Source organism: Moritella viscosa (assembly GCF_900120065.1).
GTDB classification, from domain to species: Bacteria; Pseudomonadota; Gammaproteobacteria; order Enterobacterales; family Moritellaceae; genus Moritella; species Moritella viscosa.
In genome coordinates, this window is record NZ_FPLG01000097.1 from 56789 (window position 1) to 112622 (window position 55834).

65 protein-coding genes (2 of these 65 cut by a window edge) are annotated in these 55834 nt (G+C 39.7%); 36 read left to right on the forward strand and 29 right to left on the reverse strand.

The features are described 5' to 3' along the window. On the reverse strand, nt 1–137 hold the beginning of the coding sequence (locus BT797_RS14420) for an HMA2 domain-containing protein (RefSeq protein ID WP_211705510.1). 202 nt of this gene lie to the left of the window's left edge; 137 of the gene's 339 nt are visible here — the first part of the coding sequence; the start codon lies at nt 135–137; the stop codon falls past the left edge of the window. Between the two features lie 133 nt (nt 138–270). Between BT797_RS14420 and BT797_RS14425 the strand changes: the two genes are divergently transcribed. Further along, nucleotides 271–630 (forward strand): HMA2 domain-containing protein, encoded by a 360-nt coding sequence (locus BT797_RS14425; RefSeq protein WP_045108608.1) that lies wholly within the window; start codon nt 271–273, stop codon nt 628–630. Here the strand turns inward: BT797_RS14425 and BT797_RS14430 are convergent. The 4 genes from BT797_RS14430 to BT797_RS14445 all read right to left on the reverse strand — a co-directional run bounded on the left by BT797_RS14430 (nt 617) and on the right by BT797_RS14445 (nt 4463). Beyond that, on the reverse strand, nt 617–1030 hold the full coding sequence (locus tag BT797_RS14430; protein ID WP_075472572.1) for a hypothetical protein: 414 nt from the start codon (nt 1028–1030) through the stop codon (nt 617–619). The genes BT797_RS14425 and BT797_RS14430 overlap by 14 nt on opposite strands. 159 nt (nt 1031–1189) lie before the next feature. Continuing rightward, nucleotides 1190–2422 carry an NADH:flavin oxidoreductase/NADH oxidase family protein gene (locus tag BT797_RS14435; RefSeq protein WP_075472574.1) on the reverse strand — a complete coding sequence of 411 codons (1233 nt, stop codon included), beginning with the start codon at nt 2420–2422 and terminating at the stop codon, nt 1190–1192. A gap of 107 nt (nt 2423–2529) precedes the next feature. After that, nucleotides 2530–3129 carry a TetR/AcrR family transcriptional regulator gene (locus tag BT797_RS14440; protein WP_045108611.1) on the reverse strand — a complete coding sequence of 200 codons (600 nt, stop codon included), beginning with the start codon at nt 3127–3129 and terminating at the stop codon, nt 2530–2532. A gap of 83 nt (nt 3130–3212) precedes the next feature. After that, nucleotides 3213–4463: a dicarboxylate/amino acid:cation symporter gene (locus tag BT797_RS14445; RefSeq protein WP_045108612.1), complete on the reverse strand. Its 1251-nt coding sequence runs from the start codon at nt 4461–4463 to the stop codon at nt 3213–3215. A 177-nt stretch (nt 4464–4640) separates the two neighbouring features. On the opposite strand from BT797_RS14445, the gene BT797_RS14450 reads away from it, so the two are divergent. Next, the gene (locus BT797_RS14450) at nt 4641–5522 is read left to right on the forward strand and encodes a LysR family transcriptional regulator (RefSeq protein ID WP_075472576.1); all 882 of its coding nucleotides are present in this window, start codon (nt 4641–4643) and stop codon (nt 5520–5522) included. Between the two features lie 67 nt (nt 5523–5589). On the opposite strand, the gene BT797_RS14455 is transcribed toward BT797_RS14450, so the two are convergent. The 4 genes from BT797_RS14455 to BT797_RS14470 all read right to left on the reverse strand — a co-directional run bounded on the left by BT797_RS14455 (nt 5590) and on the right by BT797_RS14470 (nt 8481). After that, entirely contained in the window at nt 5590–6255 is a 666-nt protein-coding gene (locus tag BT797_RS14455; protein ID WP_045108614.1) for a YceH family protein, read from the reverse strand. After that, complete coding sequence (cobO, locus tag BT797_RS14460) at nt 6255–6863, reverse strand: cob(I)yrinic acid a,c-diamide adenosyltransferase (RefSeq protein ID WP_045108615.1); 609 nt, start codon at nt 6861–6863, stop codon at nt 6255–6257. Before cobO ends, BT797_RS14455 begins: the two co-directional genes overlap by 1 nt. A gap of 107 nt (nt 6864–6970) precedes the next feature. Further along, entirely contained in the window at nt 6971–7216 is a 246-nt protein-coding gene (locus BT797_RS14465; protein ID WP_045108616.1) for an HP1242/YdcH family protein, read from the reverse strand. Between the two features lie 62 nt (nt 7217–7278). Continuing rightward, complete coding sequence (locus BT797_RS14470; protein ID WP_045108617.1) at nt 7279–8481, reverse strand: multidrug effflux MFS transporter; 1203 nt, start codon at nt 8479–8481, stop codon at nt 7279–7281. Between the two features lie 109 nt (nt 8482–8590). On the opposite strand from BT797_RS14470, the gene BT797_RS14475 reads away from it, so the two are divergent. After that, the gene (locus BT797_RS14475; RefSeq protein WP_045108618.1) at nt 8591–9547 is read left to right on the forward strand and encodes a LysR substrate-binding domain-containing protein; all 957 of its coding nucleotides are present in this window, start codon (nt 8591–8593) and stop codon (nt 9545–9547) included. Nucleotides 9548–10166: 619 nt separating this feature from the next. Then, nucleotides 10167–10418, forward strand: coding sequence for a hypothetical protein (locus BT797_RS14480; RefSeq protein WP_045108619.1), 252 nt, complete (start codon nt 10167–10169; stop codon nt 10416–10418). 54 nt (nt 10419–10472) lie between these two features. Here BT797_RS14480 and BT797_RS14485 read toward each other — a convergent pair whose 3' ends face one another. Then, entirely contained in the window at nt 10473–10655 is a 183-nt protein-coding gene (locus BT797_RS14485; protein ID WP_045108620.1) for a hypothetical protein, read from the reverse strand. Between the two features lie 353 nt (nt 10656–11008). Here BT797_RS14485 and BT797_RS14490 point away from each other — a divergent pair, with 353 nt between their 5' ends. Next, nucleotides 11009–11920 carry a hypothetical protein gene (locus BT797_RS14490; RefSeq protein ID WP_045108621.1) on the forward strand — a complete coding sequence of 304 codons (912 nt, stop codon included), beginning with the start codon at nt 11009–11011 and terminating at the stop codon, nt 11918–11920. Nucleotides 11921–11952: 32 nt separating this feature from the next. Here the strand turns inward: BT797_RS14490 and maiA are convergent, their stop codons facing one another. The 5 genes from maiA to BT797_RS14520 form a co-directional block, all read right to left on the reverse strand. After that, complete coding sequence (gene maiA, locus BT797_RS14495) at nt 11953–12612, reverse strand: maleylacetoacetate isomerase (protein ID WP_045108622.1); 660 nt, start codon at nt 12610–12612, stop codon at nt 11953–11955. Next, nucleotides 12599–13591: a fumarylacetoacetate hydrolase family protein gene (locus BT797_RS14500; protein WP_075472578.1), complete on the reverse strand. Its 993-nt coding sequence runs from the start codon at nt 13589–13591 to the stop codon at nt 12599–12601. Before BT797_RS14500 ends, maiA begins: the two co-directional genes overlap by 14 nt. Before the next feature lie 78 nt (nt 13592–13669). Beyond that, nucleotides 13670–14794, reverse strand: a complete 1125-nt coding sequence (locus BT797_RS14505; protein ID WP_045108624.1) for a homogentisate 1,2-dioxygenase — start codon at nt 14792–14794, stop codon at nt 13670–13672. Between the two features lie 24 nt (nt 14795–14818). Then, on the reverse strand, nt 14819–15907 hold the full coding sequence (hppD, locus tag BT797_RS14510; protein WP_045108625.1) for a 4-hydroxyphenylpyruvate dioxygenase: 1089 nt from the start codon (nt 15905–15907) through the stop codon (nt 14819–14821). 329 nt (nt 15908–16236) lie between these two features. Then, the gene (locus BT797_RS14520; protein WP_075472582.1) at nt 16237–16725 is read right to left on the reverse strand and encodes a DUF4442 domain-containing protein; all 489 of its coding nucleotides are present in this window, start codon (nt 16723–16725) and stop codon (nt 16237–16239) included. 457 nt (nt 16726–17182) lie between these two features. Between BT797_RS14520 and BT797_RS14525 the strand changes: the two genes are divergently transcribed. Both BT797_RS14525 and BT797_RS14530 read left to right on the forward strand, forming a co-directional pair. After that, entirely contained in the window at nt 17183–17494 is a 312-nt protein-coding gene (locus tag BT797_RS14525; protein ID WP_045108627.1) for a helix-turn-helix domain-containing protein, read from the forward strand. Further along, the gene (locus BT797_RS14530; RefSeq protein ID WP_075472584.1) at nt 17491–18765 is read left to right on the forward strand and encodes a type II toxin-antitoxin system HipA family toxin; all 1275 of its coding nucleotides are present in this window, start codon (nt 17491–17493) and stop codon (nt 18763–18765) included. The genes BT797_RS14525 and BT797_RS14530 overlap by 4 nt, the downstream gene beginning before the upstream one ends. Nucleotides 18766–18814: 49 nt before the next feature. Here BT797_RS14530 and BT797_RS14535 read toward each other — a convergent pair whose 3' ends face one another. Next, a complete protein-coding gene (locus BT797_RS14535) occupies nt 18815–19678 on the reverse strand; it encodes a YicC/YloC family endoribonuclease (RefSeq protein WP_075472586.1) in 864 nt (287 codons plus the stop codon). Between the two features lie 122 nt (nt 19679–19800). Between BT797_RS14535 and rph the strand changes: the two genes are divergently transcribed. Together rph and pyrE are read left to right on the forward strand one after the other, a co-directional pair. After that, complete coding sequence (gene rph, locus BT797_RS14540; protein WP_045108630.1) at nt 19801–20532, forward strand: ribonuclease PH; 732 nt, start codon at nt 19801–19803, stop codon at nt 20530–20532. 144 nt (nt 20533–20676) lie between these two features. Further along, on the forward strand, nt 20677–21318 hold the full coding sequence (gene pyrE / locus BT797_RS14545; protein ID WP_075472588.1) for an orotate phosphoribosyltransferase: 642 nt from the start codon (nt 20677–20679) through the stop codon (nt 21316–21318). Nucleotides 21319–21420: 102 nt separating this feature from the next. Here the strand turns inward: pyrE and slmA are convergent, their stop codons facing one another. From slmA to coaBC, 3 genes are all read right to left on the reverse strand, one after another. After that, nucleotides 21421–22014, reverse strand: coding sequence for a nucleoid occlusion factor SlmA (gene slmA / locus BT797_RS14550; protein ID WP_045108632.1), 594 nt, complete (start codon nt 22012–22014; stop codon nt 21421–21423). 28 nt (nt 22015–22042) lie between these two features. Beyond that, a complete protein-coding gene (dut, locus tag BT797_RS14555; protein WP_045108633.1) occupies nt 22043–22498 on the reverse strand; it encodes a dUTP diphosphatase in 456 nt (151 codons plus the stop codon). A 93-nt stretch (nt 22499–22591) separates the two neighbouring features. Next, nucleotides 22592–23809 (reverse strand): bifunctional phosphopantothenoylcysteine decarboxylase/phosphopantothenate--cysteine ligase CoaBC, encoded by a 1218-nt coding sequence (gene coaBC / locus BT797_RS14560; protein WP_045108634.1) that lies wholly within the window; start codon nt 23807–23809, stop codon nt 22592–22594. 212 nt (nt 23810–24021) lie between these two features. Between coaBC and radC the strand changes: the two genes are divergently transcribed. The 5 genes from radC to mutM all read left to right on the forward strand — a co-directional run bounded on the left by radC (nt 24022) and on the right by mutM (nt 26765). Beyond that, nucleotides 24022–24696: a RadC family protein gene (gene radC, locus BT797_RS14565; RefSeq protein ID WP_045108635.1), complete on the forward strand. Its 675-nt coding sequence runs from the start codon at nt 24022–24024 to the stop codon at nt 24694–24696. Nucleotides 24697–24847: 151 nt separating this feature from the next. Then, on the forward strand, nt 24848–25084 hold the full coding sequence (gene rpmB, locus BT797_RS14570; RefSeq protein WP_006030956.1) for a 50S ribosomal protein L28: 237 nt from the start codon (nt 24848–24850) through the stop codon (nt 25082–25084). An 11-nt stretch (nt 25085–25095) separates the two neighbouring features. Further along, nucleotides 25096–25251: a 50S ribosomal protein L33 gene (gene rpmG / locus BT797_RS14575; protein WP_045108636.1), complete on the forward strand. Its 156-nt coding sequence runs from the start codon at nt 25096–25098 to the stop codon at nt 25249–25251. Between the two features lie 176 nt (nt 25252–25427). Beyond that, nucleotides 25428–25892, forward strand: a complete 465-nt coding sequence (locus BT797_RS14580; RefSeq protein WP_045108637.1) for a hypothetical protein — start codon at nt 25428–25430, stop codon at nt 25890–25892. A 60-nt stretch (nt 25893–25952) separates the two neighbouring features. Beyond that, a complete protein-coding gene (mutM, locus tag BT797_RS14585; protein ID WP_045108638.1) occupies nt 25953–26765 on the forward strand; it encodes a bifunctional DNA-formamidopyrimidine glycosylase/DNA-(apurinic or apyrimidinic site) lyase in 813 nt (270 codons plus the stop codon). Nucleotides 26766–26784: 19 nt separating this feature from the next. Here the strand turns inward: mutM and coaD are convergent, their stop codons facing one another. The 3 genes from coaD to BT797_RS14600 form a co-directional block, all read right to left on the reverse strand. Then, on the reverse strand, nt 26785–27270 hold the full coding sequence (gene coaD, locus BT797_RS14590) for a pantetheine-phosphate adenylyltransferase (RefSeq protein ID WP_045108639.1): 486 nt from the start codon (nt 27268–27270) through the stop codon (nt 26785–26787). Then, the gene (locus BT797_RS14595) at nt 27267–28316 is read right to left on the reverse strand and encodes a CDP-glycerol glycerophosphotransferase family protein (protein WP_075472590.1); all 1050 of its coding nucleotides are present in this window, start codon (nt 28314–28316) and stop codon (nt 27267–27269) included. Before BT797_RS14595 ends, coaD begins: the two co-directional genes overlap by 4 nt. Before the next feature lie 90 nt (nt 28317–28406). After that, nucleotides 28407–29408 carry a glycosyltransferase family 9 protein gene (locus tag BT797_RS14600; protein WP_045108641.1) on the reverse strand — a complete coding sequence of 334 codons (1002 nt, stop codon included), beginning with the start codon at nt 29406–29408 and terminating at the stop codon, nt 28407–28409. Nucleotides 29409–29501: 93 nt separating this feature from the next. Between BT797_RS14600 and BT797_RS14605 the strand changes: the two genes are divergently transcribed. Both BT797_RS14605 and BT797_RS14610 read left to right on the forward strand, forming a co-directional pair. Next, nucleotides 29502–30209 carry a 3-deoxy-D-manno-octulosonic acid kinase gene (locus BT797_RS14605; protein WP_075472592.1) on the forward strand — a complete coding sequence of 236 codons (708 nt, stop codon included), beginning with the start codon at nt 29502–29504 and terminating at the stop codon, nt 30207–30209. 94 nt (nt 30210–30303) lie between these two features. Further along, complete coding sequence (locus tag BT797_RS14610) at nt 30304–30969, forward strand: TetR/AcrR family transcriptional regulator (protein WP_045108643.1); 666 nt, start codon at nt 30304–30306, stop codon at nt 30967–30969. A gap of 94 nt (nt 30970–31063) precedes the next feature. Here the strand turns inward: BT797_RS14610 and waaA are convergent, their stop codons facing one another. Further along, entirely contained in the window at nt 31064–32368 is a 1305-nt protein-coding gene (gene waaA, locus BT797_RS14615) for a lipid IV(A) 3-deoxy-D-manno-octulosonic acid transferase (RefSeq protein WP_075472594.1), read from the reverse strand. Nucleotides 32369–32501: 133 nt separating this feature from the next. On the opposite strand from waaA, the gene glpE reads away from it, so the two are divergent. From glpE to hldE, 3 genes are read left to right on the forward strand one after another with little or no spacing between them, the layout of a single operon-like run. Continuing rightward, complete coding sequence (gene glpE, locus BT797_RS14620) at nt 32502–32822, forward strand: thiosulfate sulfurtransferase GlpE (protein ID WP_045108645.1); 321 nt, start codon at nt 32502–32504, stop codon at nt 32820–32822. 8 nt (nt 32823–32830) lie between these two features. Beyond that, nucleotides 32831–33679 carry a rhomboid family intramembrane serine protease GlpG gene (gene glpG, locus BT797_RS14625; protein ID WP_045108646.1) on the forward strand — a complete coding sequence of 283 codons (849 nt, stop codon included), beginning with the start codon at nt 32831–32833 and terminating at the stop codon, nt 33677–33679. A gap of 17 nt (nt 33680–33696) precedes the next feature. Beyond that, complete coding sequence (gene hldE / locus BT797_RS14630) at nt 33697–35118, forward strand: bifunctional D-glycero-beta-D-manno-heptose-7-phosphate kinase/D-glycero-beta-D-manno-heptose 1-phosphate adenylyltransferase HldE (RefSeq protein WP_045108647.1); 1422 nt, start codon at nt 33697–33699, stop codon at nt 35116–35118. A gap of 88 nt (nt 35119–35206) precedes the next feature. Here the strand turns inward: hldE and BT797_RS14635 are convergent, their stop codons facing one another. Further along, on the reverse strand, nt 35207–35605 hold the full coding sequence (locus BT797_RS14635) for a flagellar basal body-associated FliL family protein (RefSeq protein ID WP_045108648.1): 399 nt from the start codon (nt 35603–35605) through the stop codon (nt 35207–35209). 138 nt (nt 35606–35743) lie between these two features. On the opposite strand from BT797_RS14635, the gene BT797_RS14640 reads away from it, so the two are divergent. Next, nucleotides 35744–36376 carry a chorismate--pyruvate lyase family protein gene (locus BT797_RS14640; RefSeq protein WP_244534199.1) on the forward strand — a complete coding sequence of 211 codons (633 nt, stop codon included), beginning with the start codon at nt 35744–35746 and terminating at the stop codon, nt 36374–36376. 18 nt (nt 36377–36394) lie between these two features. Continuing rightward, complete coding sequence (ubiA, locus tag BT797_RS14645) at nt 36395–37255, forward strand: 4-hydroxybenzoate octaprenyltransferase (protein ID WP_045108649.1); 861 nt, start codon at nt 36395–36397, stop codon at nt 37253–37255. 117 nt (nt 37256–37372) lie between these two features. Here ubiA and plsB read toward each other — a convergent pair whose 3' ends face one another. After that, complete coding sequence (gene plsB / locus BT797_RS14650; RefSeq protein ID WP_075472596.1) at nt 37373–39808, reverse strand: glycerol-3-phosphate 1-O-acyltransferase PlsB; 2436 nt, start codon at nt 39806–39808, stop codon at nt 37373–37375. A 197-nt stretch (nt 39809–40005) separates the two neighbouring features. Between plsB and lexA the strand changes: the two genes are divergently transcribed. The 10 genes from lexA (at nt 40006) to fghA (ending at nt 49541) form a co-directional block, all read left to right on the forward strand. Continuing rightward, a complete protein-coding gene (gene lexA / locus BT797_RS14655; RefSeq protein WP_045108651.1) occupies nt 40006–40629 on the forward strand; it encodes a transcriptional repressor LexA in 624 nt (207 codons plus the stop codon). 265 nt (nt 40630–40894) lie between these two features. Continuing rightward, nucleotides 40895–41182, forward strand: a complete 288-nt coding sequence (locus BT797_RS14660) for an STAS domain-containing protein (RefSeq protein ID WP_045108652.1) — start codon at nt 40895–40897, stop codon at nt 41180–41182. A gap of 9 nt (nt 41183–41191) precedes the next feature. Beyond that, a complete protein-coding gene (locus BT797_RS14665) occupies nt 41192–41554 on the forward strand; it encodes a response regulator (RefSeq protein ID WP_075472598.1) in 363 nt (120 codons plus the stop codon). A 2-nt stretch (nt 41555–41556) separates the two neighbouring features. Next, entirely contained in the window at nt 41557–43608 is a 2052-nt protein-coding gene (locus BT797_RS14670) for a chemotaxis protein CheA (RefSeq protein WP_075472600.1), read from the forward strand. A gap of 15 nt (nt 43609–43623) precedes the next feature. Beyond that, a complete protein-coding gene (locus BT797_RS14675; protein ID WP_075472602.1) occupies nt 43624–44160 on the forward strand; it encodes a chemotaxis protein CheW in 537 nt (178 codons plus the stop codon). Next, complete coding sequence (locus tag BT797_RS14680) at nt 44160–44993, forward strand: CheR family methyltransferase (protein ID WP_045108655.1); 834 nt, start codon at nt 44160–44162, stop codon at nt 44991–44993. The genes BT797_RS14675 and BT797_RS14680 overlap by 1 nt, the downstream gene beginning before the upstream one ends. Before the next feature lie 47 nt (nt 44994–45040). Then, a complete protein-coding gene (locus BT797_RS14685; protein WP_075472603.1) occupies nt 45041–46099 on the forward strand; it encodes a protein-glutamate methylesterase/protein-glutamine glutaminase in 1059 nt (352 codons plus the stop codon). Next, a complete protein-coding gene (locus BT797_RS14690) occupies nt 46086–47285 on the forward strand; it encodes a methyl-accepting chemotaxis protein (RefSeq protein WP_075472605.1) in 1200 nt (399 codons plus the stop codon). Before BT797_RS14685 ends, BT797_RS14690 begins: the two co-directional genes overlap by 14 nt. Before the next feature lie 221 nt (nt 47286–47506). After that, entirely contained in the window at nt 47507–48637 is a 1131-nt protein-coding gene (locus BT797_RS14695) for an S-(hydroxymethyl)glutathione dehydrogenase/class III alcohol dehydrogenase (RefSeq protein ID WP_045112352.1), read from the forward strand. A 58-nt stretch (nt 48638–48695) separates the two neighbouring features. Then, nucleotides 48696–49541 (forward strand): S-formylglutathione hydrolase, encoded by an 846-nt coding sequence (gene fghA, locus BT797_RS14700; RefSeq protein ID WP_045108656.1) that lies wholly within the window; start codon nt 48696–48698, stop codon nt 49539–49541. A gap of 57 nt (nt 49542–49598) precedes the next feature. On the opposite strand, the gene trmL is transcribed toward fghA, so the two are convergent. Continuing rightward, nucleotides 49599–50063 carry a tRNA (uridine(34)/cytosine(34)/5-carboxymethylaminomethyluridine(34)-2'-O)-methyltransferase TrmL gene (gene trmL, locus BT797_RS14705; protein WP_045108657.1) on the reverse strand — a complete coding sequence of 155 codons (465 nt, stop codon included), beginning with the start codon at nt 50061–50063 and terminating at the stop codon, nt 49599–49601. 79 nt (nt 50064–50142) lie between these two features. On the opposite strand from trmL, the gene BT797_RS14710 reads away from it, so the two are divergent. Further along, nucleotides 50143–50376: a hypothetical protein gene (locus BT797_RS14710; protein ID WP_045108658.1), complete on the forward strand. Its 234-nt coding sequence runs from the start codon at nt 50143–50145 to the stop codon at nt 50374–50376. 39 nt (nt 50377–50415) lie between these two features. Here BT797_RS14710 and BT797_RS14715 read toward each other — a convergent pair whose 3' ends face one another. Then, entirely contained in the window at nt 50416–51708 is a 1293-nt protein-coding gene (locus tag BT797_RS14715; RefSeq protein WP_170860768.1) for an ATP-binding protein, read from the reverse strand. A 104-nt stretch (nt 51709–51812) separates the two neighbouring features. After that, complete coding sequence (locus BT797_RS14720; protein WP_045108660.1) at nt 51813–52499, reverse strand: response regulator; 687 nt, start codon at nt 52497–52499, stop codon at nt 51813–51815. Nucleotides 52500–52936: 437 nt separating this feature from the next. On the opposite strand from BT797_RS14720, the gene BT797_RS14725 reads away from it, so the two are divergent. From BT797_RS14725 to BT797_RS14735, 3 genes are all read left to right on the forward strand, one after another. Then, a complete protein-coding gene (locus BT797_RS14725; protein WP_045108661.1) occupies nt 52937–53827 on the forward strand; it encodes a cation diffusion facilitator family transporter in 891 nt (296 codons plus the stop codon). 37 nt (nt 53828–53864) lie between these two features. Next, complete coding sequence (gene cysE / locus BT797_RS14730) at nt 53865–54644, forward strand: serine O-acetyltransferase (protein ID WP_045108662.1); 780 nt, start codon at nt 53865–53867, stop codon at nt 54642–54644. A gap of 159 nt (nt 54645–54803) precedes the next feature. Next, nucleotides 54804–55031, forward strand: a complete 228-nt coding sequence (locus BT797_RS14735) for a cell division protein ZapB (protein ID WP_045112353.1) — start codon at nt 54804–54806, stop codon at nt 55029–55031. A 59-nt stretch (nt 55032–55090) separates the two neighbouring features. Here BT797_RS14735 and rraA read toward each other — a convergent pair whose 3' ends face one another. Then, nucleotides 55091–55576: a ribonuclease E activity regulator RraA gene (gene rraA / locus BT797_RS14740; protein ID WP_045108663.1), complete on the reverse strand. Its 486-nt coding sequence runs from the start codon at nt 55574–55576 to the stop codon at nt 55091–55093. Nucleotides 55577–55794: 218 nt separating this feature from the next. On the opposite strand from rraA, the gene BT797_RS14745 reads away from it, so the two are divergent. Next, on the forward strand, nt 55795–55834 hold the beginning of the coding sequence (locus tag BT797_RS14745) for a polysaccharide deacetylase family protein (RefSeq protein ID WP_075472607.1). The gene runs 824 nt beyond the window's last position; 40 of the gene's 864 nt are visible here — the first part of the coding sequence; the start codon lies at nt 55795–55797; its stop codon lies off the right edge, out of view.

Below are 55834 nucleotides of genomic sequence, written 5' to 3' on the forward strand. Positions count from 1 at the left end.
ATATCAGTGACCTTTATCGTCACCAAATGGGTCATAATACCCATTTTATATTTAAGTCGGATACGTCCTGGGATGTGGTGCGCGAGCGTTAACCAACGTCTTATTTTTAAAGCTTTTTTGATTTTATCTTTCATCATAAAATTATATATAAGAAGAGAGTAGATGCGAATAGTGATCAATTGTTAATTGAATTTGATTGAGTTTTCTTTGCGCAGGGTCAACTTTGATGTTACCTTATTGATAATCATTATCGCTTGCATTTGAGTAGTTATGAACACGTATATTCACAAAACATCCCAACGATTACGCGTTAGATCCGACTATATTCGTCATCATCCAAAGGCCGTTATGGCATTGATTGAACAGTTGCAGCAAATAGATGCTATCTCGAATATTAAGCATAAATATCATGCAGGTTCAGTCGCCATTCATTTTGATCGCGAAGAGCTTGATTGTGACAGTTTGTTAGAGATTTTAGAGACGCATGAGTGGACTAAAAGTGATGAAAAACCTTCATTTGTTGAAAACGCGGTGGTTAATGGTACAAAAACGCTAACCAAAGGTTTAGCTACAATGGCATTAAAACGTTTAGTCGGTCCCTCTGTTAGTCGTATGATTATGAGTTTTTAAATTTTTTAGCTGCACATTTACATATTCCATTGGCTCGTGCTGGGCATTTTTTACAAGCGGGTGATTTCAACGGAATATTAAGCACGGAGCGAGTTGCTGTACGTTGCTGATGTTGAGCCAGCGTTAGTATTTGGCCACTCGCGATAACGTCTTTATTGTATTCAACATGATTTGAACTTTCTTTAAACCAAGATATAACAGGTTCTAACGGTGTTTTTAATTCTGACATCATACTCGTAATGACGTCTTGCGATAAATCCTTGATCTCGTGGTGCCACTCACTGTTATTAGCTGCGGATTGACTCGTCATTTTAGATAATTTATGTAATTGTTTTAGTGACTTTTTTTCAATCTTATTGCTTTGTTTTTTTAATTTCTTTAATGCTTTTTTTGCACTCATCGCTACGCCTACTTGCTGACTTTTGTATAATCTAACAAGTTATCAACTGCAAATAAATCTCATTCTCAAATTTATATTTTTTTTATGTCATTAAACATGCAATTAGTTATCTTTCTATGCCCAGAAATACTCTAGGCGTAGATATTGTATCCCTGCTGCTTAAGCACGGCGTTTTCTAAATGCGTAGCTTCCTGCACTATAGATGGTTTTGAAAAATACCGGCCAAGTGCCTAAATTAGCTTTTGGCTGTTGCTGTTTAGCAATACGCGCGAGCTGGGCTTCGTACCAAGTAATGTCTAACATCGCGATGCGATCAATGGCTTTAACACCCGTAGTTAAGTGTGGTAAACGGATCTTATGGTCATCAGATGCCATTAATTTATTTGGCAACTGGGTATCTAACGACATAGGGCGCGCAAGTCCAATAAAGTCCGTGGCATTGCTTTGCAGCGCTGACAGCATGGCTTTACTCGAACGGAAGCCTCCAGTCACCACTAACGGTGTATCGCTAATAGCACGCACCTTTTCAGCATAAGCAAGGAAGTAAGCTTCACGCGTTAACGTTGACTTTTTCACTTTGTGACCGGTCATCGTTGGGCTTTCATAAGTACCACCACTGATCTCGATTTGATCGATGCCAGCATCAGATAATGCTTTGACTACTTGCATGGATTCTTCTTCGGTAAAACCACCACGCATAAAATCGGCAGAGTTGAGTTTAATACCAATCGGAAATTCGTCGCCAACCTCAGTACGTATTGCTTGATAGATTGACAGTACAAAGCGCATGCGGTTTTCAATTGAACCACCCCATTGGTCATCACGCTGATTATGACGTGGTGATAGAAATTGATTAACTAAATAACCATGTGCACCGTGAATTTGTACGCCTGTGAATCCGACTTTTTTGGCTAATTTGGCGCTGGTTTGGAATTGACGAATAATGTTCAATATCTCTGATTCAGTAAGTGCGCGTGGAGTATTAAAGCCTTTTTCTAAACCATTAGTCAGTGCGATTGCCGACGGTGCAACAGGTTCTGCATTAATAAAATTTGGTGTTTGTTTGCCGGGATGATTTAGCTGCGCCCATAGCTGGGTATCGTTAACGCTACCTTGTTGAGCCCAGCGTTTAAACTCAGTTAAATCACTCTGTTCATCTAACACCACTTGCTTTGGTTCGCCTAATGCATTGCGATCAACCATGAGGTTACCAGTCACTGATAATCCTAAACCGCCGAGAGCCCAAGTGTGATAAAGCGTTGCGAGTCCCGGTAATGGATTGTGTTTAGCATCACTCAGTTGCTCGCTCATTGCCGATTTAAATAAACGGTTTTTAATATATGTGCCATTTTTTAAGGTAAAACCTTGTTGTAATGTAATTGCTGTTGTCATTATCAATCCTACTTTAAATAAATAATTAGACCGGTCGTCTTGGTGTGGGGCCAAAAAAAGCGATATTATCATTCGACACATAATATCGCTGTTTACTTGTTCTTTCGTTAGCTAGCTTTTAAAATATCATCAAAAATGAAATCAGTAATCTGAGTAAGATTATCGGTATTACCGGCGATCTTCATTTCGATTAAACTGCCTTCCCAGGCTGTCCACATTAATGTAGCCAACTGCTTTGCTGGTAAGTCTGTACGGATCAATTGCTGTGCTTGTGCATCGCTGATTAATCCTGATAATAATTGGTTTAGTGCTTTCACCGAACGCTGCATTGCTTGTTGGCATAATTCACTTGAATCACCAATGTCGTTGGCAACACTCGCTATCAAGCAACCTTGTTTACCTTGCTGCTCGCTGTATTTTTGGCGCTGTTTTTCAAACAACGCGCGCAACTTTTCAATTGGATTCAGGTTAGCGTTATCCAATGTCGGTTGCATTTGTTGTGCTTGCGCGTACATATCGGCTTCGATTAGCTCGGCAACAAAAGCTTCTTTGCTATTAAAATAATTATAAAAGGACCCTTTCGGTACTTTTAGCTCATCTAGGATCTGTTTTATCCCAGTGCCGTGATAACCGTGTTGAGAGATATGCTTGATACCGACTTCAATCAGGGCTTCGCGGGTATGTTCGTTTTGTTTAGGTCTTGGCATTTGGTTATTCTATGACCGATCGTCTTGAAATGCAATTGTTAAAGGTAGAGGGTGTATCGCCCTATACCTTTATTGTTTTAGATTTATACCATACTCTTATTCTGTTGCCACTTATCAACAACCAGCGCAGCAACAAGATCACCTTCGACATTAACCGCTGTTCTGAACGTATCTAGTGGACGTTCGATGATAAGTAAGATCGCGATACCTTCAAGAGGTATACCTGCGGCTAGCATTACTAATTGCATGCCAGACATTGATCCTGATGGCATTCCGGGTGCACCGACTGACGATACCATCGCCATGATAAATATCATCACGATGCCAGTGGTACTTAAATCAATACCAAATAATTGCGCAAGGAAAATAGCTGCAACGCCTTCAAATAAAGCCGTACCATCCATGTTCATTACCGCGCCAAGCGGTAGAACAAAGCTGCTAGTACTTTGTGATATGCCGAGCTCTTTTTCTGCTGCTTGCATAGATAAAGGGAGTGTTGCGGTACTTGATGAGGTCGCAAATGCCATGGCTAGTGGTGCCGATATAGCCCTAAATAAAGTGCTAAATTTAATACCGGTAAATATTTTTGCCAACGTTGGTAATACAACAACGCCATGGATAACTGTTAGCACAAATACTAATAATGCGAATAACGCCAGTTGACCAAATAAACCGGTATTTCCCGCCACTGTAAATTCAAAAACGATAGCAAAAACAGCTATTGGCGCGAGACGGATAATGCCTTGGACTAATTTATTTAACCCTTTATTTAAACCTGCGATAACATCAAATATCACATGCTTTTGTGGTAGTGACAGTAATAGTGAAACTGAAAATAACAAGGAAAATAAGACAATGGCTAATAAATTGCCGTTGGCTAAGGCTGCAAAAGGGTTGATCAGCGCCATTGCGAGCAGTTTTGCCGTAATACTCGACCCCGTGACAGACTCCTGATCAATAAGTCTGATGTGATCTGCAACTGTGACAGGCTCGACTAAGGGTTGCCATTCTGGCATTAGCATTACTGCGCTAAGGCCTAAGCTGATCGCGATAATCGAGGTCAGACTATAAAAAGCGAGAGTTCTAATTCCCAGAGTCTTTAATTTCAATGTAGAGCCGATGTTTGTAATGCCTTGCATTAAAGACAGCATCACTACGAACCCTATAACCATTTTTAGTAGACCGATGTAAGTGGTCTTTCCTAACAAGAGTAATTGATACCAAGTTTGTTCGGTAATATTGGTTACTGTTGGCATTATGGTGGCAAAAACCCAAGCCATGATAGCGGCAGCCAATAATTGCAAAGGCAATGAACGCTTGATAGTTGATAGCATAATATTTCTCGTCAGTCTGACTAGGTATAAGTAAATGATGCGCGATTATATTGGAGTTATCCCGCGATAACAATGAACTTGATGAGCAAATCACTTTTACTGGTTAGTAATAATTTAGGTTTATTGCAGAGAATAACTTATAATTGTTACCTAATGGTTGAATAAGAGAACGTATTGATGAGTGATTGGTCTGGTGTCAGTGAGTTTGTTGCGGTTGCTGAAACTGAAAGTTTTACCGCGGCGGCAAAGCGTTTAGGGATCTCCACAGCGCAGGTCAGTCGACAAGTTTCTGCCCTTGAAGAGCGGTTATCAGCAAAATTATTTTATCGTACGACACGCAAAGTATCGGTGACAGAAGTTGGGGGGATTTACTATCAGCATTGTCGTCAGGTCATGGATGGATTAGCCGACGCTGAACGTGCGATCACTAACTTACAAAGTACGCCAAAGGGTAAATTAAAAATCACGGCTCCTATTACTTACGGTGAGCGTAGTGTCGCACCATTAGTGAATGATTTTGTGATGCAATATCCTGAATTAGAAGTACAGCTGGTATTATCGAATCAGCAAATTGATTTAATTGATGAAGGTTTTGATTTGGCGATCCGTTTAGGTCAATTAGGTGATTCATCAATGATTGGTAAACGATTAGCGATCCGTAAACAATATGTTTGTGCTGCGCCTGAGTACTTAAGTGCATTTGGTGCGCCCCATACCTTATCTGAATTAGAACGTCATAATTGCTTGTCTGGGACATTGGATTATTGGCGTTTTCAGGAAAAAGGCAAAGCCCGTAATATTCGCGTGAAAGGAAACTTTAGTTGTAACAGTGGCCCAGTATTAGTCGATGCTGCGTTGAAGGGGGTGGGTATTGTGCAACTGCCAGATTATTATGTGCAGGAATACATTAATCAAGGTCAGCTAATTGAATTACTACCGAACTACCGCGAGCCGGATGATGCGGTATGGGCGTTATACCCTCAGAATCGTCATTTATCACCGAAAGTGCGCATGCTAGTGGACTACTTAGCGAAAGGGCTCGCGATCACGTCGTCATAATCGCGTTTGCAGGCATGATAAAAGGGCCTCGACAGTTCGCGACGCCCTTTTATATTCTTCTATATTTTTATTCGGTTAACGCGGTCATCGTTTCTTGTAATGCTGTTAATTGTGCCTTGAGTGTTGCCACTTCTTGCTCTAGCTTATCCACTCGTGCTGATAATTCACTATTTTCATCTGCGTTAAGTCCTAGGCTAGTGGTTGTAGCCACTGCCATAGATGTTACCGGACCACTAAATAAGTGGGCGTAACGACAGGCACTTTGTCCCGGTACGCGTGCCAACTTTACTACAAATGGATATAATTCATGATTAATCAGTTGGTCCAATGCGGTTTCAACTTCGTGTACATCGTTAAACTGGTATTGACGTGCAGAGCGGGTTCTTAGTTCACCAGGGGTTTGTGGACCACGTAAAAAAAGCAAAGTTAGAATCGCTAATTGTTGTGGGTTGAAACGAATTTTACTGAATTCGGTATTACCAAAACGATGACGGATTTTAGCGCTGCGTTTACCGCCATGTTCATCATTCACCACTAAGCGTTTTTTCACTAAATCATCAACAATGTTTTGTACTTCATCTTGGCTAAGTGAAAGTACCGGTTCACGGCTGCTTTTTTGATTGCACGCCGAGGTTAATGAGTTTAACGATAGCGGGTAATTATCTGGTGTTGTGTGTTCTTTTTCGATTAATGCGCCTAATATGCGGGTTTCATGTAGTGATAGTTCATCCATTACCAGTCGATCCCTATTTGAGCTTTAATACCTGAGCGAAAGGCATGTTTTTCTTCTCTTACTTCACTCACTGTGTCGGCGATTGCGACTAAATCTTTGTGGGCACTGCGACCTGTGACAATGACTGTTTGATCAGCAGGGCGGTTGCGAATAGCGCTGAGTACTTCTTCTAAATCTAAATATTGGTAGCTGAGCATGTAAGTCAGTTCGTCTAAAAGCACCATTTTAAGTTCAGGGTTAGCTAACATGGCTTTGGCATGCACCCATGCTGCTTCTGCTGCGGCGATATCTGCAGCTTTATCTTGGGTATCCCAGGTGAAGCCAGTTTTCATTGCGTGATACGGCATGTCAGGACGTACTTGCTGGATGAACTTTACTTCACCCGCTTCCCATGTGCCTTTAATAAATTGCACAACACCCGCATTAAAGCCATGGCCTATACAACGAATCACATTACCAAAGCCTGCACACGTTTTACCTTTACCATTACCTGTCATCACAATCAAAATACCACGTTCTTCAGTGGCCTTATTGACGCGTTTGGCGACTGTATCTTGGATCTTCTGCATTTTTTGTTGATGTTTATCTTGGTTATGTTCTTCCGTCATTCTGCATTCCTTTTATGCCTTGTGCTATTAACTTCAGTGTAAGGCTTTTATGCCTTGTGCTATTAACTTCAGTGTAAGGCTTTTATGACTAAATGGAAGTGAGTAAATTAAAAATCACCATTAATTAGCTTTTGATAAATCTGGTCTTTTAAGGCAAGTCGACGGTTTTTCAATTCGATAAAATGGCTATCTGTGGTGGGGATTTCACTGGCTTCCAGCCCATAAATATGGTGATCTAGTTTGTGATATTCTTTGGCGAGGGCTGAAAATTCGGGGTCATCGCTTTTTAATTTGGCGATATCAATAGCGTGTTCAGGAAATTCATGGTTTAGCGGGTGTTTTTCGTTTTGCATTATTACTGCCTTAAGTGATGAACGAGTTCTTTCAGTGTAGTAGAACTCGTTCATTGCGGCATCTAATGTTGGACTTGTTCTTGATGCCAATGGTCAAGGCGTGGCGTCAGCATTATCGCCAGCAATATTGTTGATAAACCACCCATTAATACAATCACGGCATAGGGTGCGGTTAGCTCTGTTTGTTGAATTAATCCTGCGAGCAGTGCTGCGCCACTCATTTGGATGCAACCTAGCATTGCCGCTGCCGTACCTGCGCGTTCACCAAATGCGGCTAACGCCATGCTGGTTGCTGGACCTAGCAATAATGCAAAGCCAATACAGAGCAACATCATAGGTAACATAAAGGCAAACGCGGCTGCCATACCTGCTGTTGGTCCCCAATATTGCACGGCCAATTGCAGTGCTGCGGATAATAATAAAGCGATAAAGGCAATGATTACGGTTGGACGATTACCGAAGCGTTTGATCACCATTGGCGCCGCAAAACAAGCGCCGATATTGACGATAGCATTTAGACCAAACAATGCACTAAATTCTAATTCTGCAATGCCTAAATGGCGAATTAACCAGTCTGGTGCGTAGGATACATACGTCAGGATTGATGCCATTCCCACCATACAAGCGGTAGCATAAAACATGAAGTGGGCATCGTATAATACAGGTTTAAAGCGAGACCAGTGGTACAGAGAACCGGACATATCGGTATTCTCGGGACGTGTTTCTGGCAGGTTTTTGATAATCAGCGCTAATATGACTAAGCCATACAGCATCATAAACATAAAAGTTGAACGCCAGCCAAATTGCAGTGCTAATAAACCACCGAGGGTTGGTGCAAGTGCGGGGATCACACAAATAACGCCATTTAAGTAACTGTAATAATGCGCGCCTTTTTTAGAATCAAAGCTGTCACGTACCGCACTAAATACCACTATTGATGTTGCACACGCGGCGATACCTTGTAGCACTCGCGCTATTTGTAGCCAGTGAAATTCGACTGCGCCAGCGGCAAGCAAACTGCTCAAGCAATATAATATAACCCCACCAATCGCGACAGGACGGCGACCAAAACGGTCTGCCAGTGGACCAATTAATATCTGGCCGATACCCATGGCAAATAAGAATAAGATTAGCGTTGATTGTACTTCACTTGAAGACACCTGAAATTCTGCTGCCATTGTCGGCATTGAAGGCAGGTAGATATCGATAGCGAGGGGGCTTAACACCACCATTGCCATCAAAATAGGTAATATATTTCGGCGCATTGTTATTCTCGAATAAAAGCCATGGATTAATGTGAAGCAGTTTACGTAAAGCATGATATGAATGGAAGTGGTATAATTTCAGAACAGAGTTTCCATTTAGGAATATCTTATGAATTTAGATAACCTTGCCAAGATAGATCTAAATCTCTTGGCTATTTTACAGATCTTACTTGAAGAAGAGAGTGTCACCCGTGCTGCGCATCGTTTGCACTTAAGCCAGTCGGCACTGAGTAAAAGTTTAAATCGACTACGTGATACCTTAGGTGATCCGTTGTTTTTACGCACTGCCCATGGTTTAAAACCGACGGCGCATGCTTTGCAATTAAAAGCGCAATTACCTACGATATTACAGGGCTTGTATCAACTCTGCTTACCGCCGAGTTTTATTCCTGAAAATAGTCATCGCCAGTTTTCGTTTGCTATGCTTGAAAGTGCCTATGAAACTTTACTACCTCATTACATTGGGCCAATATTATCGCAAGCACCTAAGCTGAATTTAGGTATTTATGGTTGGAATGAAAAATCATTATTAGACTTGCAGCAAGGACAAATTGATTTTGGCATTACAGCTAGGGAGTTGCACCCCACGGCCGATGTTCGTCTCAATAATTTACCTGAGGGGATTGCGCATCAGCGTTTATTTACCGATAACCAGGTGTGTTTAATACGTGAAAATCACCCTATGTTAGCAAGTATTAATGCAGGGTATTGGGATGTTGATACTTATTTAAGTATGTCGCATGTACAGGTTCGCTGCGAAGGTAATGATTGGTGGTTATTGGATTATCAATTAGCTGAGTCAGGACTGCATCGTCATATTTGCGCGACTTTACCGGATTTTTACGGTGCTGCCAGTGTGTGTGCGCACAGTGATCTGATTTTTACTTTACCGTCGAGTTTTGTCTCGCACGCTCAAAAGTTATATGGTTTGGTGCAATTGTCTTTGCCGATAGATTTTTCTGCATTGGTCTATGTATTGTTATGGCATGAACGTAATAATGATGAGCCGGGACATAAGTGGGTTAGAGATACTATTTGCCAGAGTGTTGCGAAAGAGATGGATTAATATTTAATATTGATTCAAAGCTGTATTGCAGTGTTTTTCTGTTCACATAGGTGATACTACAAAGTTCACTAATCGTTATTGGATAAGCGGTTGTAGTAATATATTTATGATAAGTGAGCTTGATTCAAATTCAGTGCTAAAGCTATTACAGAATTGGTATCGTAATATGGAATGGATATTAACTAGTTGAATATACTGATAAAAGACTGATGTAAAAGGATTGTTAGCATAATACTTTGTTTTATTATTAACTGATAATTTACGGTTGCAGAATGTTCAATTTCACATAGACTCCCCAATGTGATTTAACATTTATATCACATTTTTATTTTGGATAATTAGTTAACCGGAGGTACACATGAAAAATTTAAATCTTGTTCAATATGTTTGTGTATCTTTTGATCATACCAGTTCCATGGTGGCCGTTCATCACGCCTTCATGGCCTGTTCCGATCGAAATCCTTGCACCAATAACTAACTAATCCGTTCCCTTAAAGGCTGCGGAAAAATGGCAGCTTGATAGGGTAATAACCTCATTAATATCTCTAGATAGCCGAATAATTTCACGCCATTTTTCCCAGTATATTTTATATACCAAGTTATACACTGGAGAATTATTATGCGTCATTCACTATATTTACACCTTGCTGTTTTCTTTGTTCGAGCCGATATCCGTCGAGAAGAGCGCGTGTGGCTAGAAAAAGTTCGTCGTGCGACTAGAGAGATCCCATTGGGTAATGCTTATCTATTAAAGGATATTGGACTTAATGCCGATGGCCGTCCACTTTGCAGCTCGGAACCACGTAATGTAACCGCTAAACGTCGAGTGCGTCATCTACGCCGCACTTGCCGATTGAAAAGAGCAACGTAATGATAGGGGCTAAGCTGTGTGTACAGTTTAGCCCCGGACCTTTATTCAGGCCTATTAATGTTCAAGCGCTGCTGAACCATCTTCGTTGATATGCAGTTTTGCTTTACACTGACTTATTAACTGTGCGGCATAAGAAGGTGAGACTGAGCGTAAGCTGCCTTTTCCTGTGTGGAATGAAGGTTCCCAAACTCTATCTTTGTATCGACCCGTTTCCATAAACTCCACTACTACTTTCATAACGTACCTCTATATTGTTGGTCTTACTGGTTTCCAATTACGAAGCGATTATCGTCTAGTAATGGTTATTCAGATAACTAGTAATATAATAAATATACGGTAACTTCAAATATAATCGGCCCTTATTTCAAATGAAACTAATGGCTTTTTTCTTATACTTTTATTGATATATACAATCGTCATTATTTCATATTAGTGACGAAAATAATTATGTTTGTCGTTACAACTAGCTAGCGTTTGCTGACTGACACAAGAGAAATTAGCAACTAAACTATTAGAAATATACCCATTACGATCACAATTTACCGTTCCTGATACGCGTTAATGCAACGTATTCTGGGAGGAGGGTTAGTATGAGAGATAATTCTGCCATCGAAACGTATCGTAAAGACCATGGACTGGAAAAACTCACTTATCACACGGTTGAAGAGATACAGTCAGGGCATTTTGACTTAGACAAGGCGCAGAATTTTCTGGCCTTTCAATCCCGTATCAACAACGAATTACTGAATCACAAGGTTATTACTGCTAACCCCTATACGCAGTGGTTTTGCAATGCGTCACTCAATGATGCACAGATTAAACAGCTAATCGTGCAATTTTCGGTTTTTTCTAATCAGTTTTTGGTCGCTCAATTGGAGAAAATGCTTAATGCTGAAACCCTTGAAGAAATGCGAGCATCGAAAGAAATTTTAGCTAATGAAATTGGGGTTGTGTATAAGAACCCAACGCGAAACCGTGCTACGCAATTAACACCGGATGAACGTGATTTTGGTGATATCGAAGGCAGTATTGATGGTGGTGCTTTCCATTTTAAAGCCGCACATTTTGAACTGTTAAATCAATTAGCCGATTATTTTGATATCGCATTTAATCAAATTGGACGACGCCAGTTTGGTTCTGCCAAGACTTTGTTCTTTTGTGATGAATTGGTGCGACTTTACGGTTCGGCAAGTTACGCCACGTCAACGGCTGCTTCTTATGCGGTAGAGAACTGGGCAGCAGCAGGGTTTTGGGATGAACTGGTCGCTGGGTTTAATCATTATCGTCAAACAAGAAACCTAAAAGGTTTACCGCTGACCTTTTTTACCTGGCATGCAAAACTTGAAGCCAACCATGCGAATCATACTCAGGAAGAACTTGAGGCTTATTACTTTAATAATGACGTTGATGAAGACCATTTTATCGTTAGTGGTAACGAAATGCTTGATGGTGTGTATACATTTTGGCAAGGGCTTGATGAAGAAAGAAAACGCATTCATTAAGGTGTTTAATTTGGACGTTAGTCTGCGTCGGGCTATTTGTCTGCGTCAGGCTGTCGTTCTGGCGCGGCGTCGTTAAATGCAGGCAATTGACTACAGTGCTGATAAATACGGTTGATTACTGGATAGGGGGCCATATCAAGTTTAAAACGTTGTGCATTGTAAACTTGGGGGATCAAATAGACATCTGCCAAGGTGATTTGGTCGTTGTAGCAATAGTGAGTACTCTCTTTTTTTGTTAGTAATGTTTCGACGGCTGCGAATCCTTTTGCCAACCAGTGACGATACCAGACCATTTTTTCGGTACCGTCACAGTCGAAATTCTCCTCGATATACTGTAATACCCGCAAGTTATTCAGCGGGTGCATATCACAAGCAATTATCTGCATCAATGTGCGTACATAGGCACGTTCAATGAGGTTTGTTGGTAATAAAGCTGGTTGCGGAAAAGATTCTTCCAGATATTCGATAATGGCCCCTGATTGGGTGATTATTTGTGGTTTATGTTCTGCCTCAGCGATATCAAGGCTTGGAATCAGACCTTGTGGATTAATATTAAGATATTCGGCTGAGTGCTGCTCCCCACCATGACGAATTAAATGAATAGGCTCGGTGGTATAACTAATTTTCTTTAAATTTAAGACGATCCTAACGCGGTAAGCTGCTGATGAACGGAAATAGCTATAAAGCTTCATCTTGCTTTACCACTATTTGCTCTATTGCGCCAAAAATAGATTGTCCCGCCTGATCGTGCATTTCAATTTTTACTTTGTCGCCATTTTGTAGAAAGGGGGTGGTGATCTCGCCAGTGGCTATTTTTTCCAGCATTCTTTTTTCTGCTAGGCAGGATGAGCCTACGGTTCGGTCACAGTTAGACACAGTACCTGAACCAATAATGGTTCCCGCTATTAAGCTTCTGGTTTTTGCTGCGTGGGCAATTAAACGAGGGAAATCAAATGTCATATCAGTACCGGCATCGGGCGAACCGAATAATGCATCATTGAGATAACTGTACAAAGGTAAATGTAACTTGCTTCCGTCCCAGGCATCGCCGAGTTCATCAGGGGTAACTGCAACGGGAGAAAATGCAGTAGAGGGCTTGCTGTGAAAAAATCCAAACCCCTTAGCTAATTCGCTGGGGATCAAGTTACGCAGTGATACATCGTTGACTAAAGTAATTAATAAAATGGTGTCACTGGCGTTTGCACTATTGATCCCTTGTTTTACATCATTGGTGATCACCGCTACTTCGCCTTCAAAATCCAGTCCCCAAGCGGGGTCTATCAGGGGGATATTGTCATTGGGGCCTAAAAAACTGTCGCTGCCACCTTGGTATATTAACGGTTCAGACCAAAATGATACTGGCATTTCAGCCCCTCTGGCTTTACGCACTAACTCGACATGGTTGACGTAAGCACTGCCGTCAGCCCATTGATATGCTCTGGGTAATGGCGATTCTAATTGGCAATGTGAGAATTGAATAATATCGTTTAATGCCGTGTTATTTAACTGTTCGTATTGTGATTGTAGTTGGGGTTCGACAGTAGACCAATGCTCTAATGCCCATTGTAAGTTTGCCGCTATTGATGAAACACACACTGCAGTTCGTAAGTCCTTGCTTACTAGGTGTAAGCTGCCATCTCTGGTATTATCCCGTAATGTTGCTAATTTCATCCTAGCCTCTCGTAAGTGTGTTCGTTAACCCTTTAATCTTTTATAAGCGTATTTTTCATAAGCACTATTTTCATAACGTCATTCTTTCCAGCTATCGATATAGCCTCGCCATTCCACATCTGGCATCAGGGACCCAATATCTAAGCCATCGCGAGTATCAATCATCACCGCTACTTCATCTGTTTCTTTTCGCTGAGACTTGTAACCTGTGCGATAGGCTTTGGGGTGAGGGCCATGGGTAAAACCACAAGGGTGGAAGGTCAGCATGCCTTGTTCAATATTGTCGCGGCTAAAAAATTCGCCTTGGTGATAAAAGATAACTTCATCAAAGTCATCATTGCTGTGGTAAAAAGGTACTTTTAATGCCCCCTGATCGGTTTCCATTGGTCTGGGAACAAAAGTGCAGACTACAAATCGACTGGTCACAAATGTTGAATGTGCGGACGGTGGCAGGTGAAAACGGTGACTCATTAAAGGACGAATATCTTGCCAATTAATCCTTACTACAGATACATCACCGTGCCAGCCCACCACATCAAGCGGGTTAAAAGGGTAGTCAATAATCGACAGTTTATTAAAACGTTTAAGCACTACTTGCCATGGTTTTTCATCTTGTTGTTGCAGGTAGGCGGCGTCTATTTCTGGGGTATCTAATACGGCTTGATCAAATATCGCATGCTGTCCGACAATGGTTTTATCAGGTAGGCCATAGTAATCATTAGTCGCTTCGATCATCAGTAATGTGATTGGTTCGGCAGGCTCTAAACGCCATAAACAAGAACGAGGAATGAGTACATAATCGCCTTGTTCGACACTCAAATGGCCATAATCACAAAACAACTCACCGTGGCCTTGATGAATAAATAACAGATCATCACCATCTGCATTTCTGACTAAGGTTTGCATGTTTTCGCTACATTGCCAGAAGCGGATCTGACAATAGGCATTATGTAACAGTAGTGGTGCATCCCAAGGTGATATTTGCGAATAGGACAGTTTTAATAGGTTATATGCTTTTGGCCTGTGATCACCCGACCAAGCACTCCAGCCTGTCGGTGGATGTTTATGATGCAGGTGCGTTGCAGGTCCATAGAAACCTTCCCTACTGACTTCTCGCTCAAACATACCTTGTGCTGGCAGGTCTGCATGCGCCTGCCGAGAATAGGTGCCTTTACGTAGTGGAAAGCTGATTCTACGGATCATGTTTTTTCCTTTTGGCCATTGTGTTTATTTATTTTTAGTCGAAAGTACACCGCGCACGAGTTGGTCTCTTTCAATGGATTCGAACAAGGCTTGGAAATTACCTTCGCCAAATCCTTCATCCCCTTTACGCTGGATAATTTCGAAGAAGATAGGGCCGATTAATGTTTTAGTGAAGATTTGCAGTAGCAGGACTAATTTTCCTGATTCGATATGACCATCAATTAGAATACGATTTTTTCTTAGTTGCTCAATCGCTTCATGATGACCGGGTAAGCGTTCTGTAATCATGTCGTAATAAGTGTCGGGTATATCCATAAACTCGATACCATTCGCTCTTAACGTCGAGACAGTTTGATAAATATCATCTGTGCCTAAGGCGATATGCTGGATCCCTTCGCCGTGGTATTCCTGTAAGAACTCTTCAATCTGTGACTTATCATCACTGCTTTCATTGATGGGAATACGGAGGTTGCCGCAAGGGCTGGTCATGGCACGGCTGCGTAAACCTGTCATCGTACCCTTAATATCAAAATAACGTATTTCTCGAAAGTTAAAGATACGCTCATAAAATTCAGCCCACGGATCCATATGCCCACAATGCACATTATGAGTCAGGTGGTCGATATAAGTGAGTCCCGCCGAGTTCGATGCGTCTTCAGTTTTGCCTATTAATTCAAATTGTTCCTGATACAGCCGTGTTCTTACATCATCATCGACTAAATACAGCAGACTCTCGCCAATACCATAAATCGCCGGTACACCGAACTCGAGAATTTTACGCTTACAAGGTTTGGCTTCACGGCTCAATGCGTGTTGATAGGCTTTATCTGCATCAGTTACTTTAAAGCCCATCGCACAGGCGGAAGGGCCATGTTGTTTCGAAAAATCAGAGGCGAAACCGCGACCTTCTGTACTGACTAAAAAATGGATATGACCTTGTTTGAACCAAGTTAACGGGCGTGTTTGATGTTGGGCATGAGGATGAAAACCCAACTGCTGGAAAAGCATGGCAAGCTGCTTTGGATCGGGAGACGAGAATTCGACAAACTCGAAGCCTTCGGTCCCCGCAGGATTACTAAACTGCTGTTTAGTATAATCATATGCGTGGTCCATTTTGACCTCCTTTGCAGACGATAGAGTTGCAAATAAGCCTACAAATTTAAAAGGAACTTAGAGGTAGTATGGACGATTTATTATGATTTTGCTTTAGTGAGGCCTTAAAAGAAAATAAAGTTTTCGATTAAGGCATCGTTATATTTATTGAATTGCTTAGGCGATCGCTGGTGTTGTATTGACAGTTACTATTAATTGTTTCGCTGTGTACAGGCTGGTCCATAATAAACGGCATGAAAACCCAAGTAGAGCGCTACAAATAAATTGCACTGCTGCACCTTGGTACGCAATTATAAATCCGTCTGTTAATGGGGGCGTGATCAGTGATGTTATTTCTTTTTTGGAACCCATGCCCAAATGAATTCAGCATCAACCGGATTATTACCAGCGCTATCTGTAATGATGACTTTTACAGCTGTCTCTCCTTTGTCTGTATTTTTTATATCTGATATTTGTGTTTCGGTTAAGCTTGCAATCGCCTTTAAATCACCATCTGCGCGACGGATATAATTAATATTCATCGATTTGAGTAAAGGAATACGATTATCTGGAACGTGCATGCCAACTAAAAATCCAGTCGCTGATTCGCCCAATAATGCAGTTGCAGCAGCATGAATGCCACCAATGTGATTTTGTACAGTTTCAGTATTTTCGAGTTTTAGTATTGCATTGTTAACATCAAGTGATTCAACTTGAATACCAGCTCTGCCAAAGAACTTGATGGTTTCACCAAACATTGACGATAGCTGTAGTGAACTGATTTCTTTTGGTTGTGCAGAAATTTTATTTACAATTGAACTCAAACTGTTAGTCGCCATTAATTCGATTCCTTATTTGTAGATCATTATATCCGTATCAAAATATCAACTGTACTGGTTAACTTTGTCGGGGGAATTTAATGAAAATCAGTGGTTTAATCTAGTTTCAATTTAAAGGTAAATCAACTTCTACTGATTGATTTAGCTATTTTGGTGCACCTATTTAGGGGGGCGCTTGATTTGCTGGAGTTAATTGTGAGGTATGTCTCAAATGAAATGAACTTGGTATGGATAGAACCGATATGCGTATTGGTATGAAGTGGTCACGCTCTACATTGCTAAATCCTTAATGAATGATCTTTAAAGTCATGCAATATTTTCATGGGAGGTCCATAAATTGTATTGATGATTTAGTGATAAAACAATAAGTACAACACTTAAGTTGTTTAAATGAAGTTTAACAACTACTATGTTGTAAGTGGCATGATTTACAACGTATAAGTTGTTTGAGGTTATAATGGATAAGATTGAAAATATTACTAAGTTACTTAGCGACAGACGTAAAGAGCTTGGCATGGAACAAGCTGATATGTATATGCGTATTGGCATGAAGCAGCAGCAATACCAACGTATTGAAGCAGGCAGTGATATTAAGCTTTCAACATTATTGCGTGTATTGGAAGGACTTGATCTTGAACTTTCAATTACTCCGAAGAATAAATCAACAAACCTCCAGCAAACTAAATTAGAAAGTATTGATAGTATTCAGTCATTAGAAGATGATACCGATGATCTAGATTTCTGGCTTGGCTCTGAGGATAACAAATGAGCAAACAAATAGAGCAGGTCGAAGGATTAAATATTAGTTTGCACGGCGTTAATATTGCGGTTATTGCGCATTATGCAGGAGGTAAAAACATCCTCAGTTTTAACCCTGAATTTGTGGCGACGCCAGAAAGTGAAAGACCTGTATTCTCATTACGCCAAATTATTGATCCTAACTATTTATTTAAGCTGCAAATTAGAACTGAAAAAATACCACCTGTATTATCAAATTTACTTCCCGAAGGTATTCTACGAGATTTGACGGCTAAGTCGTTAAATTGTCATCCGAATAATGAATTCTCTATTTTAGCCTATTTAGGATTGAACCTACCCGGTGCAATTATTGCTACACCAATTAAAGTAGGTGAGTTACCGGATTGGGCATTAGATCACCGTTTGTCTATCGAGCCACTACAAATAGAAGTTAGGCATGCGGATACTAAGTTTTCTTTAGCGGGTGTACAAATGAAGTTTTCTTCATCTCATCTGGATGGTCGTTATCATATTGATCAAGAGTTAACGGGTGATATGTGGATCATCAAAACACCTTCTACTGTGCATAAGGGTGTGCCAGTAAATGAATATACCTGTATGAGATTGGCTGAATCTGTCGGTGTTCGTGTTCCTGCAATACGGTTAATTAAATTAGATGAGTTAGATGGGTTACCTAATATTCGATTACCGGATGAAGAATTTGCTTATGGTATTCGGCGTTTCGACCGCAGTGCTGAGGGACGAATTCATTCCGAAGACTTTGCGCAAATATTTGGTTTGTATCCATCTGATAAATATCAAAAAGTGAATTGCGAGTTACTAGCTAGTGTTTTATATAAAACGAGTCATGAACGATTACGTGATATTCAAGAGATGGCTCGCAGGTTGTTGATTAACATATTATTGGGTAATGGCGATGCACACTTAAAAAACTGGACTATGATTTATCCTGATGGACGTACGCCGCGGTTATCGCCGTTATACGATGTGGTTTTCACTATGTCCTATATTACAGATGATAAGTTAGCGTTAAATATGTCAGGTTCCAAGCAATGGTATGAGATGACGCTAGCGCATTTTGAGCGCTGGGCTAAAGATACAAAATTACCTTGGTCTGCGATCAAACCGCATTTACTTGAGACGATTAAACTGGCGAGAGCCACATGGCCTGAAATGCTAGACAATTTGCCTATGCAGGATGAGCATAAGGATGCATTGAGGGAGCATTGGTTGAATTTACAGCCTGATTTTCGTATTTATAAAAATGAAAAGCCTCGATAGACGAGGCTCAATTTTATTTATATATGCTACTTAGTCAGTATCGAATCTATTACTCAATATTCTGTAACTGCTCGCGCATCTGCTCAATTAATACTTTAAGCTCTACCGCAGACTTAGTTATGTCTGTGCTGATAGATTTAGAACCTAGGGTATTTGATTCGCGATTGAATTCTTGCATCATAAAATCAAGACGACGGCCACATGCGCCACCTTTTTTCAAGATACTGTGCGTTTCTGTTACGTGGGCATTTAAGCGATCGATTTCTTCAGCAACATCTAACTTCTGCGCCATTAAGATAAGTTCTTGCTCAACGCGGGTTTCATCTAATTCGATTTTCGCATCGGTAAATTTCTTTTGAATGCGCTCGCGTTGCCATTCGATGATTTCTGGCATTTTACTTTGCACAAACGCAGCTTGTTCAGTGATACCCGCTAAACGTTGCTCTAGCATCGCTTGCAGTTTTTCACCTTCAGAAGCGCGAGACTCTAAGAACTCACCCAGCGTTTCGTTGAAAAAACTAAGTAGGTCAGTTGATAACTCACCCATGTCTTTTTCTGCTGCTTCCATTACGCCAGGCCAACGTAGAATATCAACAGGGTTTAGTTTTGCCTTACCGGCTTTTTTTGATACCCAGTTTGCGCTTTCAATTAATTTTTCGGCTAATGCTTCGTTTAGCTGTAATGCACCACTATTTGCTGCACTAGCTTCAAAACGCAGGTTACATTCAACTTTACCGCGTTGTAATTGTTTACGGAAACGTTCACGTAATACGGCTTCTAAACCACGAAATTGCTCCGGTAATCGGATGTACGTTTCGAGGTAACGTTGGTTAACTGAACGGATCTCCCATACAGCAGTACCCCAATCACCTTTAAATTCTTTACGGGCATATGCCGTCATACTATGAATCATGTTAAATCCGTTAATTAAAGTAAATTAAGCTAATTATACCCGCAGGTTATTACAACTTGCTATAGCGATAGTTTAGCTTAGCTCATATAATATTGGACTATCATCCTTGAAGAGTAAAAATAATGCGTCCAAGCCAAAGAACTGTAGACCAAGTTCGTCCTGTCACTATCACTCGTAACTTTACTGCTCATGCAGAAGGTTCTGTATTAGTTGAATTTGGCGATACCAAAGTATTGTGTACAGCGACGGTTGAAAATGGTGTACCACGTTTTTTAAAAGGTAAAGGACAAGGTTGGGTTACGGCTGAATACGGCATGTTACCGCGCTCGACGCACAAACGTATGCATCGTGAAGCTGCACGTGGTAAACAAAGTGGACGTACGATGGAAATTCAACGTCTGATTGCGCGTTCATTACGTGCTTGTGTCGATCTTGGGGCATTAGGTGAACACACGATTTTAATTGATTGTGATGTTATTCAGGCTGATGGTGGTACGCGTACGGCTGCCATTACAGGCGCTTGTGTGGCACTGGCTGATGCGGTTGAGTTTCTAATCCGTAAAGGTAAATTAAAGATTAGCCCAATTAAATTTATGATCGCAGCAGTTTCTGTTGGTATCTATAAAGGCGAAGCTGTTTGCGACTTAGATTACCCAGAAGATTCAGACGCTGAAACAGATATGAATGTGGTGATGACTGAAACAGGTAAGTTTATTGAGATCCAAGGGACTGCTGAAGGCGAACCGTTTAGTCACGAAGAAATGCTAAGCATGCTAGCGTTAGCAAAAGATGGTATCGAGCAGATTATTGTAGAACAAAAGAAAGCACTCGGTGATAGCTTGATTAAAGCGTAAAGCTTGTTAGAATAGCGGCGCTTATCGTTAGTCGCCGAGCGCTAACAATATTAATTGCCTAATAATATACCCCATATTATTAGGCTTTTTAGGTGAAGTTGCTTTTAGTTAACAACATTTAATTAATCATAATAGGGGAAAACGATGAAAGATTATCAACGCGAATTTATTGAGTTTGCTTTAGAAAAAGAAGTACTTAAGTTTGGTGAATTCACTCTAAAGTCTGGTCGTACTAGCCCTTATTTCTTTAACGCTGGTTTGTTTAACACGGGTCGTGACTTATCACGTCTAGGCCGTTTCTATGCAGCTGCTTTAGTTGATTCTGGTATCGAATACGATGTGGTATTTGGTCCTGCTTACAAAGGTATCCCAATTGCGACAACAACTGTTGTTGCGCTGAACGATCATCATGGTATTGATGCACCTTACTGCTTTAACCGCAAAGAGAAAAAAGACCACGGTGAAGGTGGTACATTAGTGGGTTCTGCACTTAAAGGTCGTATTATGCTTGTTGATGATGTGATAACTGCGGGTACGGCAATCCGTGAGTCAATGGATATCATCCAAGCACATAACGCTGAACTATCGGGTGTGTTAATAGCGCTAGATCGCCAAGAAAAAGGCAAAGGCGAATTATCTGCAATCCAAGAAATTGAACGTGATTATGCGTGTAAAGTATTATCAATAGTGACGTTAGGTGATCTCGTTACTTTCTTAGCTGATAAGCCAGAAATGCAACAACATCTTGAAAATGTAAAAACATACCGTGAAAACTACGGCATCTAATTAGCTGTCATAGATATACCATTGTTATAAAAATAAAAGGCTACCTCGGTAGCCTTTTTTGTTTTTACACTTTGCGGTAATTACAAATTACCTTTGTCGAGATTAACTTTGCAATAACTGCTTGTGCAAGAAGTTCCACTGCAGATCAAAATCAGTCGTTGGTTTTAACGCAAAGCGAGTGCGTACGTATTGATTAATACGCCCTTCTGCATACGCCAGTAATAAATTGGCTAACGTACCTTCGTCTAAACTAAAACCAGTGCCTTCACGCATTTTCTTTTCACGTAGCACTTGTTTAAAGTGTGTTTCAATCTTGGCATACAAGGCGCTGATCTGTTCACCGAGGCGTTCGTGCTCACCTTGTAGTGCATCGCCAGTCATAATCCGGGTGATGCCAGGGTTACGCTCGGTAAAGACCAACAGTAGATGCAGGATGTGATGACAACGAGTAATGGTATCTTTTTCTTCGTTTAAGATTTGATTAATACCCGCTAATATTGAATCTTCGATAAAGGTAATTAAACCTTCAAACATACGCGCTTTACTTGGGAAGTGGCGATAGAGAGCTGCCTCTGATACGCCGACTTCTTTAGCGAGTTTTGCGGTCGTGATACGCTGACCTGGATTGGTCTCCAGCATATGCGCTAACGCTTGTAAAATTTGTTCTCGACGATTTTTTTTAGTGCTTGTTGACATCTTTTTCATCCTAGAATGGTGTTAACCGTTATTGCTTACCTGAATGGCCAAAGCCACCTTCGCCACGTTCACTGCTATCAAATTCTTCAACGATGGTTAATTGTGCTTGTATTACTGGCACTATCATCATTTGAGCGATACGATCGCCCGGTTGAATACTGAAGCTGTCTTGACCTCGATTCCAACATGAGATCATTAACTCACCTTGATAATCAGAGTCGATTAAACCAACTAAGTTACCTAATACGATACCGTGTTTATGCCCTAAGCCTGAACGCGGTAAAATGGTTGCTGCCATCGTTGGGTCTGCAATATGAATGGCAATACCTGTTGGGATCAAATGCGTTTCACCTGGATTAACCGTGAGTGGTTGTTCAAGGCAAGCGCGTAGATCCAAACCTGCCGAACCTGGTGTTGCATAACTTGGTAATGGAAATTCTTTACCCACGCGTGGATTTAATATTTTTACTTCTATTTGCTTCATTGTTTGTTTCACTGAATATATCAATTGATAGATCTACAATGCATTGCGTTAGCGCAAGACAAGGTAGAGTTTTGAATGTAACTTTAGTTATCGTTATGTATTGGCATTGAACTGAGTTGCAATTAACTGCAGTAATTGTGTCGCTACATCTTGCTTATTTGCTAATGCTATTTGTGCATTGCCTTGTGGCCAAAATACGGTCAATGCATTGTCTTCGGCATTGAAGCCTTGGCCGGATTGTGACACGTCATTTGCTGCAATCATAGCAAGATTTTTACGTTGCATTTTGTCGCGTGCATAATGTTCAACATCTTGTGTTTCTGCAGCAAAACCGACAGTAAAAGGAGATTTTTCGAGCGCTGCAACGCTGGCAACTATATCGGGATTCTTGACCATACGAACGATCATTTCGTCGCTACTGGTCTTTTTTATTTTCTGTTCGGCGATGGCTTCTGGGCGATAATCAGCGACGGCTGCACAAGCAATGAAAATATCTTGCTGGTTAATGTCAGACATAACAGCATTATGCATATCTAAGGCGCTCGTTACTTTTACTATATTGCAATCAGATGGCGGAGTTAATGCGACAGGGCCACTCACTATCGTTACATTAGCGCCGAGCGCAGAGGCTGCTTGTGCGAGGGCGTAACCCATTTTTCCTGAACTGTGATTACTGATGTAACGTACTGGATCAATCGCCTCGCGAGTTGGTCCTGCAGTGATCATTATATTTTTACCCGCGAGCACTTGTGGTTGTGCTTCAGCGGCAAAGAAATTGATAACAGCAGTGACGAGTTCATCGGGATTTACCATTCGACCAGGGCCCACATCACCACAAGCTTGGGCGCCTGAAGCGGGTCCCCATAGTGGCACGGCTCGCTGTTTTAGTGTCGCTAAGTTCGCTTGTGTTGCTGGCGCTTGGTACATAACTTGATTCATCGCCGGCGCAATGGCAATCGGTGCGGGTGTGGCTAAACACAATGTTGAGAGTAAATCATCGGCGATACCAGCAGTGAACTTGGCAATGAAATTAGCGGTTGCAGGCGCGATTAACACTAAATCTGCCCACTTCGCTAATTCAATATGACCCATACCTGCTTCGGCTGCAGGATCCAATAAACTATGGGCAACGGGGAATCCAGAGACTGCTTGCATGGTGAGCGGGGTAATAAATTCTAGTGCTGATTGAGTCATCACGACGCGAACTTCTGCGCCTTGTTCCGTTAAGCGGCGCGTCAATTCTGCACATTTGTAAGCAGCGATGCCGCCCGTAATACCGAGCAAGATACGTTTATTGGCAATTACAGTCATTGTGTATTCCACGTTAAAATCTGAAAGGTTATTCTAATAACGTAATAACAATACCATAATTAAATTATCAGATGCTAAGGTTTGTGATTAATTTTATACACGTCATTATCAAATCCATAAATTTGAACTATTTCACTGTTTTATCATTATCCAGCTCTTTTATTCATCGAATTACTAAGCTATCAGGATGTTATGTTAAATGGTGGATACAGATGAAATTAAAAGCATTACCCAGAGATGAGATGCCCCGAGAGAAATTGGTTAAGTTTGGCCCACAATCACTATCGGATGCCGAATTATTGGCGATTTTTCTACGGACGGGGATTAAAGGGACTAATGTGGTGATGCTGGCTCGGCATATTTTAGCTGAATTTGGCACGTTAAGATCCTTGTTTGCTGCGAGTGAGCATGAATTCTGTCAGACGAAGGGATTAGGAGTGGCAAAATATGTACAGTTACAAGCCACTGTTGAGATGTCTCGGCGCTTTTTAGCTGAAAAATTAGAGCGTGGTGATGCGTTAACGAACCCCCAAGAAAGTCGAGATTACATACGCGCAAAATTGCGCGATCAGCCTCATGAAGTCTTTGCGGTATTATTTTTAGACAATAAGCACCGAGTTATTCGCTTTGAAGAGTTGTTTTATGGCACAATAGACAGTGCTAGTGTTTATCCGAGAGTTGTGGTTAAAAAAGCGTTAGAAAGAAATGCTGCGGCAGTAATATTTGCCCATAATCATCCTTCTGGTATTGCTGAACCCAGCCGTGCAGATCGTATGATCACAGATAAACTTATTTCAGCCTTACAATTAATTGATGTTAAAGTCCTCGATCATTTTGTTATAGGTGACAGCGACATAGCGAGCTTTGCAGAGCGAGGGTGGGTGTGAATTTTATATTTACCACTACCTGAGAAATATAAAAAGCTTGCTCTATGTTTTAATTTACTGTATAAAATGCCGCCTTTAGCACGCGTCTTGGGCGACGGCCAACAAGACGCTGTATATTTGCTCGAGCAAGAAAATATTTGGAGAAGACGACATGTCTAAAGTATGCCAAGTCACTGGTAAAAAACCAGCTGTTGGTAATAACGTTTCTCACGCAAAAAACCGCACTCGTCGCCGTTTTTTGCCAAACCTACATACACACCGTTTTTGGGTTGAGAGCGAAAACCGCTTTGTAAAGTTACGCCTTACTTGTAAAGGTATGCGTATTATTGATAAAAAGGGTATCGATTCAGTTCTTGCTGAAATGCGTGCCCGTGGTGAGAAGGTTTAAGGAACTCTATTATGCGCGATAAAATTCGTCTGAATTCATCTGCTGGTACAGGTCACTTCTATACCACTGATAAAAACAAAAAAAACATGCCTGAAAAAATGGAAATCAAAAAATTTGATCCAGTTATTCGTAAGCATGTTATGTACAAAGAAGGTAAAATCAAGTAATCCTTGGTTTTATGTTCAAATATTGAAAACTCAGCTTTTGCTGGGTTTTTTTTTGCCTAAAATTCCTTGTTTCTACCTTGCCCAATCCGACGTTTTCACGTAATTTGCATATACTTATTGATATATATACCGAAACTACTTCAAGATGCGATATCAGAGATTAGAAGGATTTTAGCGTGCAGTTATCACGACGAGGTTGGAATAACGTATTAATATTTGCGGTACTGGCGATGATGCTGGTATTTCAATATTCAGGAAAAAAAATAGAGGGTGATGAGTCTACGAGTCAATATCAAGCGGCGTTGCCTGCTCATGCCGTGGTATTGTCGATGCAGTTTGATAATATCCAGATCCAGCGTGTAGGTAGCCAACTTGCTACATTGCCGGAGTTAGGTCTTTCACAATCGCAACTTAAACAAATTATTAAAGCGTGGGAAACAGCCACTTTTAAACCTGTGATTAACGATATTGTGATTGCTAATTTGGCCTACGGTATTAATATATCTTTCGAACTGGCCAATTTATCTGAACCTGTTACGCTAATTTTATACCAAATTGATAGCGGTTATTTGCTACAAAATTGGCAGGGCCAGTTATTGCAAATTGATGAATCTGAATTACAAGTTTTATTACCTCGCTAGTTATTTTATTTATTTCTTTTTATCATCAACAGATTAAGTTCTTACCTACTGGATTGACACATGCCTGAATTACCAGAAGTTGAAGTAAGCCGTCAAGGCATTGCCCCTTATCTCGAAAATGCACAAATCACTAAGATAGTTGTGCGTAATGCACAATTACGTTGGCCTGTGCCAATTGCACTACAGGATGCGGTGGACTGTACAGTGCTAAGCGTACGTCGCCGAGCTAAATATTTATTACTCGAGACTGAAAAAGGCACAATCATCATTCACTTGGGGATGTCTGGTAGTCTAAGAGTGCTTGATTCGACTGTAGCAGTCGAAAAGCATGATCATGTAGACATAGTGTTGAATTCAGGTAAATGTCTTCGTCTGAACGACCCTAGGCGTTTTGGATCGGTATTGTGGCAAGTGGGTGATGTGCTTGAGCATAAATTATTAGCCAGATTAGGACCTGAACCGCTGACCAGTGAGTTTACCGCACAACGTTTATTTGAGCGCTCGCGAGCACGGAAAGTGCCGGTTAAGTCATTTCTAATGGATAACCATGTCGTGGTGGGGGTCGGTAATATTTATGCCAATGAAGCCTTGTTCTCTGCTGGCATCAGTCCAAAACGTGCCGCGGGTAATGTGTCTTTACAGCGTTATAAAGTACTCGTGGAAGAAGTGAAACAAGTATTAGCGAAAGCCATCGAGCAAGGTGGTACGACACTGAAGGATTTTACTCAGACTGATGGTAAACCAGGTTATTTTGTGCAGGAACTGCAAGTATATGGTAAGAGTGGGAAGCCGTGCCCGAAATGTGGTGAAGTATTACAAGCGGTGAAGATCGGCCAGCGCAACACGATTTATTGTAATCAATGTCAACGCTAACCTAAGTTTACTTAATGGGCTATTTTTCTGCAATTTTGTCTAAAATAGCCTGACAAACAATTGGTGCGACAAACTGTGCGACATCACCGTTGTGAATAGCGACTTCTTTCACCAGTGTTGAAGAGATAAATGAATTCTCTTCAGACGGTGTTAGGAATACGCTTTCTAAATCAGGGCTTAAGCGACGATTCATATTCGCAAGTTGGAATTCATACTCAAAGTCAGATACCGCTCGTAACCCTCGAATTAATACAGATGCATTATATTCTTTAGAAAAATCAACTAATAACCCGCTAAACCCTACCACTTCCACATTATCTAAATGTGCTGTTACGGTTTTTGCTAATTGCACGCGTTCATCAAGATTAAAGAACGGCTTTTTGGTTGGGTTAAAGGCTACGCCAACAATGACGTGATCAAACAATTTTGCTGCGCGTTCGATTAAATCAGTATGACCATTGGTGATGGGATCAAATGTACCAGGGTAAATAACTTTTACTGTCATGATAGTTTCCAGTATCCTAATTTTTTTCTTAATTTCAGTTGGCGTAATAGATTTAATGGCTTGGCTTTTAATGAGTCATAAGTGAAGTTATCAACTGCATCTAATACTCTGGCACTTGAATTACCGTCTGTATACGCATGAATATATTTTATGTAATCATCAATGTGTCGCATGAGTTCATCAGGCTGTGTTAACGCTTCTGTTAACGCTGATTCAATTTGCTCTGGTGTGCTCACCTTGATGAGGTGCTTTCCTTGCTGGTTACCTTTAAAGGTAACGACTGGCTTTCTTTGTAGTAAAAACATTAATAATACTGATGACGTATCACAAAGCATCACGTCGGCAGCTTGTAATATTGGAATGACGTTATCGGTCTCAATAAATTGTAAATTATCACTGCCCAATGTTTTATATTTCGCTACGATTTCGCTATCCATTTTAGGATGAAATTGTACTAACCAGCGCCACTTACCTGTTTTTGATAAGCGTGCGATCGTATCATAAACGTGAGGTGCGCAAGTTAAATTACGAGAAAATGTTGAGCATAATAATACAGTCTTACGATTATCGTTGATATCGTGATATGGATTATTGATCGGTGCTAATGAAAATAGCGGATCGACAGCCGGCCAGCCCGTATCTGTAATTTTAAAGGTTTGATCTGATTTAGCTAATTTAGAAAATTGCTGAGTTACTTTATGCCCAAATGTACAATATAAGTCAAAACATCCTCGGATTTGATAATGATCTTCTTCACCACGACGATTTAATTTTCCTGCATCAAAGCCATGAAAAATGCCCACTTTAATACCTGGTATGAAACTAGGTACAACGTTCCCTGGTACAAATACAGCAAAAGGGTTAAAGGCTTGTATCGCTTCTACTGTGGTTAACTGTTCTTCATCAACAGATAAATAACTTGCGTTCACATTTGGTTCTAGGAACCACTTTACATTACCGCCTCGACGTTTAATCTCAGACTGTAAAGGTCTTAATATTGCGAAACTGTAATTTTGGCTAATATAAAAAAGATATTTCTTTGACATGATCATACAACCCATATTCTTATTTTTATTTATAAGTAATCATAGAAGAACAGGTGTAATTCCATATTACTTTAATTTTAATTTTGGGCTTTAAAGCCATTTTTTTAGGCACAACTTAACTTGGGCAACCGAAATATCATTCATTAAATCAGGTCCCTTCGCTCGTTGCCCCCATTCACTGTTTGGTAAATGTTGATGGTAAACTTCAGCGACATCGTTAAGGTTATTATAAGGCCCTGTACGCCCAGGGTTACTGTGCGCGTATAAGCCAACAACGGGAGTCCCGACAGTGGTACTCATATGTGCAGGGCCGGTATCGGGTGCTAATACAAGATCAGCATGTTTTAAAATAGCGAGCAATTGTTTCAATGATGTTTCACCAACAAGGTTATTAATTGGTGCTGTGGTGAGTTGCATTATATCTTTAGCGAGTTGCTTTTCACTGTCTGTCGGGCCACCACATATTGATACTTGATAGTCTTGCTCATGCATATAATTGGCTATTTCGGCATAACCTTCTGTCGACCAATTACGTTCTGCTTTACTTGCTGATGGGCAAATAATAAAATTTTTCTTTTCGTGGCTTAATTGTGAATGCGCCCATAAGTTATCTTGGGTTGAAAGTGGGATATTCCATTGCGGAGGTGCAACGGGTACGCCAATCGCTTCAGCAAACGCCATAAAACCATCGAGTACATGGGGTTGTGATTGCGGCTTGATTTTATGATTAGTGAATAGCCACTGGCCTTCTTTGGCTCTTTTTTTATCAAATCCCCAGCGCTGTTTGGCTTTAATACATAAACTTGCGACACTAGCTCTGAGTGCAACTTGCATATGCAGTAATACATCAAATTGACGGTTATTTAATTTTTTGCGTAGGTCTGAATAGCCTTTTAGTCCGGCTTTTTTATCAAAAATAATGAATTCAACATTGCTGATGTCCCCAACTAACATGGCTTCTATTTTTCCTATCACCCAAGTGATCTTTGCATTTGGGTATTGGCGCTGAATTGCTTGTACAACAGATACAGCATGGCAAACATCACCAATTGCGGAAAAACGTAAAATACAGATACTCTGTGGAGGGGTCATATTCATCATTTCTAGTTGTTGAATGTAAAAGGCTATTATGCAAATCGTTTGAGGTAATGTAAAATTTATCGACGAAGTTTTTTTGGAGATCACATGTTAATAGAGACACAAGGCGCTAGAGTCTTATTTTTTCAGGACGAATTAAAAGGCGAGATCACCCCAGAATATTTTGATGGGGCATATTGGCAACGTAATAATGCGATTATTGGTTCAGCGTTTGGTCGTGGTATTACCTGGTTTTTTAAAATAAACGATAATGAATTTGTGTTACGTCATTATCATCGTGGAGGTTTGGTTGCGAAGTTAATTAAAGATGCCTATTTTTATACTGGGTTAAAGAATACCCGCGCTTACCAAGAATTTGTGGTGACTCAGCAACTTGTGGATAAAAACTTGCCAGCACCAACCCCGATTGCTGGTCAGATTATTAAACAAGGATTGTTTTATCATGCTGATTTGATTACCGAGAAAATTGCAGGGGCTAACGATTTAGTTGCGGTATTAAAAGATCGTGCGTTAACGAGTGATGATTATAGACAAATTGGAGCCATGATAAGACGTTTCCATGATGTTAATTTATGGCATGCAGATTTAAATACCCATAATATTATTCTCGATGGAAAGGGTAAGTGGTGGCTTATCGATTTTGATCGCTGCAAATTTAAACCAGCTGCAAATTCGTGGAAAAAAGATAATTTAGCGCGGTTAAAGCGCTCTTTTGTGAAAGAAAAAACGAAAGATACGGCGTTCAAATGGCAAGAGACAGATTGGGATTTATTATTCGCGGGTTATCATAATTGAGCGAACATTCTAACAATGGGATATTACACTGTGTCATTTAGCAATAAATGTGCGAGTATTGAGTATTCCATTATAAATCAAAGCGGTCATTTTCATGAAAACCAGAGATAAGATCATCCATACTGCACTTGAGCTGTTTAATGAATGTGGTGAGCGTAACGTAACGACAAATCATATTGCCGCACATTTAGGTATTAGTCCTGGCAATCTTTATTATCACTTTCGTAATAAAGAAGACATTATTGACTCTATTTTTGATCAATATGTGAATTATTTAGCGGAGCATTTCCAACCTCACCGTGAAGGTGACGTGACATTAGAAGTGATGATGAGTTATTTAGATTCGATGTTTGAAACGATGTGGCGTTTTAGATTTTTGTATTACAGTTTACCGACCCTGTTATCTCGAGATCCAAACTTACATAAAAAATATTTAAAATTCCAAGAAGTGTCAGCACAGCGTGAAGTGGATTTGTTATTCTCTTTACAGAAAAATAAAGTGGTGAATATTCCGATGGAAGATCTGGACGAATTAGCCAACTCGATTAAGGTTGTGCTTGTGTCTTGGGTAAGTTATCGCACCACAATAAGTAAAGATGCAAAAGTATATAAGACGGATATTTATCGTGGCATTCTGAAATCTATTTTCATGATGAAGCCTTACTTTACTGAAAAAGCCCTTGTCGATTATCAGCATATGCGTGAATATTACTTACGTTTAGCGACGGCTGAAACGGTTATACCTGAGATAAATGGCTAGTTTTATTGACTCTTATTGACTGTGTAAGTATGCAATATGGTTTTTCTTATCGCTGATTATTTCGTGAAAAGATAAACCATATTGACGATAGACACTATTTTGTATTAGCTTGACTGAGTGTTTGGTCGATGTAAAAGGTTAGTTTTTGCATAATCTTGGTTAATGCGCCTTTGTTCTTCTCTACGACACTTTTTGCTTGTTGTCCCATGACCACTGCAATCTCTGGCTGTGTCATCAATTCATTTATTTTATTGGCTAATTCAAGCTCATTATTAACGACCGCAACCCCATCACATACAAGTAATTGAGCTGTTACGTCAGCAAAATTATAATAACTTGGACCTGTGATACATGCTTTTGATAATGCGGCAGGTTCTAATAAGTTATGTCCACCGACTTTATCCCCAATTAAACTTCCGCCCATAAAGCAAATATCACTGGCAGCGAGTAGAATTGGCATCTCACCCATACTGTCTCCTAAATAAACGTCAATGTTATTTAGATTATCTGTCGCTTTAGTTTGGCTGCGTCGTTGTGTGTGTGGAAATTTATCTAAGCAGCGTGTCGCAACATCATCGAAGCGTTCTGGATGGCGTGGTACCAATATTAATAATGCATCATGATGTTGTTTTACTTTTTCAAATGCGGCAAGCACGATTTCATCTTCACCTTTATGCGTACTTGAGGCGATGACGACAGGGCGTTGTTTACCAAACTGCTCGCGCAGTGATAAGCCATGATTGATGATGGTATCTGAGAACTGGATATCAAATTTAACGGTACCAGTGACAGAAAGCTGCGTTTGGCTTAACCCCAACGTTTTAAAACGGCGTAGATCATTTTCATCTTGACATAAAATATGGGTCAATTTTTGTAATGGCGATGAAAACAATGATTGAAACCGTTGGTATTTTTGTTGTGATTTTTCTGATAATCGTGCATTGACGACTATAGTTGGAATATTTTCATCGTTACAAATAGTCAGCATATTAGGCCATAACTCGGTTTCCATAATTAAACAAAGTGTTGGCTTCATGCGGCTAATAAACTGCTTTATCGCACAAGGGTAATCTGCAGGAAAGTATCTGTGTTCGATGTTACCTGTTAAGGCCGCAACACGCTCTGCACCAGTACTCGTTGTCGTCGTAATGAGTAATGGTTGTTCAGGGTAGTGTTGTTGCAAGGCATTGATAATGGGGGTGGCTGCAATAACCTCTCCTACCGAAACTGCATGGATCCAGATCGGTTGCTGTGATTGCGCTAATTCCGGTGTGATACCTACAAACTCTTTCCAGCGCTCCCCAACCGGTGGTTTACCTTTTTTTGTCTTTAACAGTAGAGAAAATATCAAGGGTGAAGTTGCATAAAGTAACGCGGTGTAAAGTGAGCGGCTAAGCATCTGGTATTCCCTTCTGTATCAATATGAGCAATGTGATAATATCATCATAAACTAATAGTTCGTTCTTGAATCATTAAATTTAATCTTTAATACGGATATCATAGAACGAAAAAAATTATATTTAAGGTGTAGCATGGATAGTTTTAAACATATTTCAATTAATGAGGTCCAACAATTAATCAGTGATAGTACAGGTGTTAAAATTGTCGATATTCGCGACCCTCAATCATTTACTGATGGACATATTGAAGATTCATTGCATCTCACTGACTCAGTGTTAGGTAACTTCATGCAGCAAACTGACTTTGATGTGCCTGTTGTGGTTGTTTGTTATCATGGCCGTAGTAGCCAAGGTGCGGCGCAATATTTAGTGGAACAAGGTTTTGAAAACGTATACAGCATGGACGGTGGGTTTGAAGCTTGGCGTCGAGAATGTGCGTTTGTGACAAAATAGGTAATAGCATGATTGAGATTGGTGTAATTAATAATCCACGTATGGCGCAGGCTTTTGTAGATTATTTAGCAGTGCAAAAAATTGATTCGAAAGTCGCACAAACAGAAGACGGGTTTGCGATTTGTCTACCCGCGATGACCCATGTTGAAGTTGCATCACAAGAACTCGATATGTTTTTGGCTGACCCTTATCAAGATAAATACCAAGCCGCGTCTTGGGATGTCGCTGATACGCGTACGGCAAATTTTAGTTATGCTTCGGGTAATATGTTGTCCAACTTTTTAGTGCATGCCGGTAAAGTGACCCTCACTATTTTTATTTTGAGTGTGGCTGTCTTTGCAGCGATGTATTTTAGCATGTTGACACAAAATGAATTTATCTATGCTGCGTTGCATTTTCCTTTTGATTTAAGTATTAGCTCACTGAGTGAGGTTTGGCGTTTATTCACCCCTGCGCTCATGCATTTTTCAGTCTTGCACCTAGTATTTAATTTATTATGGTGGTGGTATCTTGGTGGCCAAATTGAAAATAAGCTGGGCAGTAAAAAATTATTACTGTTGTTTTTAGTTGCTGCGTTAATACCCAATATCGGTCAGTTTTTATTAGCAGGACCTAACTTTGGTGGTTTATCGGGTGTGGTTTATGCCTTGGTCGGTTATATTTGGTGGACTGGTTGGTTAGCGCCAACACAGGGTATTAGTTTACCCAAGCCTTATGTTGGTTTTATGCTGGTTTGGCTTGTGCTCGGCTTTTTCCCAATATTTGGTTTTAATGTTGCTAACGCTGCACATGTACTTGGTTTAATGGTTGGTTGTGGCCAAGCATTTTTAGACCATAAATTTAAATCTTCTAATTAGAAATTATCGAGAGAATAATGGAAATCATTTTACCTGACTTTAACAATGCAAAAATATTAGTCGTTGGCGATGTAATGTTAGATCGTTATTGGACGGGCGATTCGAGTCGTATTTCTCCCGAGGCGCCAGTCCCTATTGTTAAAGTGAATAATGTTGAAGATCGCCCTGGTGGTGCCGCTAACGTTGCGCTTAACCTTGCGGCTTTAGGCGCTAGTGCAAAACTTTTAGGCTTAACGGGTAATGATGAAGCTGCACAAGCGCTATGCGGGAAAATGAATGCTGTTGATGTTATTTGTGATTTTTTGCAATTAGATGATTATCCAACGATCACTAAATTACGTGTATTAAGCCGTGGTCAGCAAGTGATTAGATTAGATTTTGAAGAATCAGTTGCGGCAGTCGATACCCAACCTTTAGTCGCCAAAACGATTGATAATTTTTCGGATTATTCAGTCATGATCGTATCGGACTATAACAAAGGTGCCTTGGTTGAAGTGCAACAAATGATCCAAGCAGCAAAGCAACAAGGCGTTAAAGTTTTTGTTGATCCAAAAGGCTGTGATTTTGAAAAATACCGTGGTGCGACCTTGTTAACGCCAAATTTATCGGAATTTGAAGCGGTTGTTGGATACTGTAAGAATGAACAAGACCTTGTTGATAAAGGCCGAAAATTAATTACTGAATATGATCTCGAAGCGTTATTAGTTACGCGTAGTGAAAAAGGCATGACCTTAATTCGAGCTGAGCAAGATGAATTTCACCTTCCTGCATTAGCGCAAGAAGTGTATGACGTGACAGGTGCTGGCGATACTGTTATTTCAGTATTAGCGGCGGCTGTATCTGCGGGTACATCACTCGAAGAAGCTTGCGCATTAGCAAATGCGGGGGCAAGCGTTGTCGTTGCTAAAATTGGTACTTCGACGGTAAGTCCGATTGAATTAGCTAACTCTGTTTACGGCTCTCATGAAAGTGGGTTTGGCGTATTAAGCGAAGAACAGTTAAAAATTGCGGTTAAATCAGCTAAGTTACGTGGCGAAGAGATTGTCATGACTAATGGTTGTTTTGATATTCTGCATGCGGGTCACGTGTCTTATTTAAATTCGGCACGTAAACTGGGGCAACGTTTAATTTTGGCGGTTAATTCTGATGCTTCTGTACGTGGCTTAAAAGGATCTGGTCGTCCGATCAATACTTGTGACCGCCGTATGACAGTTCTTGCTGCCTTAGGTGCCGTTGATTGGGTTGTAGAGTTTGTTGAAGAAACACCAGAGCGTTTAATCTCTGAATTGCTACCTGATGTATTAGTTAAAGGTGGTGATTACAAAGTGGAAGAGATCGCTGGGCATAAACAAGTGCTGGCGAATGGTGGCAAAGTTAATATCTTACAATTCGAAGATGGTTGCTCTACGACTGCGATCATTAATGCGATTAAAAGTTAATGCTATTTAAATACATGGGTGACTAGCTGATTGTATTCGTGATGTAAATTGATAAAGGAGTAGGCTTGGCGGCTTACTCCTTTTTTGATTACATTAATATATATTTGGTAAATAATAGGTTCTCAATAACGGCTTCACCACTTTCTTGTTTTAGTAAGCTGTTCACTTCATTTTGGATCATTTTTCTGACCTCTTCTCGGCCTGTGAGAGAGCGTAAATGTTGTGGTGATTGCTGACCTAATAATGAAATTATTTTATCTCTGATCAAGGGCTCATGTTTTTCAATCACAGTTAATTTTTTTTTATCTGCCAGCATAAATTCTATAGAGACGCTGATGAAACCAATTTTGTTTGTTTCACTGATATAGTTTGTAATAATATCGGGCTCTAGGCCGAAATAAATATACACAGGTTTATCGTTAGCAGATACGGCAGTGGAAGATAGTGAGGCCGTGATCATACACAAGAGCCAGAATAATTTTTTCATTTACCGTATCCTTAGTTAAATGGGGCGTGAAAATAGGGTCGTTGTGGGTCAGTATACTCACTTTCAAATGATTAATTAAATAAATCAGTTAACAACTTGTGTCCTTGCTTACAATCTTGGTCTGAATAGCAGATAATTATGCCTGATTTCGTTGTTGAAAAAGTAATTTATAATATGTCAGACAATATAAAAAATACACAAACGAGTGAGCAGACATTACTAAACTATCCTATTGGCTGTGATTCGAAGTGGTTGTGGCCAACTATATTAGAAGAAAAACTATCTGCGAATCTTTATGATTGGCTCGTTGATACGGGGTCATTAACTGCTAGATTGAAGCAACATTGTCAGACATTTACGGTTGAAATATTAGCTGAAGGCCATTATCAATTATCCGACGATGAAAAGATTAGATTAAACCTAACAGATAACTTAGGTTTTGTTCGTGAAGTACTATTAAAACTTGATGGCGTACCTTGGGTCTTTGCGCGTAGCGTTATCCCGTTAAATACGCTAACTGCACCAGGTGGTGAACTGGAGCAGTTAGGGAATCGTTCATTAGGTAGCGTATTGTTTAGCGCACCAGATATGCAACGTAGTGAAATTGAAATAGCTGAATTTCATTCACACAGTAAAGTATATTCATTGTCTCATCTGTTTTCATCTGCTCCTAAAACATCGTTATTCGGGCGTCGTTCGTGTTTTCTATTAGGTGGGCAGTCATTACTTGTTTCTGAAGTGTTTTTACCTGATGCCTTAGCGTATAAATAATAAAAGGACGTTAACTCTATGTCGTTCATGACATCAAAAATGAAAGATTACATACAGCTTACTCGTATGGATAAGCCTATTGGTACCTTGCTGTTATTGTGGCCAACGCTGTGGGCGCTGTGGATTGCAGCTGAAGGGCTCCCTAAGTTAGATGTGCTCTTCGTGTTTACATTGGGGGTTATTTTAATGCGTGCGGCGGGGTGTGTCATTAATGATTTTGCTGATCGGCATGTTGATGGTCATGTAAAACGCACTGAAAATAGGCCGCTTGCTTCTGGGCGTATATCAAGCCGTGCAGCGTTGATATTTTTCTTTTGCTTAACCTTGCTGGCTTTTTTACTTGTGTTAACCATGAATACATTGACGATTCTATTATCGTTTGTGGGGGTAGGCCTTGCCGCGTGCTATCCATTTATGAAGCGTTATACCCATCTACCTCAAGTTGTATTAGGTATGGCATTTGGTTGGGCTATTCCGATGGGTTTTGCGGCGCAACTAGATACTGTACCGAGTTATGCATGGTTATTATTTGTGGCAAATATTTTATGGACTGTTGCTTACGATACCTTATATGCCATGGTTGACCGAGATGATGATTTAAAAATTGGCATTAAATCTACCGCGATTTTATTTGGTAAAAAAGATAAATTGATCGTAGGGTTATTACAATTGTCATCATTATTATGCCTTGGCATACTTGGCTGGTTATTAGTATTACCGGCGGTATACTTTGTGGGATTAATACTCGTTGCAGGCTTGTTTGTTTATCAACAAAAGTTGATCGTAGATCGTGATAGAGATTCTTGTTTTAAAGCGTTTTTACATAATAATTATGTCGGTATGATTATTTTTGCGAGTCTATTTTTAAGTTACTTGTAGGGTTTATGTACGTAACATAATAAAAAAGGAGCCTAAGCTCCTTTTTTATTATTCGCGATATGTAATGCTGAGGATCTATCGTTAATCTAACTAAATATCCTCACCGATGAAGCTTAGTTAGGTATCGTTAGATTGTTGACTAAGCATTACATCCGAGATTGTTTGCTTCACTTCAAGCGTGGTTAAGCTTCTGACTATATTCGCTAACTGGCTAATTTTATCGGCTGTGGCAGTGCCTGCATCTGATAAATAGTGCAGTTCTTGGAGTTTATTAATAAAGATAGCGAGCACTTTCTTATCAAAAAATTCTGGCGCACTCACACCGTTTAGCGATGATAAACGTTCGGCAATTAACTGACTACGATCTTCGAGCTGGCTCTTTTCAATGACTTGGTTATGCTCTAATACGGTCAGTACAATCGCATAACGTTGTAGTGTTTCTTGGATGCTTGCAGCAAGTAGTCTCAGTGACATTAAGTGTTCGTTAACCGGTATAATGACACTGTCACTATTGACGATTAACCCCTGTGTCTGCATCTCAATTAACGTATCAGTGATACAATCATCTAATTCATGGTCTGAATATTTCAAGTATAATTCCGCTTTAATTAACGGGTAAAGCTGACGAACTTTAGCGTTAATTTCATCTACGTTTGTCTGTGGCTTTTCAGTCACAATTGCTGCAATTAATGACGGCAGTGCAAACAGGTGCAAAATATTGTTACGGTAGAAGGTTAATAGTACGGCTTGCTCGTATGACATCGATAGCATTTGTCCTAAGCTATCTTCACGTACGGTGAACTTTTTCAGTGAGATTGCTTGATCTACGATTTCTTCTGCACTGTTTTCAGGCAAGGTACTGAATTCACTATACGGGTTATTACGCAGTAGTTTTAAGTAACTATCAATTTGTTGAACTAAAATTTCTCGGCTTAAAGCTTTATGTGGGGCTGCGTGTAGAATCAATGCGCAAATAGTTAAGGCATTTACCGCAGCGGCACTATTGATATTCACCATCACCTGATTTGCAAGGTCACGTGTTGTTTGATTTAACCATTCAGGCTGTTCTTCAACCGGCATATTCATGTCATCACGCCAGTTTTCAACGTGCTTATTTAAATATTGGTTAAGGTTGATCGGTTCACCAAAGTTAACAAATGCTTGGCCGTAATTTTTAAGCTTTTTGGCGATCCCAAATACTTGGAATAGACTTTCTTTCTTTTTGTTAGCCCCGGATAATTCTTTTACGTAGGTGCTTACTTCCATTACATGATCGTAGCCTAGATATACCGGCACTAACGTAATTGGTCGGCTTTGCTCTCTTAACATCGCTTGTAAGGTCATGTTAAGCATACCTGTTTTTGGCGGTAATAAGCGTCCTGTACGGCTGCGGCCACCTTCGGTAAAGAACTCAACAGAATAGCCTTTCGAGAATAACAAACTTAGATATTCTCTAAAGATAGTTGCGTAAAGTTTATTGCCTTTAAACGTCCGGCGTAAAAAGAATGCACCACCACGACGGAACATAGGGCCTGCAGGGAAGAAGTTAAGATTAATACCAGCGGCAATGTGTGGAGGGATCAAACCTTCATTGTAAATCACATAAGAAATAAGTAAGTAATCCATGTGGCTACGATGACAAGGCATAAAGACAATTTCATGGCCATCAGCAGCAAGTTTACGCACTTGTTCTGCGTTATTTACCTTGATCCCACTGTAGATTTTATTCCATAACCAGCCCAGAAAATTACTGGTGTTTTTGACTAGTTTATAAGAAAAATCACTGACAATTTCATCAATATAATCATTGGCACGTTTCTCCGCCTTTTTCGCTGAAATATTATGTTCTGCGATTTCAATTTGGATGGCTTTTTTAACTTCTGGATTACGTAGCAGTTGCTCAAATAGTTGATAGCGATTCGGTAGTTTAGGACCTGAGGCTGCTAATTTCTGACGACTGAAGTGGATTTTGGCGACACGAATTAATTTTTGCGCCAGTTTTTCATCAGTGCCATGCTGATCGGCCATGAAACGTAGTGATACAGGTTTATTAAAACGGACTAAGTTATCTTTGCGATTAAGACCCACAATGATTGTTTTACGTAAACGGCTTGGTGAAATACTGTTTGCTAATGACAGTAGTGGTATTTGACCTTCTTTACCGGGTGCGCGTCCCCAGAACAATGCCACTGGCATTAACTGAATATCAAGGGCTTTATCATCTTTGTGTAAACGTAATAGCTGTTGAAATTCGTCAAAAAATACGTCGGTATCTTTTACTCGGCCGAAGAGTGGCGCTGGGTTATCTAAGCAAACATAACTGGGAATAATGACCCCGTTAACTTTGATTGGTGTTAGCGGATCGGGCAACCCTAGCTCTTTACAAGCTCGTTGTAATGCAACGAGATCGGTCATCGATTTAGTTTTTAAAGCGTAAACAATAGGACGTGCTAAATCTAGATTTAACGCATCAACGGGGTTATCTGGTACGTACTGAGATTTAACTAAGCCGTTAACGAAACTTCGACTTAACATTGACGGTGTTTGTTGCATAGGTGTTATCATTCTGTTATTTAAAGTGCGAGAGTGCTTACTTCAATAATATCAGATGTGTAGCCATAAATCTGTGTTTCAGCGCCAGCAAACGATTAATTCATTATTATCCAGATATACCCAAGGCTTATATTGCAAACTTGATAATACTGTATATAATTACAAGAAACTGTATATAAAACCAGTTAGGGTTCATGATGAAAGCATTGACACAAAGACAAGCAGAAGTATTTGAATTAGTTAAACAACATATTAAAAATACTGGTATGCCACCTACCCGAGCTGAAATTGCTAAGGAACTTGGTTTCCGTTCACCTAATGCTGCAGAAGAGCATTTAAAGGCATTAGCACGAAAGGGCCATATCGAAATTCTTGCGGGTACTTCTCGCGGTATTCGTTTGTTGGTTGATGCTGACGAAGCCAGTAATGACAGTGGTTTACCTTTAATTGGGCAGGTTGCCGCCGGTGAGCCAATTTTAGCGCAAGAACATATTGAAGCACACTATAATGTTGACCCTTCAATGTTTACGCCAACGGCAGATTTTTTACTGCGTGTACGTGGTGAAAGTATGCGTAATATAGGGATTATGGATGGCGATTTATTAGCTGTACATAAAACTAAAAATATCAGTAAAGGCCAAGTTGTTGTTGCACGTGTTGACGATGAAGTTACTGTTAAGCGTTTTGAACAGCAGGACAATGAAATTTTACTGCATCCTGAAAATGACGAAATGAGCACAATTCGTGTTGATTTAAATTTCCAAAGTTTTGATATTGAAGGTGTCGCAGTCGGCATTATTCGTAATACCGATTGGATGTAATCACACCTTATTACCCATCGTACTTGAAGATAGATAGTTAATAACCCTATTATTGACTATCTATCTATCTATCTATCTATCTATCTATCCTTCTTTACCCGATCACCATATTGAAATTTAGACATAATTTTCAAATCTTGCTTTAACATCACAGTTCTGATCATCTTCTGCTTATTTATTTAATCCTTTTCTATACTCATGATTGGTTAGAAAAACAATTAAGTTTGTTTGATGATACGTTAGCGTAAATATAGGACTCGTTATTATGGAACAGCACTCTATTGCCGTGGATTTAGGTGAGAAGATTGATATTGCATCGATCACGGACCTCAAAGCTACACTCGATAAGCTTCCTCTTAACATTCACTCTCAAGTACTTGATGCGCGTAATGTTACTCATATAGACAGTTCCTCTTGCCAGCTTTTTTATGCTTATGCTCAGCATTTAATGAAACATAACACGACCCTTGTCTTTCTATCACCGTCCGATAAATTTATTACCGTTGTTAAAGCGCTGGGGTTTGAATCTTATTTTAATTACGTATCAGTATGAGGTGTTCTAATGAAACGAATATTAGCTGTCGATGACTCGGTATCCATTCGTGAAATGGTTCAATTCACCCTAAAACAGGCTGGTTATCATGTGGATGCCGCTGTTGATGGTGTGGATGGATTAGAAAAAGCTAAAACGGGACACTTTGATCTTATAATTTCTGATATCAATATGCCTCGTATGGACGGAATTAGCTTAATTAGGCAACTACGTAATGAACAAACTTATAAATTTACCCCTATCTTAATGTTAACCACCGAATCGGGCAGTGACAAAAAGATGGATGGTAAATCTGCTGGCGCGACAGGTTGGATAGTGAAACCCTTTAACCCTGAAAAACTCATTGCTACCGTGCAAAAAGTATTGGGGTAAGAATGGATATCGATCTTAAACAATTCCAGAATGTATTTATTGAAGAATGTGTCGAAGGGTTAGAGGTGATGGAAGCCGAACTGCTAAAGTTATCTCCTGGCTCAGTTGATAGCGAAGTCATTAATACTATTTTTCGAGTCGCTCATTCCATCAAAGGAGGGGCGGGCACATTTGGTTTTAATGAACTCACTGAATTTACCCATGTCGCAGAAACATTACTTGATGATTTGCGTGCAGGAAAATTAGTCCTTATTGACAGGCATATTAGTCTGTTTTTACAAACTGTTGATTGTTTAAGAGAGTGGATCCAACTATTAGCCTGTGATTCAGAATCAATCCCTAATAGTGCAGAAGAGATTAAATGTAAATATAACCAATTGTTACAATTAGATATAAATCAACAAGCATTATCGAATGATAATGAAAGGCCTGTTACTGAGTCTGCTAAGTTGGCTGTTAGTGCACGAGATTATAGCTTTTGGTTAATTAACTTTATTCCGGGCCAGGATATTTTAAAGCAAGGCAATGAGCCTCGTTTAATCTTTGCTGAATTACAGGATATGGGTGAGTTAAAAGTAACCCCTAAGATTACCGAACTCCCATTATGGCAGGCGTTATTACCAGAAGATATTTATGTTAGCTGGGAACTAGAATTAATTAGCGACATCAGTGAGTCGCAAATAAAAGAAGCATTTGAGTGGGTTGAAGATGACTCAAAAATTACCATTATACATTCCAATACTCTCCCTCACTCCAAGGCTGAATGTCTTAATACAGATTATTGTTTGGCTGACCCCGAAATAACCCAAGTTGTATCGAAAACAATAACAAATAAACCCTCGACTGAAAGAAATTCAATTCGGGTATCAATTGATAAAGTTGATGCGTTAATTAACATGGTTGGTGAACTCGTGATCACTCAAGCGATGCTTAGTGAGCTTGGTCATAATTTTTCTGCTGAGAAACTACCAGAATTAAAAAAAGGCCTTGTTCAGTTATCTCAACATACCCGTGAGATGCAAGATAGTGTGATGAAAATTAGAATGCTGCCGATCCAATTTGCCCTTAATCGTATACCTAGAATGGTAAGAGATCTAAGTGAGAAATTAGGTAAAAACGTACTGCTTAGGATGCAAGGTGAAGAGACGGAGCTAGATAAAATTATGCTTGAAAAACTTACTGATCCAATTATACATCTCGTTCGTAACGCTTTAGATCATGGCATTGAAACCATCGAAGAACGTAAATGTGCCGGTAAAAGTGACGTTGCTTGTCTGGGGATCACAGCATTTCATCAAGGTGGCGAAATTATTATTGAGATCCGCGATGATGGTCGAGGGTTAAACAGATCGAAAATCCATGCCAAAGCGATTGAAAAAGGCATTACTAATCAAGATCAGCATTATAGTCATAGTCAGATTGATGAGTTAATTTTTATGCCAGGATTTTCAACCATCGAAACGATCAGCGACATTTCTGGTCGTGGTGTCGGCATGGACGTGGTGAAGAAAAATATTGAATCGCTTGGTGGTGATATTAAAGTTGAGTCTCATGATGGAGAGGGCTGTCTATTTTCGATTTGCTTACCATTAACGCTCTCTATTATGGATGGTCAATTAATAGAAATAGGTAATAAAACGTATATCTTACCTATTATGTCAATTATTGAGTCACTGCAACTGAAAGATGGCATGGTGACTAAGTTGGCGGACCAAACTGAGGTCTTTAAATTACGCGATGAATTTATTCCTATTATTCGACTTTACCAAGTACTAAACCATGAAACTAGCTTAGGGTGTATTACCGATGGACTATTAGTTGTTGTTGAACATGGCAATAATAAATATGGTTTATTAGTTGATGATTTGGCAGCGCAACAGCAAGTGGTGATTAAAAATTTAGAAGACAATTTTATGAAAGTGAGCTGTGTATCCGGCGCTACTATTTTAGGTAACGGAACGGTTGCTTTAATTTTAGATATTGCTGATATGGTTAAAAAAGTCACGAATGAACGACGCCAAATACAAGGCCTGCGGGCACATGTTGCTGCTTAAATAGGAGATATGGATATGGAATACAGTATGCTGGCGGACATTGACACAGGTGAACAATCCTCTCAATTTTTGACATTCATAATGGCAGATGAAGAATATGGCGTCGAAATATTAGATGTACAAGAGATCCGTGGTTGGGAACCTTGTACCGAGATCCCCAATATGCCGCAGTATGTGAAAGGGGTGATTAATTTACGTGGCACTATCGTTCCTATCGTAGATTTACGACAAAAGTTTGGTTTTAATAATATTAAATACATCACTACGACAGTTGTTATTGTCGTTAAAGTATTAGTAGAAGATAAATCAAAAACAATGGGGTTGGTTGTCGATGCTGTCTCTGATGTACATACGATTGCACATAGTGATATAAATTTACCACCACAATTAGGTTTGGATACTGGACCAAGAGTGATTCGAGGACTTGTATCAATTCGCGATAAAATGGTGGTGTTATTAAGCTCCAGTTTGTTATTAGACCTGAATCAATTCCAAAATATTGAACAAATTAATGAGCATAAAACGCAACAACCTATGGCAACGAATGACTAATGCCGCAGTTTTGTGCTGATACTCATCGCTATCCATTTAGTATTATGAGCATGCAGGATGCGGAATTTAAGTATTTAGCCCAGCTTGCTCTTCATCAGTGCGGTATTGTACTTGGTGAGTCCAAGCGAGATATGCTTTATGGTCGGGTAATGAAAAGGATTCGGTATCTCAGGCTAAATAGTTTTTCTGCTTATTGTCAGTTATTGCAAGATAGCTGCAGTGGGGAACAGAGTGAGTTTATTAATGCGATCACGACAAATTTAACCGCTTTCTTTCGTGAGAAGCATCATTTTGACTTTTTACAGCAAGTAGCGTTACCTGACTGTAAACGGCACAACGCAAACAAAAAACTTAGAATATGGTCTGCAGGATGTTCGACAGGCCAAGAGCCATATTCAATCGCCATGAGTATTGAAAACAACTTGCTGCATTGGGATACAAAAATATTAGCAACAGATTTAGATAGTGATGTGTTATCTCATGCTCAACATGGCATTTACGATGATCTTGCGGGCATACCTATTTCCTATCGTACTCGGTATTGTTCAGATATCAAAAAATATCATCAGTATGTTATGGATGACAAAGTGAAAGATATTATTACGTTCAAACAACTAAATTTACTCGCTAAATGGCCAATGACGGGTCTTTTTGATGTGATATTTTGTCGTAATGTCTTAATTTACTTTAATGATGAAACGAAGAGAAAACTCATTCAACGGTTTTATTCACTACTTAAGCCGGGTGGCTATCTTTTTATTGGTCATTCTGAAAGCTTACAAGGCTTTAACACTCACTTTACGCTTGTTGGTCAAACGGTTTATCAACGTTAAGACTGCTGTCTCTTTATTATTTAAACTGTGCCATAGGGATCTCTTTTATGCAGAAAATAAAAGTGCTTGTTGTCGATGACTCTGCATTAATGAGAAAAATATTAGAGACATTATTACGTTTAGACCCACTGATTGACGTTGTTGGTAGTGCTGTTGACCCTTTTGATGCCCGTGAAAAAATAAAGAAAATACGACCTGATGTTCTCACTCTTGATGTTGAGATGCCTGGAATGAATGGTTTATCTTTTTTAGATAACCTAATGCGGCTGCGTCCAATGCCTGTTGTTATGGTATCTACACTTACTTCGCAAGGTGCGCCGGTAACATTAAAAGCATTGGAACTAGGGGCATTTGATTTTATAGCTAAACCTACGGATAAAAGCTCGCAGTCATTGGGTTATTTTGGTGATGAGCTTTGCGCTAAAGTTAAATCCGCCGTCGGTGCCAATGTACGTATTATGCGTGAATCTGTGATTTCTCAGATTAAGACCCAAGAAATACAGGGTGATAGATTAATTGCTATTGGTGCATCTACAGGTGGCACCGAAGCATTAAGAGAATTATTAATACCGTTAACGCCTCCTTTTCCTCCCATTGTTGTCACTCAACATATCCCTAAAAATTTCAGTAGTGCATTTGCCAAACGGCTTAATGACTATTGCCGCTTAACTGTGATGGAAATAACTAATGAGCAAATAATAGAACCTAATCACGTATATATAGCGCCAGGCGACTGTCATTTAAAAGTGCATAAATCGGGGCTGGTTTATACTTGCCAATTGTTTGATGGTCCTGCGGTTAATCGGCATAAACCGTCAGTGGACGTGTTGTTTGATTCTGTCGCGACAACGTATGGTGATAAAGCGGTTGGTGTCATGCTAACTGGTATGGGGAAAGATGGGGCTGCGGGATTATTATTGATGCGACAGACTGGTGCTGTCACTATCGCACAAGATGAAGCTTCGTCTGTTGTTTGGGGAATGCCTGGTGCAGCAGTTAGGATTGGAGCTGTTATGGATATATTAAGTTTGCCGTTAATTGCCCCTAAGTTAGCTAGATTGACACAAAAGAAAACAGATAAAGGGATTGCATATGACACGATTTAATTTTTATCAAGGTGCTGCTCTGCTGCCATTATTACTGATGTTGCTCTTACAGGAATGGCTTGCTGCAGGGGCTATTGTCGTGACATTAATATTAGTGTGGATACTTGTATCTACTCTCTTGGGCAAGACGGTAGATAAACCCAGGGAAGAAAATGTTGAGAATATAACATCGGTGAACACCAACGCGATATTGGTCAGTATGCTACAAGAAGAGATCCCGCCATGTATCGATGAATTAAAAGATGATTTGAACAAAACGCAGCAAATCAATAGTGAGTCGTTTATCACCTTAAATAGCGCTTTTTATCAGTTATTGCGTATGTCAGCAGAGCAATCCGCATCTTTACATAAAGTACTGTTCAGTATCTCTAAAGATAAAGCCTTAGCCCTTACAGGGAAAGAATATTATGATCCTGACGCAATTGATTTAAAAACATTCATTGAATCAACACACCAGTTTCTTAATATTTGTTCTGATTTAATGATGGAGACTACAGCGCAAAGTAATGATGCTGTCAATAAGATCGCAGTGATGGAAAGTCAGATGAATAATATTAATGGACTTGTTGATAATGCACAGAAAATCGCTAGGCAAACCAATTTACTTTCTTTGAATGCAGCGATTGAAGCTGCTCGGGCTGGAGAGATGGGACGTGGTTTTGCCGTTGTAGCACAAGAAATACGACTATTATCTGATACTTCAAATAAATTTAATGAGGATATCAGAGGAGAAGTGACACAAGCGATGACCACATTTGTCGAAGCGAAATCAATGGTTGAATCATTAGCGAAAGATAATGCTGAAAAATCATCGCAGACACAATCGCGGTTACACCAAGAATTAATTAAATTTGCCGAATTAGAAGAAAGCTTAGAAATGAACTTAGATAACCTCATGAGTTTATCGGTAGATACCAAAGCATGTGTTAATGATTCAGTTCGAAGTCTGCAGGTTGAAGATATAATTAGTCAATTATCGGAACATAGTGTGTTGCAAGCGGAGAATATGAAACAAGTATTATTTGCGTGTAGTGAATTACTATCGGCAGAGAAAAATGTCGACCAAGATACCTTTGTTAATAAGCTTAAAGTTGCCGCGGAACAGTTAAAGCAGCAATCACTGCAAGTACAAAACAAGACGATTAGTACGGGGTCTATGAATGAAGGTGAAATAGAGTTGTTTTAATTATTCGATAGGTAATACTTTGTTTCATGGTTGAAGTTAGATAGAGTCTGGCACCTTTTGTCTTTCTTGTTTATTGTTACACGTGGGTAAAAGTAATTTGTGTTTCAAGGGTATTATCATTGCGGTACAAACGAATATAATAAGCGCCATACAGTATGACTGGTCGTGATGCAGAGATAAGCATTTACGATGATATTAATTTTATCCCAATGGAGATGAACATGACTGACAAATTTATTAAATCCAAAGCGGCTATTGCTTGGGGTCCAAACCAACCACTATCAATCGAAGAAGTGGATGTAATGTTACCTAGAAAAGGTGAAGTGTTAGTTAAAGTGATCGCATCTGGCGTATGTCATACCGATGCATTCACATTATCTGGCGATGATCCAGAAGGTATCTTCCCTGTAATTCTTGGTCACGAAGGTGGCGGTATCGTTGAGCAAATCGGCGAAGGCGTTACCAGTGTTCAAGTAGGCGATCACGTTATTCCTTTATATACACCAGAATGTGGCGAATGTAAGTTCTGTAAATCAGGCAAAACCAACCTTTGCCAACAGATCCGTGAAACACAGGGTAAAGGCCTAATGCCAGATGGCACTACGCGTTTTTATAAAGACGGTCAACCAATCTTCCATTATATGGGTTGTTCAACATTCTCTGAATACACTGTATTACCAGAAATCTCGTTAGCGAAAGTTAACAAAGAAGCACCGCTCGAAGAGGTATGTTTACTTGGTTGTGGTGTTACGACTGGTATGGGCGCGGTAATGAACACTGCTAAAGTTGAAGAAGGCGCAACTGTTGCTATCTTCGGTCTAGGCGGTATCGGTCTTTCTGCTGTTATCGGTGCTACGATGGCTAAGGCTAGTCGTATTATTGCTATCGATATTAACGAAAGTAAATTCGAACTAGCGAAGAAATTAGGTGCAACAGACTTCATTAATCCAAAAGATTATGACAAGCCAATTCAAGACGTTATCGTTGAATTAACTGACGGTGGTGTAGATTACTCATTCGAATGTATTGGTAACGTTAACCTAATGCGTTCTGCATTAGAATGTTGTCATAAAGGTTGGGGTGAATCAATCGTCATTGGTGTGGCTGGGGCAGGTCAAGAAATCTCAACACGTCCATTCCAACTAGTAACTGGTCGTGTATGGCGTGGTTCTGCATTCGGTGGTGTTAAAGGCCGTACAGAACTACCTGATTACGTTGAACGTTATTTACAAGGTGAATTCAAATTAAGTGATTTCATTACCCACACCATGGGTCTTGAAGACATCAATGAATCATTTGATTTAATGCACCGCGGTGAAAGTATCCGTACCGTTATTCATTTCGATAAGTAATTAAAATATGTCCCGCTATTTATAATCTGAATAGCGGGACGACTAGTAAAGGTTTGTCATGTCTATAGAAGTTGTTAGTAGTAATAAAATGTTTGGCGGTTGGCAGCATCAATATAACCATGCGTCGAGTGTACTAAACTGTCAGATGCGTTTTGCTGTGTATTTACCACCGCAAGCATCAAATATGCGTAAAGTACCTGTGATGTATTGGCTGTCTGGCCTGACGTGTACTGATGAAAACTTTATGCAAAAAGCCGGTGCTCAGCGTATTGCTGCAGAACTGGGTATTGCGATCGTGGCACCGGATACTAGTCCGCGTGGTGAAGGTGTACCTGATGATGCTGACCAAGCGTATGATTTTGGTTTAGGTGCTGGATTCTATGTGAATGCAACACAAGCACCGTGGAATACGCATTATCAAATGTATGACTATGTGCTCAATGAATTACCGGCATTAATTGAAGCTAATTTCCCAGTAACAAAAGATCGAGTGATCAGTGGTCATTCTATGGGGGGACATGGTGCATTAGTGATGGCATTGCGTAATCCTGAACGCTATCGTTCAGTGACGGCATTTAGTCCGATTAGCAATCCAATCAATTGCCCTTGGGGACAGAAAGCATTACAAAATTATTTAGGTAAAGATAAAGCAGCGTGGCAACAATACGATGCGAGTTTACTCATGGCGAAAGCGGATAAATTTGTACCAGCAATGGTTGAGCAAGGCAAAGATGATTCGTTCTTGGATGAGCAACTTAAGCCGAATATGCTGACTGCAGCGGCTGAGAAAAAGGGTTATCCTCTCACGCTAGAAATGCATGATGGTTATGATCATAGTTACTATTTTATAGCGACGTTTATTGAAAAACATATGCGTTTTCATGCGGCTAACTTAGCGAAATAAGTATTACAAATAATTTGATTATAAGGGTGATGGAGTTTGTTTCTATCACCCTTTCTTTTATTTTGAACCTGCAAAATCCAGTTGACGCCAGCTCTCATAGATAAAAACAGATACCGCGTTCGATAGATTCATACTACGACTCTCTGGTAGCATCGGAATTCTTACCTTCTGCTCTTGTGGTAATGTATCTAGTACTTCTGGTGGTAGGCCGCGTGTCTCAGGCCCAAATAATAAAACATCACCTGCTTGGTATTGCGCTTCATGATGGTATTTAGTGCCTTTGGTTGTGCATGCAAAAATACGAGCATCACCAACACAATCTAAAAATGCTTGATAATTAGCATGACGTTTTACGTCTGCAAATTCATGGTAATCTAGTCCCGCACGTTTTACCCTTTTATCATCCCACTCAAAGCCAAGCGGTTCGATTAAATGCAATTTGAAACCAGAGTTGGCACAAAGGCGAATGATATTACCTGTATTTGGTGGGATCTCAGGTTCAAATAGTGCTACTTGTAACATAATAAAGTCTCAGTTCAGGGTTATATAACGTAGGTACTTTGCGTAGAATAGCAAATTTAACAACCTAATGGTAAAAGTGATGAAAAAGCGTAGTACTTTGATCGTAGCAGGCCTGATTATATTAAGCGCGATACCTTTTAGCTTGAATATTCTGATTAATATGTTCTTTTCAAATTTGGATACAGAAATATATGAGAAGAAAAAAGCACGGGTGGAACAGCGTCGACAAATAGAGAAAATGTTCCCTGAATTAGATACGACTAACCCATTACGCCCGCAGGTTACAACGAATAAAGCTGCAGAAGATAAATAATAATCAACTTCTGCAGTCCTTTAATGGCTCATTTTTTGACTAGCCCATTGGTATAGTAATAGTGACCTGTAAGCCTTGTGTGTCTCTGTTACTTGCCCGTATTATCCCATGATGTTGACGGACCGCATTTTCAGTAATTGCCAGCCCTAAACCTGCACCACCTGATTCACGGTCTCGGGCTTGTGATACGCGATAAAAAGGTTTGAAAATTTGCTCAACTTCGTCCTCTGGAACCCCTGGACCATCATCTGTGATCACAAATGTTATTTTGTCTATGTCGTTGGTGATAGCTAAATGAACCTGTTGGTTGGCATAGCGTAATGCGTTACGAATTACGTTCTCTATGGCACTGCCAAAGAGTGCTGGAAAGCCTTTGATATCCAAGTCTGGTATTGGTTGATAGCTAAAACGTTTGCCTAATTGTTCCGCTTCGAAAATAGCATCATCGCAAATAGGTTGTAACAGTGAGTCAAGGTTAAATGATTCTTTGGTTGTGGCATTTAATTGTGTTTTTGATAAATTTAATAGCGCTGAGATCATTTCTTCTAAACGTTGTGATTCATTATCGATACGCACGATCTCTTTGGTCTCACCATAATGGCGTTTAGATAATGCAACGGACATTTTCAACCGCGTTAAGGGTGATCTCAATTCATGAGAAATATCACTCAATAAACGATGCTGAAGTGAAATATGTTCACGAATAGAAAACATCATAGTACGTAAACTTCGCGCTAATTCGCCAATTTCATCTTGTCGTTGAGTCGCTGGTACAACAGCATCTAAATTACCATCTGTGATCTCGGATGCGGTTCTTTGTAACTTTTGTAGTGGTTTCGAAATATGCCATGCGAGCGACGCACATAATGGCATGCTGACAAACATCGTAATGAAAAGTAACAGGAATGGTCTATCTAATACATTAATTAACCATATATTATGCTCTGCTGGTAACTGTTGTGCTGCATACAATTGGAATCTTTCACCGCGTATATTTATTGGGATCGGTCCGGTCATTAGCCAGTTTTTATATTGCTTTACTTTTGGTTGTTGCGACTCTTCACTTTGTAAAATAAAACGACGAATAGCCTTAGAGGCTTTGCTGCTTGAAATAATATCGCCATTCATACGGACTAAATAAAAATGTTTTGTTTGTGCTTCTTTAGGGGTTATTAACACTTGTAATGGGATATTTGGATAGCGATCAGCAGAGCTGGAAATATTATGTGCAATGCTATTTAAAATGCTGACTGAGCGCGGATCGAGTTGTTTCATTACTCGGCTATCTAATGTTGGTAGTGCTATAACTACGGCTACAACAAGTAGTAGCATACACCAAAACCAGACAAAAATTTTAACGAATAGTTGATTCAATTTGCGACTAAGCACGTGTTAACAACCTTATTTCAAAAATGATAGAAGTGTAAGAGGGACGATTATGTATCTAGCCACATATAACCACGGCCACGAAGTGTGCGAATTCGCATTTTCTCATCTTTTCTTTCTGGTAACTTTTTACGTAAGTTACTTAAATGCATATCAATACTACGGTCAAATGGCGTCAGTTTTTTCCCCAGTACTTGCTCGCTTAAATCGGCTTTGGTTAGGATCGTACCTGGCGATGAGATAAGTGCTTCTAATAACATCAGTTCGGTACTGGTTAAGTCAAGCAGAATGGTTTGACACCATGCCTCTTGTGTCCGGCTGTTTATTTCAATGTCTAAGTGTGTCAATAATTCTGTTTTTTTAGCTGTTGTTGGGGGCTCTACTCGACGTAATACGGCTCTAATTCGTGCTAATAATTCACGATCACTGAACGGTTTTGGTAAATAATCATCGGCACCCATTTCTAAGCCAAGAACACGATCAATTTCATCACCTTTCGCTGTTAACATTAATACCGGTGTGCTGTTATCTACTCGAAGTTTTTTTAATACTTCAAAACCGTTTAACTTTGGCATCATGACATCTAAAAGGACCATATCATATTGACTACTTCTGATTGCAGCTAAACCGGCTTCTCCATCATGTTCCATATCAACATCGAAATCTTCGAGACTTAGAAATTCAGCGAGTAATTCGGCTAGTTCTTTATCGTCATCAATTAATAATAATTTAGTCATATTAGGCACTCTGTTAATTGTTTTTATTGTATTAGGATACTGGGTTAAGCAGTAAATAATTCGAAGATTTACCTTGTTTTACATTTTTATTTCGGCATAGTTAAAAAAATGATGATGCCTAGTCAGTTTAACTAAGATGGCGTAATAAACAATGCTATCCTCAATTAAAGAGCGAGAGATTGTGACATGCTACATAATTGCTTTATTTACGATAATGAAGTTAATTGCGCAGCATTTATTACTATAATCTCAGAATAACCAGCTAGGCTGGAAGCCTTATTGACAACTATATGTTGCTGCAATCCTAAAGTAACAACAGAATATTTTTATTGTTTCTATTTTCTTTGATTTATAGGTTGTTTAGATGAATAACTTCACGTTGTTTTTCTACTACCCCGGTTTATAATAAACGCATAAATAATGTAAAAGGTAACTCTGTGATAGATTCTGATCATGAACAATTAATTAAACGTGCAAGCTATGCTTCTGTTGTTACCGCCGTCATTTTATTATGCAGTAAATTGTTTGTGTGGTTTGCAACTGGGTCTGCATCGATATTGGCGTCATTAACGGATTCATTTTTAGATATTGGTGCATCCATTATTAATTTGTTTGCCATCAAATATGCTTTAGAACCAGCGGATGATGCGCATCGTTTTGGCCATGGTAAAGCTGAGTCTTTAGCTGGATTAGTACAATCAGCATTCATTGTTGGTTCATCTATTTTATTAATGTTACACGGTATTAGTGCATTATTAGATCCGCAGCCGATTGTACGCTCAGAACTTGGTATCGCGGTATCCATTTTTGCATTATTGGTTACTTTTATTTTGATTCGCTATCAAACGCATGTAGTGGCTACAACTGGGAGTATTGCGATCAAAGCTGATTCACTCCATTATAAATCAGACTTATGGCTTAATGCGACAGTACTTATCGCACTTAGTTTATCTGCGTATGGTTTTTATTGGGTTGATGGATTAGCGACAATTTTGATATCCTGCTACATATTATACAGTGCGTATGAGATCGGTATGGAGTCAATTCAGACATTGTTGGATCATGAATTGCCAGGTGAAGATATTGATAAAATAACAGCGATTGTGGTCAATACGGAAAATGTACTCGGACTACATGAGTTACGCACGCGACAATCAGGTTATATGCGTTTTATTCAATTGCATATAGAACTGGATGATCACCTTACTCTGTTTCAGGCCCATGCGATTGCCGATAATGTTGAAACTAATTTACTCTGTGAATTTGCAAATACGGAAGTACTCATTCACCAAGATCCAATCTCAATTGTAAAGACGAAAAATGATTAATATAAACGTGAACTCTAAATGTTGTAAAGGAATAAACATGGAAGATAAACTTTCAATGTCTTGGCTTAGAATTAGAGATGAAGCTAAATTATTGGTTGAACAGGAGCCTATGCTCGCTAGCTTCTTCCATTCAACAATACTAAATCACGATAGTTTAAAATGTTCATTGAGTTTCCAATTAGCAAATAAGCTCGATAGTGCGACAATGCCAGCTATTTTATTACGTGAAGTGATTGAGGAAGCATTAAAAGCAGAACCTACTATTTTACATGCGGTGGCTGCGGATTTATGTGCAGTACAAGAGCGAGACCCGGCGGTTGAGTTTTTCTCGACACCGTTATTATATTTGAAAGGTTTTCTCGCACTACAGTCTTATCGTATTGCCCATTGGTTGTGGAACCAAAAGCGTGAAGCATTAGCGATTTATTTACAAAACCAAATATCAGTGGTGTTTGCTGTTGATATTCATCCGGCTGCTAGAATAGGCAAAGGTATTATGCTTGATCATGCAACTGGAATTGTGATTGGCGAAACGGCAATTGTAGAAGACGATGTATCAATTTTACAAAGCGTTACGCTAGGTGGTACAGGTAAAGAAAGTGGTGATCGTCATCCGAAAATTAGAGCGGGTGTAATGATTGGTGCTGGTGCTAAAGTGCTGGGTAATATTGAAGTCGGTAGAGGAGCCAAAGTCGGTGCAGGTAGTGTAGTGCTCGATCATGTACCTGAGCATACGACCGTTGCAGGGGTTCCAGCTAAAGTTGTTGGTCGGCCTGATTCTGAGATGCCTTCACTAGCGATGAATCAAACAATTTGATGTATTAATGTCAGTGCTCACAAACAAAAAGTTAATTCTGCTTAAGCGCATCATAAATTGACTAATAAGACTTGTTGTAGATTGACTAGCGTTGTATTCTTCTATCAAGGGATAAGCCCTCTCAGCACAATATTGAATTCTTAAATTATGGGTGAAAAAATGAATTTTGACGTATTAGATAAATTAGAAAGTAAAGTCCAAACAGCAGTTGATACCATTTCCCTATTACAAATGGAATTAGAAGAGCTAAAAGAAGAAAACAACGAACTATTAGCGAATAACTCTGAACTTAAAAGCCAGCAAGATGTATGGCAAGATCGTTTACGTTCTTTGCTAGGTAGAATGGATGAAGTTCAAGAGCTAGAAGAGTTAGAAGAAGAAGCATAATTTGATTCAGAGGTATAGTTATGACTAACTTATACCTCTGTTTCTATATGTTTTGCGTGTTATTCAATATCTAGCGCATCTGCAGATAGAATAATACCAGTGCTGTCTGCATAAACATGATCGTCAGGTAAGAATGTGACACCGCCAAAATTAACCGCCACATCTAGCTCACCTGTTCGATTATCATCTGCACCAACAGGAATAGAAGCAAGGCTCTGGATTCCAATATTAATATCGTCTAGTTGATCGACTTCTCGAATACTCCCGTAAACAATAATGCCTTCCCATTCATTCTCGAATGCCAGTTGGGCAATATCAGAATCAATTAATGCTCTTCTTAATGAACCACCACCATCAATGAGTAGAACTCTACCTAATCCGGCTTGTTGAACTGTTTCAGCAATCAGCCCTAAACTTTCAAAGCATTTAATTGTGGTGATTTGACCACCGAATGATGACTTTCCACCGAAATTCATGAACATAGGTTCAACAACATCAATCATATCTGTATAAATGTCGCATAGTTCAGAAGTATTGTATTCCATGAGCAGCACCTTTTAATAAAGAAAGTTAGGTCATTAGCAATAAATCATAGCACTGTTAGCATATAAATTAAGCCTTTATTATCATTAGATAAATCAAAATTTGGCCTGCGACATAAAAATATAAGCAGTGTCCACTAAATATCTCTCTAATCCCAAATAGTACGATGTGATGGTCTATTCTTATGATCATAGAGTAGATTATCGATGAGGGCATCGTTATGGCGATTATTAATGCGTTAACTATCAATGTGGAAGATT

Excerpts from the sequence above, each read along its gene's own strand:
- BT797_RS14425 (WP_045108608.1), top strand. The coding sequence starts at position 271 with ATGAACACGTATATTCACAAAACATCCCAACGATTACGCGTTAGATCC.
- BT797_RS14430 (WP_075472572.1), bottom strand. The coding sequence starts at position 1,030 with ATGAGTGCAAAAAAAGCATTAAAGAAATTAAAAAAACAAAGCAATAAG.
- BT797_RS14435 (WP_075472574.1), bottom strand. The coding sequence starts at position 2,422 with ATGACAACAGCAATTACATTACAACAAGGTTTTACCTTAAAAAATGGC.
- BT797_RS14440 (WP_045108611.1), bottom strand. The coding sequence starts at position 3,129 with ATGCCAAGACCTAAACAAAACGAACATACCCGCGAAGCCCTGATTGAA.
- BT797_RS14445 (WP_045108612.1), bottom strand. The coding sequence starts at position 4,463 with ATGCTATCAACTATCAAGCGTTCATTGCCTTTGCAATTATTGGCTGCC.
- BT797_RS14450 (WP_075472576.1), top strand. The coding sequence starts at position 4,641 with ATGAGTGATTGGTCTGGTGTCAGTGAGTTTGTTGCGGTTGCTGAAACT.
- BT797_RS14455 (WP_045108614.1), bottom strand. The coding sequence starts at position 6,255 with ATGGATGAACTATCACTACATGAAACCCGCATATTAGGCGCATTAATC.
- cobO (WP_045108615.1), bottom strand. The coding sequence starts at position 6,863 with ATGACGGAAGAACATAACCAAGATAAACATCAACAAAAAATGCAGAAG.
- BT797_RS14465 (WP_045108616.1), bottom strand. The coding sequence starts at position 7,216 with ATGCAAAACGAAAAACACCCGCTAAACCATGAATTTCCTGAACACGCT.
- BT797_RS14470 (WP_045108617.1), bottom strand. The coding sequence starts at position 8,481 with ATGCGCCGAAATATATTACCTATTTTGATGGCAATGGTGGTGTTAAGC.
- BT797_RS14475 (WP_045108618.1), top strand. The coding sequence starts at position 8,591 with ATGAATTTAGATAACCTTGCCAAGATAGATCTAAATCTCTTGGCTATT.
- BT797_RS14480 (WP_045108619.1), top strand. The coding sequence starts at position 10,167 with ATGCGTCATTCACTATATTTACACCTTGCTGTTTTCTTTGTTCGAGCC.
- BT797_RS14485 (WP_045108620.1), bottom strand. The coding sequence starts at position 10,655 with ATGAAAGTAGTAGTGGAGTTTATGGAAACGGGTCGATACAAAGATAGA.
- BT797_RS14490 (WP_045108621.1), top strand. The coding sequence starts at position 11,009 with ATGAGAGATAATTCTGCCATCGAAACGTATCGTAAAGACCATGGACTG.
- maiA (WP_045108622.1), bottom strand. The coding sequence starts at position 12,612 with ATGAAGCTTTATAGCTATTTCCGTTCATCAGCAGCTTACCGCGTTAGG.
- BT797_RS14500 (WP_075472578.1), bottom strand. The coding sequence starts at position 13,591 with ATGAAATTAGCAACATTACGGGATAATACCAGAGATGGCAGCTTACAC.
- BT797_RS14505 (WP_045108624.1), bottom strand. The coding sequence starts at position 14,794 with ATGATCCGTAGAATCAGCTTTCCACTACGTAAAGGCACCTATTCTCGG.
- hppD (WP_045108625.1), bottom strand. The coding sequence starts at position 15,907 with ATGGACCACGCATATGATTATACTAAACAGCAGTTTAGTAATCCTGCG.
- BT797_RS14520 (WP_075472582.1), bottom strand. The coding sequence starts at position 16,725 with ATGGCGACTAACAGTTTGAGTTCAATTGTAAATAAAATTTCTGCACAA.
- BT797_RS14525 (WP_045108627.1), top strand. The coding sequence starts at position 17,183 with ATGGATAAGATTGAAAATATTACTAAGTTACTTAGCGACAGACGTAAA.
- BT797_RS14530 (WP_075472584.1), top strand. The coding sequence starts at position 17,491 with ATGAGCAAACAAATAGAGCAGGTCGAAGGATTAAATATTAGTTTGCAC.
- BT797_RS14535 (WP_075472586.1), bottom strand. The coding sequence starts at position 19,678 with ATGATTCATAGTATGACGGCATATGCCCGTAAAGAATTTAAAGGTGAT.
- rph (WP_045108630.1), top strand. The coding sequence starts at position 19,801 with ATGCGTCCAAGCCAAAGAACTGTAGACCAAGTTCGTCCTGTCACTATC.
- pyrE (WP_075472588.1), top strand. The coding sequence starts at position 20,677 with ATGAAAGATTATCAACGCGAATTTATTGAGTTTGCTTTAGAAAAAGAA.
- slmA (WP_045108632.1), bottom strand. The coding sequence starts at position 22,014 with ATGTCAACAAGCACTAAAAAAAATCGTCGAGAACAAATTTTACAAGCG.
- dut (WP_045108633.1), bottom strand. The coding sequence starts at position 22,498 with ATGAAGCAAATAGAAGTAAAAATATTAAATCCACGCGTGGGTAAAGAA.
- coaBC (WP_045108634.1), bottom strand. The coding sequence starts at position 23,809 with ATGACTGTAATTGCCAATAAACGTATCTTGCTCGGTATTACGGGCGGC.
- radC (WP_045108635.1), top strand. The coding sequence starts at position 24,022 with ATGAAATTAAAAGCATTACCCAGAGATGAGATGCCCCGAGAGAAATTG.
- rpmB (WP_006030956.1), top strand. The coding sequence starts at position 24,848 with ATGTCTAAAGTATGCCAAGTCACTGGTAAAAAACCAGCTGTTGGTAAT.
- rpmG (WP_045108636.1), top strand. The coding sequence starts at position 25,096 with ATGCGCGATAAAATTCGTCTGAATTCATCTGCTGGTACAGGTCACTTC.
- mutM (WP_045108638.1), top strand. The coding sequence starts at position 25,953 with ATGCCTGAATTACCAGAAGTTGAAGTAAGCCGTCAAGGCATTGCCCCT.
- coaD (WP_045108639.1), bottom strand. The coding sequence starts at position 27,270 with ATGACAGTAAAAGTTATTTACCCTGGTACATTTGATCCCATCACCAAT.
- BT797_RS14595 (WP_075472590.1), bottom strand. The coding sequence starts at position 28,316 with ATGTCAAAGAAATATCTTTTTTATATTAGCCAAAATTACAGTTTCGCA.
- BT797_RS14600 (WP_045108641.1), bottom strand. The coding sequence starts at position 29,408 with ATGACCCCTCCACAGAGTATCTGTATTTTACGTTTTTCCGCAATTGGT.
- BT797_RS14605 (WP_075472592.1), top strand. The coding sequence starts at position 29,502 with ATGTTAATAGAGACACAAGGCGCTAGAGTCTTATTTTTTCAGGACGAA.
- BT797_RS14610 (WP_045108643.1), top strand. The coding sequence starts at position 30,304 with ATGAAAACCAGAGATAAGATCATCCATACTGCACTTGAGCTGTTTAAT.
- waaA (WP_075472594.1), bottom strand. The coding sequence starts at position 32,368 with ATGCTTAGCCGCTCACTTTACACCGCGTTACTTTATGCAACTTCACCC.
- glpE (WP_045108645.1), top strand. The coding sequence starts at position 32,502 with ATGGATAGTTTTAAACATATTTCAATTAATGAGGTCCAACAATTAATC.
- glpG (WP_045108646.1), top strand. The coding sequence starts at position 32,831 with ATGATTGAGATTGGTGTAATTAATAATCCACGTATGGCGCAGGCTTTT.
- hldE (WP_045108647.1), top strand. The coding sequence starts at position 33,697 with ATGGAAATCATTTTACCTGACTTTAACAATGCAAAAATATTAGTCGTT.
- BT797_RS14635 (WP_045108648.1), bottom strand. The coding sequence starts at position 35,605 with ATGAAAAAATTATTCTGGCTCTTGTGTATGATCACGGCCTCACTATCT.
- BT797_RS14640 (WP_244534199.1), top strand. The coding sequence starts at position 35,744 with ATGCCTGATTTCGTTGTTGAAAAAGTAATTTATAATATGTCAGACAAT.
- ubiA (WP_045108649.1), top strand. The coding sequence starts at position 36,395 with ATGTCGTTCATGACATCAAAAATGAAAGATTACATACAGCTTACTCGT.
- plsB (WP_075472596.1), bottom strand. The coding sequence starts at position 39,808 with ATGCAACAAACACCGTCAATGTTAAGTCGAAGTTTCGTTAACGGCTTA.
- lexA (WP_045108651.1), top strand. The coding sequence starts at position 40,006 with ATGAAAGCATTGACACAAAGACAAGCAGAAGTATTTGAATTAGTTAAA.
- BT797_RS14660 (WP_045108652.1), top strand. The coding sequence starts at position 40,895 with ATGGAACAGCACTCTATTGCCGTGGATTTAGGTGAGAAGATTGATATT.
- BT797_RS14665 (WP_075472598.1), top strand. The coding sequence starts at position 41,192 with ATGAAACGAATATTAGCTGTCGATGACTCGGTATCCATTCGTGAAATG.
- BT797_RS14670 (WP_075472600.1), top strand. The coding sequence starts at position 41,557 with ATGGATATCGATCTTAAACAATTCCAGAATGTATTTATTGAAGAATGT.
- BT797_RS14675 (WP_075472602.1), top strand. The coding sequence starts at position 43,624 with ATGGAATACAGTATGCTGGCGGACATTGACACAGGTGAACAATCCTCT.
- BT797_RS14680 (WP_045108655.1), top strand. The coding sequence starts at position 44,160 with ATGCCGCAGTTTTGTGCTGATACTCATCGCTATCCATTTAGTATTATG.
- BT797_RS14685 (WP_075472603.1), top strand. The coding sequence starts at position 45,041 with ATGCAGAAAATAAAAGTGCTTGTTGTCGATGACTCTGCATTAATGAGA.
- BT797_RS14690 (WP_075472605.1), top strand. The coding sequence starts at position 46,086 with ATGACACGATTTAATTTTTATCAAGGTGCTGCTCTGCTGCCATTATTA.
- BT797_RS14695 (WP_045112352.1), top strand. The coding sequence starts at position 47,507 with ATGACTGACAAATTTATTAAATCCAAAGCGGCTATTGCTTGGGGTCCA.
- fghA (WP_045108656.1), top strand. The coding sequence starts at position 48,696 with ATGTCTATAGAAGTTGTTAGTAGTAATAAAATGTTTGGCGGTTGGCAG.
- trmL (WP_045108657.1), bottom strand. The coding sequence starts at position 50,063 with ATGTTACAAGTAGCACTATTTGAACCTGAGATCCCACCAAATACAGGT.
- BT797_RS14710 (WP_045108658.1), top strand. The coding sequence starts at position 50,143 with ATGAAAAAGCGTAGTACTTTGATCGTAGCAGGCCTGATTATATTAAGC.
- BT797_RS14715 (WP_170860768.1), bottom strand. The coding sequence starts at position 51,708 with ATGCTACTACTTGTTGTAGCCGTAGTTATAGCACTACCAACATTAGAT.
- BT797_RS14720 (WP_045108660.1), bottom strand. The coding sequence starts at position 52,499 with ATGACTAAATTATTATTAATTGATGACGATAAAGAACTAGCCGAATTA.
- cysE (WP_045108662.1), top strand. The coding sequence starts at position 53,865 with ATGGAAGATAAACTTTCAATGTCTTGGCTTAGAATTAGAGATGAAGCT.
- BT797_RS14735 (WP_045112353.1), top strand. The coding sequence starts at position 54,804 with ATGAATTTTGACGTATTAGATAAATTAGAAAGTAAAGTCCAAACAGCA.
- rraA (WP_045108663.1), bottom strand. The coding sequence starts at position 55,576 with ATGGAATACAATACTTCTGAACTATGCGACATTTATACAGATATGATT.